At 56.0% G+C, this 57422-nt stretch carries 51 protein-coding genes and 1 pseudogene (2 of these 52 running past the window's edge); 23 read left to right on the top strand and 29 right to left on the bottom strand.

Translation table 11 applies throughout. The features are described 5' to 3' along the window. Positions 1-37: the 3' portion of a glycine zipper 2TM domain-containing protein gene (locus FCN45_RS09650; protein ID WP_061718879.1), read on the top strand. 173 nt of this gene lie to the left of the window's left edge; the window shows 37 of its 210 coding nt (coding positions 174-210); its start codon lies off the left edge, out of view; its stop codon occupies positions 35-37. A gap of 94 nt (positions 38-131) precedes the next feature. Next, positions 132-563: a hypothetical protein gene (locus FCN45_RS09645; protein ID WP_137385790.1), complete on the top strand. Its 432-nt coding sequence runs from the start codon at positions 132-134 to the stop codon at positions 561-563. 536 nt (positions 564-1099) lie between these two features. Here FCN45_RS09645 and FCN45_RS09640 read toward each other — a convergent pair. Continuing rightward, positions 1100-1408, bottom strand: coding sequence for a hypothetical protein (locus tag FCN45_RS09640; protein WP_110866151.1), 309 nt, complete (start codon positions 1406-1408; stop codon positions 1100-1102). 125 nt (positions 1409-1533) lie between these two features. On the opposite strand from FCN45_RS09640, the gene FCN45_RS09635 reads away from it, so the two are divergent. Continuing rightward, positions 1534-1815 (top strand): VF530 family DNA-binding protein, encoded by a 282-nt coding sequence (locus FCN45_RS09635; protein WP_137385789.1) that lies wholly within the window; start codon positions 1534-1536, stop codon positions 1813-1815. Positions 1816-2105: 290 nt separating this feature from the next. Beyond that, a complete protein-coding gene (locus tag FCN45_RS09630) occupies positions 2106-3536 on the top strand; it encodes a cytosine permease (protein ID WP_137385788.1) in 1431 nt (476 codons plus the stop codon). 156 nt (positions 3537-3692) lie between these two features. Here the strand turns inward: FCN45_RS09630 and FCN45_RS09625 are convergent, their stop codons facing one another. Genes FCN45_RS09625 through FCN45_RS09615 form a run of 3 tightly spaced genes read right to left on the bottom strand, consistent with a single transcriptional unit; the run spans position 3693 to position 7494 of the window. Continuing rightward, the gene (locus tag FCN45_RS09625; RefSeq protein ID WP_137385787.1) at positions 3693-4811 is read right to left on the bottom strand and encodes a beta-propeller fold lactonase family protein; all 1119 of its coding nucleotides are present in this window, start codon (positions 4809-4811) and stop codon (positions 3693-3695) included. Between the two features lie 9 nt (positions 4812-4820). Next, positions 4821-6164, bottom strand: coding sequence for an enolase C-terminal domain-like protein (locus FCN45_RS09620; RefSeq protein ID WP_137385786.1), 1344 nt, complete (start codon positions 6162-6164; stop codon positions 4821-4823). Continuing rightward, positions 6142-7494: an MFS transporter gene (locus FCN45_RS09615; RefSeq protein WP_101764401.1), complete on the bottom strand. Its 1353-nt coding sequence runs from the start codon at positions 7492-7494 to the stop codon at positions 6142-6144. The genes FCN45_RS09620 and FCN45_RS09615 overlap by 23 nt, the downstream gene beginning before the upstream one ends. A 307-nt stretch (positions 7495-7801) precedes the next feature. Between FCN45_RS09615 and FCN45_RS09610 the strand changes: the two genes are divergently transcribed. From FCN45_RS09610 to FCN45_RS09600, 3 genes are all read left to right on the top strand, one after another. Then, entirely contained in the window at positions 7802-8827 is a 1026-nt protein-coding gene (locus tag FCN45_RS09610) for an NADP-dependent oxidoreductase (RefSeq protein ID WP_137385785.1), read from the top strand. Positions 8828-8969: 142 nt separating this feature from the next. Then, entirely contained in the window at positions 8970-9734 is a 765-nt protein-coding gene (locus FCN45_RS09605; RefSeq protein ID WP_110866144.1) for a hypothetical protein, read from the top strand. A gap of 141 nt (positions 9735-9875) precedes the next feature. Beyond that, entirely contained in the window at positions 9876-10616 is a 741-nt protein-coding gene (locus FCN45_RS09600) for a nitroreductase family protein (protein ID WP_137385784.1), read from the top strand. 37 nt (positions 10617-10653) lie between these two features. On the opposite strand, the gene rluF is transcribed toward FCN45_RS09600, so the two are convergent. Then, complete coding sequence (gene rluF, locus FCN45_RS09595; RefSeq protein ID WP_137385783.1) at positions 10654-11535, bottom strand: 23S rRNA pseudouridine(2604) synthase RluF; 882 nt, start codon at positions 11533-11535, stop codon at positions 10654-10656. Between the two features lie 179 nt (positions 11536-11714). On the opposite strand from rluF, the gene FCN45_RS09590 reads away from it, so the two are divergent. After that, positions 11715-12452 (top strand): HPP family protein, encoded by a 738-nt coding sequence (locus tag FCN45_RS09590; protein WP_137385782.1) that lies wholly within the window; start codon positions 11715-11717, stop codon positions 12450-12452. Here the strand turns inward: FCN45_RS09590 and FCN45_RS09585 are convergent. The 6 genes from FCN45_RS09585 to FCN45_RS09560 form a co-directional block, all read right to left on the bottom strand. After that, the gene (locus FCN45_RS09585) at positions 12422-13363 is read right to left on the bottom strand and encodes a metallophosphoesterase (protein ID WP_137385781.1); all 942 of its coding nucleotides are present in this window, start codon (positions 13361-13363) and stop codon (positions 12422-12424) included. The genes FCN45_RS09590 and FCN45_RS09585 overlap by 31 nt on opposite strands. 12 nt (positions 13364-13375) lie before the next feature. Next, complete coding sequence (locus tag FCN45_RS09580) at positions 13376-14194, bottom strand: carbohydrate ABC transporter permease (RefSeq protein WP_137385780.1); 819 nt, start codon at positions 14192-14194, stop codon at positions 13376-13378. Next, positions 14191-15105 carry a carbohydrate ABC transporter permease gene (locus FCN45_RS09575; protein ID WP_137385779.1) on the bottom strand — a complete coding sequence of 305 codons (915 nt, stop codon included), beginning with the start codon at positions 15103-15105 and terminating at the stop codon, positions 14191-14193. The genes FCN45_RS09580 and FCN45_RS09575 overlap by 4 nt, the downstream gene beginning before the upstream one ends. Continuing rightward, a complete protein-coding gene (locus FCN45_RS09570; RefSeq protein WP_137385778.1) occupies positions 15105-16379 on the bottom strand; it encodes an ABC transporter substrate-binding protein in 1275 nt (424 codons plus the stop codon). The genes FCN45_RS09575 and FCN45_RS09570 overlap by 1 nt, the downstream gene beginning before the upstream one ends. Positions 16380-16406: 27 nt before the next feature. Beyond that, positions 16407-17507, bottom strand: a complete 1101-nt coding sequence (locus tag FCN45_RS09565; protein ID WP_101764417.1) for an ABC transporter ATP-binding protein — start codon at positions 17505-17507, stop codon at positions 16407-16409. 119 nt (positions 17508-17626) lie between these two features. Next, positions 17627-18289: a GntR family transcriptional regulator gene (locus tag FCN45_RS09560; RefSeq protein ID WP_137385777.1), complete on the bottom strand. Its 663-nt coding sequence runs from the start codon at positions 18287-18289 to the stop codon at positions 17627-17629. 168 nt (positions 18290-18457) lie between these two features. Between FCN45_RS09560 and FCN45_RS09555 the strand changes: the two genes are divergently transcribed. Genes FCN45_RS09555 through FCN45_RS09525 form a run of 7 tightly spaced genes read left to right on the top strand, consistent with a single transcriptional unit; the run spans position 18458 to position 25910 of the window. Continuing rightward, positions 18458-19948 (top strand): ABC transporter substrate-binding protein, encoded by a 1491-nt coding sequence (locus FCN45_RS09555; RefSeq protein ID WP_137385776.1) that lies wholly within the window; start codon positions 18458-18460, stop codon positions 19946-19948. Next, entirely contained in the window at positions 19945-20805 is an 861-nt protein-coding gene (locus FCN45_RS09550; protein WP_101764420.1) for an ABC transporter permease, read from the top strand. The genes FCN45_RS09555 and FCN45_RS09550 overlap by 4 nt, the downstream gene beginning before the upstream one ends. A gap of 1 nt (position 20806) precedes the next feature. After that, entirely contained in the window at positions 20807-21721 is a 915-nt protein-coding gene (locus FCN45_RS09545) for an ABC transporter permease (RefSeq protein ID WP_064738660.1), read from the top strand. Next, positions 21718-23121, top strand: a complete 1404-nt coding sequence (locus FCN45_RS09540; protein WP_137385775.1) for a M20 family metallopeptidase — start codon at positions 21718-21720, stop codon at positions 23119-23121. The genes FCN45_RS09545 and FCN45_RS09540 overlap by 4 nt, the downstream gene beginning before the upstream one ends. Continuing rightward, positions 23121-24119: a 1-aminocyclopropane-1-carboxylate deaminase/D-cysteine desulfhydrase gene (locus tag FCN45_RS09535; RefSeq protein ID WP_137385774.1), complete on the top strand. Its 999-nt coding sequence runs from the start codon at positions 23121-23123 to the stop codon at positions 24117-24119. The genes FCN45_RS09540 and FCN45_RS09535 overlap by 1 nt, the downstream gene beginning before the upstream one ends. Beyond that, positions 24119-25102, top strand: coding sequence for an ornithine cyclodeaminase (locus FCN45_RS09530; RefSeq protein WP_137385773.1), 984 nt, complete (start codon positions 24119-24121; stop codon positions 25100-25102). The genes FCN45_RS09535 and FCN45_RS09530 overlap by 1 nt, the downstream gene beginning before the upstream one ends. Beyond that, positions 25092-25910, top strand: coding sequence for a sulfurtransferase (locus tag FCN45_RS09525; RefSeq protein WP_137385772.1), 819 nt, complete (start codon positions 25092-25094; stop codon positions 25908-25910). The genes FCN45_RS09530 and FCN45_RS09525 overlap by 11 nt, the downstream gene beginning before the upstream one ends. Here FCN45_RS09525 and FCN45_RS09520 read toward each other — a convergent pair. The 7 genes and pseudogenes from FCN45_RS09520 to FCN45_RS09490 all read right to left on the bottom strand — a co-directional run bounded on the left by FCN45_RS09520 (position 25896) and on the right by FCN45_RS09490 (position 34417). Further along, positions 25896-27503 (bottom strand): ABC transporter ATP-binding protein, encoded by a 1608-nt coding sequence (locus FCN45_RS09520; protein ID WP_137385771.1) that lies wholly within the window; start codon positions 27501-27503, stop codon positions 25896-25898. The genes FCN45_RS09525 and FCN45_RS09520 overlap by 15 nt on opposite strands. Positions 27504-27684: 181 nt before the next feature. Further along, the gene (locus FCN45_RS09515) at positions 27685-28659 is read right to left on the bottom strand and encodes a sugar-binding transcriptional regulator (protein WP_008104043.1); all 975 of its coding nucleotides are present in this window, start codon (positions 28657-28659) and stop codon (positions 27685-27687) included. 230 nt (positions 28660-28889) lie between these two features. Then, positions 28890-29747: a phosphogluconate dehydrogenase C-terminal domain-containing protein gene (locus tag FCN45_RS09510; protein WP_101764427.1), complete on the bottom strand. Its 858-nt coding sequence runs from the start codon at positions 29745-29747 to the stop codon at positions 28890-28892. A gap of 4 nt (positions 29748-29751) precedes the next feature. Continuing rightward, positions 29752-30559, bottom strand: a pseudogene (locus tag FCN45_RS09505) (sugar phosphate isomerase/epimerase family protein). Continuing rightward, a complete protein-coding gene (locus tag FCN45_RS09500; RefSeq protein ID WP_137385770.1) occupies positions 30559-31332 on the bottom strand; it encodes a triose-phosphate isomerase family protein in 774 nt (257 codons plus the stop codon). The pseudogene FCN45_RS09505 and the gene FCN45_RS09500 overlap by 1 nt, the downstream one beginning before the upstream one ends. A gap of 3 nt (positions 31333-31335) precedes the next feature. Beyond that, positions 31336-33081: a dihydroxyacetone kinase family protein gene (locus FCN45_RS09495; protein ID WP_137385769.1), complete on the bottom strand. Its 1746-nt coding sequence runs from the start codon at positions 33079-33081 to the stop codon at positions 31336-31338. Position 33082: 1 nt separating this feature from the next. Then, positions 33083-34417 carry an MFS transporter gene (locus tag FCN45_RS09490; RefSeq protein ID WP_101764431.1) on the bottom strand — a complete coding sequence of 445 codons (1335 nt, stop codon included), beginning with the start codon at positions 34415-34417 and terminating at the stop codon, positions 33083-33085. A 446-nt stretch (positions 34418-34863) separates the two neighbouring features. Between FCN45_RS09490 and FCN45_RS09485 the strand changes: the two genes are divergently transcribed. Together FCN45_RS09485 and tkt are read left to right on the top strand one after the other, a co-directional pair. Continuing rightward, entirely contained in the window at positions 34864-35322 is a 459-nt protein-coding gene (locus tag FCN45_RS09485) for an RpiB/LacA/LacB family sugar-phosphate isomerase (RefSeq protein ID WP_101764432.1), read from the top strand. A gap of 29 nt (positions 35323-35351) precedes the next feature. Then, entirely contained in the window at positions 35352-37343 is a 1992-nt protein-coding gene (gene tkt, locus FCN45_RS09480) for a transketolase (RefSeq protein WP_137385768.1), read from the top strand. 63 nt (positions 37344-37406) lie between these two features. On the opposite strand, the gene FCN45_RS09475 is transcribed toward tkt, so the two are convergent. Together FCN45_RS09475 and FCN45_RS09470 are read right to left on the bottom strand one after the other, a co-directional pair. Beyond that, positions 37407-38012 carry a TetR/AcrR family transcriptional regulator gene (locus FCN45_RS09475; protein ID WP_137385767.1) on the bottom strand — a complete coding sequence of 202 codons (606 nt, stop codon included), beginning with the start codon at positions 38010-38012 and terminating at the stop codon, positions 37407-37409. A gap of 99 nt (positions 38013-38111) precedes the next feature. After that, positions 38112-38792: a type 1 glutamine amidotransferase domain-containing protein gene (locus FCN45_RS09470; protein WP_137386876.1), complete on the bottom strand. Its 681-nt coding sequence runs from the start codon at positions 38790-38792 to the stop codon at positions 38112-38114. 203 nt (positions 38793-38995) lie between these two features. On the opposite strand from FCN45_RS09470, the gene FCN45_RS09465 reads away from it, so the two are divergent. Next, positions 38996-40012 carry a lipoate--protein ligase A gene (locus FCN45_RS09465; RefSeq protein WP_137386875.1) on the top strand — a complete coding sequence of 339 codons (1017 nt, stop codon included), beginning with the start codon at positions 38996-38998 and terminating at the stop codon, positions 40010-40012. A 34-nt stretch (positions 40013-40046) separates the two neighbouring features. On the opposite strand, the gene FCN45_RS09460 is transcribed toward FCN45_RS09465, so the two are convergent. Continuing rightward, complete coding sequence (locus FCN45_RS09460) at positions 40047-41438, bottom strand: PTS transporter subunit EIIC (RefSeq protein ID WP_137385766.1); 1392 nt, start codon at positions 41436-41438, stop codon at positions 40047-40049. A gap of 303 nt (positions 41439-41741) precedes the next feature. Between FCN45_RS09460 and FCN45_RS09455 the strand changes: the two genes are divergently transcribed. Beyond that, on the top strand, positions 41742-42941 hold the full coding sequence (locus FCN45_RS09455) for an enolase C-terminal domain-like protein (RefSeq protein ID WP_137385765.1): 1200 nt from the start codon (positions 41742-41744) through the stop codon (positions 42939-42941). 1 nt (position 42942) lies between these two features. Here FCN45_RS09455 and FCN45_RS09450 read toward each other — a convergent pair whose 3' ends face one another. Together FCN45_RS09450 and FCN45_RS09445 are read right to left on the bottom strand one after the other, a co-directional pair. Beyond that, a complete protein-coding gene (locus FCN45_RS09450) occupies positions 42943-43659 on the bottom strand; it encodes a GntR family transcriptional regulator (RefSeq protein ID WP_137385764.1) in 717 nt (238 codons plus the stop codon). 84 nt (positions 43660-43743) lie between these two features. After that, positions 43744-44415 carry a pirin family protein gene (locus FCN45_RS09445; RefSeq protein WP_137385763.1) on the bottom strand — a complete coding sequence of 224 codons (672 nt, stop codon included), beginning with the start codon at positions 44413-44415 and terminating at the stop codon, positions 43744-43746. Positions 44416-44619: 204 nt separating this feature from the next. Between FCN45_RS09445 and FCN45_RS09440 the strand changes: the two genes are divergently transcribed. Next, the gene (locus FCN45_RS09440) at positions 44620-45183 is read left to right on the top strand and encodes a TetR/AcrR family transcriptional regulator (RefSeq protein WP_137385762.1); all 564 of its coding nucleotides are present in this window, start codon (positions 44620-44622) and stop codon (positions 45181-45183) included. Positions 45184-45185: 2 nt separating this feature from the next. Here FCN45_RS09440 and FCN45_RS09435 read toward each other — a convergent pair whose 3' ends face one another. From FCN45_RS09435 to FCN45_RS09415, 5 genes are all read right to left on the bottom strand, one after another. Next, positions 45186-45809 (bottom strand): TetR/AcrR family transcriptional regulator, encoded by a 624-nt coding sequence (locus FCN45_RS09435; RefSeq protein WP_246862560.1) that lies wholly within the window; start codon positions 45807-45809, stop codon positions 45186-45188. A gap of 119 nt (positions 45810-45928) precedes the next feature. Next, the gene (locus FCN45_RS09430; RefSeq protein ID WP_137385761.1) at positions 45929-47362 is read right to left on the bottom strand and encodes an efflux transporter outer membrane subunit; all 1434 of its coding nucleotides are present in this window, start codon (positions 47360-47362) and stop codon (positions 45929-45931) included. A 1-nt stretch (position 47363) separates the two neighbouring features. After that, complete coding sequence (locus FCN45_RS09425; RefSeq protein ID WP_137385760.1) at positions 47364-50519, bottom strand: efflux RND transporter permease subunit; 3156 nt, start codon at positions 50517-50519, stop codon at positions 47364-47366. Positions 50520-50521: 2 nt separating this feature from the next. Next, positions 50522-51664, bottom strand: coding sequence for an efflux RND transporter periplasmic adaptor subunit (locus FCN45_RS09420; RefSeq protein ID WP_137385759.1), 1143 nt, complete (start codon positions 51662-51664; stop codon positions 50522-50524). Positions 51665-51923: 259 nt separating this feature from the next. Further along, entirely contained in the window at positions 51924-52565 is a 642-nt protein-coding gene (locus FCN45_RS09415; RefSeq protein ID WP_137385758.1) for a glutamate racemase, read from the bottom strand. A gap of 103 nt (positions 52566-52668) precedes the next feature. Between FCN45_RS09415 and FCN45_RS09410 the strand changes: the two genes are divergently transcribed. Beyond that, positions 52669-53220, top strand: coding sequence for an AAA family ATPase (locus FCN45_RS09410; protein WP_137385757.1), 552 nt, complete (start codon positions 52669-52671; stop codon positions 53218-53220). Between the two features lie 42 nt (positions 53221-53262). Here FCN45_RS09410 and FCN45_RS09405 read toward each other — a convergent pair whose 3' ends face one another. Next, complete coding sequence (locus tag FCN45_RS09405) at positions 53263-55623, bottom strand: membrane-bound PQQ-dependent dehydrogenase, glucose/quinate/shikimate family (RefSeq protein WP_137385756.1); 2361 nt, start codon at positions 55621-55623, stop codon at positions 53263-53265. 366 nt (positions 55624-55989) lie between these two features. Here FCN45_RS09405 and FCN45_RS09400 point away from each other — a divergent pair, with 366 nt between their 5' ends. Further along, entirely contained in the window at positions 55990-56919 is a 930-nt protein-coding gene (locus tag FCN45_RS09400; RefSeq protein WP_137385755.1) for an aliphatic sulfonate ABC transporter substrate-binding protein, read from the top strand. After that, positions 56916-57422 carry the start of an NtaA/DmoA family FMN-dependent monooxygenase gene (locus tag FCN45_RS09395; RefSeq protein ID WP_137385754.1) on the top strand. 837 nt of this gene lie beyond the right edge of the window, so the window shows 507 of its 1344 coding nt (coding positions 1-507); the start codon lies at positions 56916-56918; its stop codon lies beyond the right edge, outside the window. The genes FCN45_RS09400 and FCN45_RS09395 overlap by 4 nt, the downstream gene beginning before the upstream one ends.

The following is a 57422-nucleotide window of genomic DNA, read 5'->3' as shown; positions in this document are numbered from 1 at the left end:
GATCGGTGGTTTAATCGGACACGAAGTTAGCAGGTAAGGAAATATTCTCGCGTAACTATGAACTTTATTTCACTCTCATTTATGCTGCATAGGATATCAATACTGTTCCTACCGCAAAATGAGGTGATGACATGGAGTTCCACCGTAAAAACTGGCATGAGAAAGCCTTCGATTTAGCGAATCGAGGTATTTCACTTGATTCGCTGGGTGAGCATCAGGCTGCAGCCTGTTCATGGGGTGCAGCCGCTGAATTAGCCAAAGCGCATCTGCGAGATGACGATATCTATTTCTGGATTATGAGCGGCTATGGCGCAATATTAATCCAGTGTCAGCGCTATCAAGAAGCAATTGAAGCGGCGAAAGAAGCCCTCGACAGGGAAGCACAACTCAAACAAATACTTTCCCGAATGACGCTTGCGCGTGCGCTCTATGCTCTGGGTGCAATTGATGGCGCAAAATTTTATTTTCAGCAAATTTATGACATGAAAGGTGATGGCATTTTTGCTGCATTACCCGAATTCGAGCACGCCACCCTGAAGGATTTAGTCCGTTTCAGGAAATAACCGGAGAGGCTTTCTCTCCGGTAATCCTTCAGAAAACCAGCTGGACTTTAGCCGCACGCTCTTTATCCGCCGCCAGTTCGAGTGCGGCATTACCGGCAGTCTTTGCGCTCCTGCGTTAAGGACCATCACCGGCAGGCACGGACCGGGAGTGGGTATCATCCCGTTTTTCCTGTACCAGGCGAGCGTCGGAACAAAGTCGTGATGCCCAGAGCAAGTTCAGCAAGGCCAGGAACAAGCTGCTGATTACCGCGCAATCCACGGCGGCGGTTCGCCAGTGCCAGCGGCCCGGACTCGCGGTAACGCGCAAGCAGACGCCGGCAGCGCCGAACTCGTGATAGCGGTTCATCAACCTAAAAAGTGACATTATCAAATAGCACCCACAACCAAAGGGCGCATAATGTATATTATGTTAAATGAAGTATCTCATTGCGCACTTCAACCATCATCCGCTCATCACCTGCCTTCTTTCACCTCCGTCACCAACAATCCGTAACCCGCGATCATCCCGGCGACGGACTGTTGAACGCACGTTGCCGTTATCTGCGCCCTTTAATCACCGACGCCTTCCAGTTGAAATCACTGACTTCACTCTCTTTCAACGATTCAGGTTTCTTCCTGCGCGTTGGCGTTTTCTTTGCCTTTTCAGCCAGCGCTTTCTCTTTGGCCAGTTTCGTCGTCATAATCTGCTGCCGGGCTTCCGCAGTGAACTCTTTCTCTTTCTTTGCATCCGGCTCTTTGCCAGTGCGCTGGCGATACTTCTCCATCAATCCCTTAAACGCTTCTTCTACTGCAACGCGTTCACTGAGATTGAATTGATCGATGGAAATCATTTTCTTGTCGTTCATAGCGTTCCGTCCAATAGTGATTTTCTGGCAACAAGTGTACAGCATTTACCGGCAATGAAGATCGCACCATTGCCGCTTGCGTGGCTTTCTTGTAACCTTTGCCGTCAACATTTTAAGGATTTCCTATGAACGATCATCGCTCCAAAGATCCCTTGCACGGCGTCACGCTTGAGATGCAAATTAATGCGCTGGTCGCCCATTATGGCTGGGCCGAACTGGGTAAGCTCATCAATATCAACTGCTTCAAAAGCGATCCGAGCGTTAAATCGAGCCTGAAGTTTTTACGCCGCACACCTTGGGCACGCGCTGAGGTTGAAGCGCTGTATCTGGATTCACTGGATGATTTTGCTGCGGATAAGGCAGATGATTCCGCGCCAAATCCCTGGACCATGGGCAAAGATAAGTAATTTCTGGCGACAAAACCGGCAGCGCTACGTGAATTCTCGGCAACTTCCACCCTGCTCTTTTTGCAGAATTCACGTAGCGACATCATATAAGTTCTCCCATTTATCCTCCGCTCTGTCACTTTCATAACTTCCCAACCTTGCCCGCGTCATCACATTTTCCAATGACCGATCGTATTGTAAGTTTCCATGCTGCATGACAATATCGCTACATGTATATACATGTACCACCAAGAGAAGCCACATCACACTAACAATAATTTCCCACCTCTAGCCGTTTTAGCGAGGAAACTATGTCAGCCGAATCACCTGCAGCAGATTACGCCGGCGCAGAGAAAAAGCGCCTGTCAGAAACGCGATCCATTGATTACATTCCTCCGAGCGAACGCCACGGATATCCTTTTAGCCAGTTCACCTTGTGGTTTGGCGGCAATTTGCAAATCACCGCCATCGTAACCGGCGCACTGGCCGTGGTGTTGGGCGGCGATGTGGTATGGTCGATCATCGGCTTGCTGGTTGGGCAAGTTGTGGGCGCGGCGATCATGTCACTGCATGCCATTCAGGGACCGCGTCTCGGATTGCCGCAAATGATTACCAGCCGCATGCAGTTTGGCGTATATGGTGCGGTGATTCCGTTGGTGTTGGTGTGCATCATGTATGTCGGATTCTCTGCCAGCGGTACGGTGCTAGCTGGACAGGCGCTCGCCAAATTGATCAATACCAGCAATGCGTCAGGCATGATCCTGTTCAGTGCGATTATCGTCGTCATCGCGGTGCTGGGATATCGCGTGATTCACAAGCTCGGTAAAGTGGCCAGCGTAATTGGCGTGCTTGCCTTTGTTTACCTGTTTATCACGCTGCTCTCAACCCATGATCTGTCCGCGGTGTGGCAGAACCAGCATTTCACTGTCGCTAACTTCCTGCTTGCGGTTTCGTTGTCGTCGTCATGGCAGATTGCATTTTGCCCGTATGTTTCTGACTATTCGCGCTATTTACCGGCTAACGTCTCAGCCAAAAAACTTTTCAGCTGCGTTTTCTTCGGCACGGTTTTAGGAACGCAGGCTTCGATGACGTTGGGTGTAATTGTCGCGGCGATTGCCGGTAAGGCTTTCTCTGGCAACGAGGTTGGCTATATTGTCAGTTTAGGCAGCAGCGCTACGATGGCGATGGTGATCTATTTTGCGATCTGCTTCGGCAAAATCACTTTCACCACGCTGAATGCTTACGGCAGCTTTATGTCACTCACCACCATCGTTTCTGGCTTCCGTCAGAAAACCGCATTAAGTCGTGGCGGCCGCATTTTGTTTGTGGTGTTAATGGTGACCATTTCTTGTGTGATTGCGCTGATTAGCGAACCCGCTTTCCTGAAATCCTTCACTCATTTCCTGCTGTTTTTACTGGCTTTTTTTGTGCCATGGAGCGCAATCAGCCTGACCGACTTCTACCTGATCACCAAAGGTAAAGTCGATGTACCGGCGCTTTCCCAGCCCAACGGACGTTACGGTCGCTGGAACTGGGCGGGCATAATTGTCTACTTCTGCGGCGTGCTGGTGCAGTTGCCGTTCATTGATAATCCACTGCATCACGGTTCGTTAACCTGGATTTTTGCCGGTAATGATGTGTCATGGATTATTGGCTGGTTTATCACCGCACTGTTGTGGTTAGCCGCAAGAATGGTCGATCGTCGAGGGACCTTGTCGCACTCTATCTACCCTAATCAGTGACGTTGTCACGCATGTCGTATTAATGAATTGCGCTCACAAGTGCTTGCAACTTTGAGCGCATTATCATTCAGCCAGCCCATCGCTACACTTTAACCAACGAGAAATATAAGCAACTGTAAGGCGCACCTGGTCGCCATTAATGGCAATCCTTAGGGATTATTTGTAACTCACCACCGTCACCCAATTGGCGTCACCGCCTGCCGGTGCTTCGCCAACGCGCTTCAGCGCCCCGCTTTCTTGATCAATGGCATAGCTACCGGTCACCGCACTCTTTTCGCCGCTGGCAATCAACCAACGTCCGTCAGCGGTGATCGCGATGCCGCGCGGCTGTTTCTCCACTTGCCAGCTATCAATCAGCGTCAGTTTGCCGTCTGCTTTGTTAATCCGGTATCCGCTGATGGTGCTGCTGGTCCGCTCGCTGACATAGAGAAAACGGCCATCCGGCGTCAGACGAATATCGGCCGCCCAGATGCGCGGCGTGGTGTCGCTGTAGCCCGGCGGTCGCTCTTTGCCGTGTTGCAGTTGATATTTTTCCGCTACTGCATTTGGCGTCTCCGCCACTTTCACCAGCTCACCGCTGGCTTCACGACGAAACTGCGTAAGGATGCCGCCCATTTCACCAATGTTGTAGAGATAGCGATTATCCGGCGACAACACCGAATGGCGCGGTCCGTTTTCTGTCGCCGTTTTAACATAGCCGTTGCCTAACCCCGAAAGCTCTCCCTCGGCGCTCAGTTTCAATTGCAGCACGCGATCGGTGCCGAGATTGCCGACATAAGCCTGCTCGCCGCTCGCATCAACAATCACCGAGTGCGCGGCATGTCCGGTTTTGTAACTCCCGACCGGCGTCGCAATCAGCTTGCCGTCGCTATTGAGTCGATAAACGTGCACCACATCGCCATCATAGGAAGCGCCCAGCAGAAAACGACCCTGCGGATCCGTGCTGATATAGGGATAACTGGCCGCAGCGGATACGCTATTCAACGGGCTGAGATCGCCCGTTTTGCTGTCGATGTTCCAGCTCACCAGTTGCAGCGGTTTACTGCGAATCGCGGCGTACAGATGTTTATGATCGGCGCTCAACGCCATCGGCATCACTTTGCCGCCGGCCTGAGTGCGTCCCAATAGTTGCAATGCACCGGTTTGCTCGTTCAGCGCGTAGCGCGCAATGGTGCCATCATCGGCTTCTGAAACGTAGACAAAAGTCTGCGCCAGCAACGGCGCGCTGGCGGCCAACGATGCTAAAAGCGTCGCCGCGCGTAATAGGTTCTTCATGCTGCTTCCTTAGCGTACCAATGACGGACGTTTGGCGTCATAGCGCCAGTTATCGATCAAAAACTGCATCCCCAGCGCATCGTTGCGATTTTTATCCGGCAGCGCGTTATATAGCGCATGCGCCTGTTCGATGCGATCCACATCCAGCTCGATGCCCAATCCCGGCCCCGCCGGTAACTCCAGATAACCATCGCGGATCTGCGGCGGTTGACGCGTAAGCTGCTGACCATCCTGCCAAATCCAGTGCGTATCAAAGGCGGTTTGACGATCGCCAGGCGCGGCGGCACCCAGGTGCGCCACCATCGCCAGCGAAATATCAAAATGGTTATTGGAGTGGCAGCCGGTTGTCAGCCCCCATTCGTTGCACAGCTGCGCCACCACGTTGGCGTTACGCATCGTCCAGAAGTGCGGATCGGCGAGCGGAATATCAATGGCATTCAGTTGCAGCGCATGATGCAGCTGGCGCCAGTCGTTGGCGATCATATTAGTCGCGACCGGCACGCCGGTGGCGCGGCGAAACTCGGCCAGCGTTTCCCGGCCGGAATAGCCTTGTTCAGCGCCACAAGGATCTTCCAGATACGGCACCTTTCCCGCCAGCTGCTTGCCATAGCGAATCGCCTCATCCAGCGACCAGCTGGCGTTAGGATCGACGGTGACGCGTGCTTCAGGGAAGCGCGCCAGCAGCGCTTCCACCGTTGCCACTTCCACTTCACCTGCCTGCACGCCGCCTTTGAGCTTGAAGTCGCGGAAGCCGTATTGCTCAACTGCCGCTTCGGCCAGTCGCACCACGGCATCGCTGTCCATCGCCGCTTCATGACGCAGACGGAACCAGCCTTCTTGCTCATGCTCCCCCGATCGATAGTGCATATTGGTACGCTTGCGATCGGCGATGTAGAACAAATAGCCCAGCACCGGAATGCGATCGCGCTGTTTACCGCTGGCGAGCAGGTCCGCTACCGGCAGGTTAAACAGCTTGCCCTGCAGATCCAGCAGCGCCGCTTCTATGGCGGCGGCGGCGTTATAAAACTTCTCCGGATTCATCTGCGGGATATGAATGTCGTTGGTGTGAGAGGTTTGTTGCTGACGTGCCTCGCTGCTGAACAGCTGGCTGAGTGTCGCGTTGAGACGCAGCAGCGAACTGCCTTCTATCAGCGGGCGAAACTGTTCCAGCAACTGCAAGGTGGATGCATGACACGGCGTTTCGCCTACGCCGGTATGTCCGGCGGAATCGGTCAGTATCACGATGATGCGCGTGAAATAGCAGTTATGGGCGCCGCCAATGTTCAATAACATGCTGTCGTAGCCGGCAACCGGCACGATGCGCATCGATTTAATGACTGGACTGTCTGACATGGTTTCTCTCCGTGTGACCGAAAGCGGGTGGAACAGGTTTGCGACGCAGCAGCAAATAGAGTCCGGTAACCACAGACACGCTGGTTAGCGCGTAAAGTCCGCCGGTGGTGCTGCCGGTGTGCATTTCGAGGTAGCCGAATACCGTGGGCGCAAAGAAGCCACCGAGGTTGCCAATCGAGTTGATCAGCGCAATGCCGGGCGCGGCAATCGAGGCGGGTAATTCACTTTGCGGCATCGGCCAGAAGAACGCCGCGCTCACTTTGGATCCGATGCAGGCCACAATCATCGCCACAAAGCCAAACCACGGCGTACCCAGCGTAGCCATAAAGGTGCCGCACGCGGCGATCAGCATGGCGATGCCGAGCCCTTTATCCAGTTTATCGCGATAGCGGTCGGTGGCTTTGCCGAGCAGAAACAGCGCGACGATAGCGAACAGCCACGGCACGGCGGTCAGCAATCCGGTTTCAAAGCTGTTGAAGCCCTGAATACGCTGAATGATTTGCGGCAGCCAGAACACTAACGTGTAGCCGGTCATGGTCATGGTGAAGAAGATCAGGCAGTAAGACAAAAGGCTGCGATCGCTGATCAAGCCCCAGCGGCCGTGTTTCACCGCGTGCTCTTCGCGCGCATCATCTTCCAGCGCTAACTGCTGCGCCAGCGCCTGTTTCTCGGCATCGCTCAACCATTTCGCGCCTTGCGGTTTGGATACCAGCACAAAGGCGGCCAGCAAGCCGATCACCATTGATCCGCCGCCTTCCATAAACATCACCCATTTCCAGCCCGCGATGCCGCCAACATCATGCATCATCAGAATGGCACCGGTGAGCGGACCGGAGAACAGAAAAGCGCTGGCGGTGGCGCTCAACACCATCGCGGTAGCTCGCCCTCGCCACGCATTCGGCACCCATTGACGAAAATAGAACAGCACGCCGGGGAAGAAGCCGGCTTCCGCCACGCCGAGCAGGAAACGCAGCAGATAGAAATGCAGCGGCGTACTCACAAAACCGGTAAGCACCACCACCATGCCCCACGTAATCATGATGCGCGTCAGCCACACGCGTGCGCCGAGTTTCTTCAGCATCATGTTGCTCGGCACTTCAAACAGCGCATAGCCGATAAAGAACAGCCCCGCGCCTAAGCCGAAGGCGGCCGCACTAATGCCCGCATCCGTTTGCAGTTCGGCTTTTACGAAGCCAATGTTAGCCCGGTCAATTTGGTTCACAATTAACATCAGCGCCAGCATCGGAATGATGCGGCGGAAGAACTTGCCGATAGCCGAGGCGATATGCGCGTCATGATCGGGCGATAATACGTATTGTTGTTGTGTCATGCGTCACCTGTAGGGAGAAAAGCATCGCTATAGGTATACGCAGCAGAGTGTGGCCAGGTGTATGTGGCATTGCCCGATACCGCTTAGGCAAATGCCCTATGATTGTTAAAATTCATGGTGTTATATTAATTCGCGTCGACAAGTTTACGCTTGGTTTGTGCGCTGGCTCACTGGCATTTTACCAGGTGCGCATAAATGCGCACCCTACAGATATTTCGTAAGGTCGTCATTAATGGCGACCTTACCCTCAAACTTGCCTTTTCCTCGTCTACACTTGCCTCACGTGGAAACGCTAATAGAGGTAAAAATGTCGCAATCTACTCAACGTAATCAAGCTTGGCTATTAGCTTCACGCCCGCATGGCGAACCGGTAAAAGAGAATTTCCGCCTGGTAGAGCAGCCCATTCCTGACGTGAAGGACGGCCAAATTCTGCTGCGCACGCTCTATTTGTCGCTCGACCCCTATATGCGCGGGCGCATGGATGACAGCAAATCTTATGCTGCACCTGCTGAACTCGACCAACCGATGGTTGGCGGCACGGTGAGCGAAGTGGTGGAATCTAAACACGCGGATTTCCAACAAGGCGATGTGGTCCTCGCGCAAAGCGGCTGGCAAAGCTATGCGGTTTCGGACGGAAACGGCGTGGCGAAATTGGGCGATCTGCCCCATCCTTCCTGGGCGCTGGGCATTCTCGGTATGCCGGGCTTTACGGCCTATATGGGCTTGATGGATATCGGCCAGCCAAAACAGGGTGAAACCCTGGTGGTCGCGGCGGCTACCGGCCCGGTCGGTGCAACGGTGGGTCAGCTTGGGAAACTCCAAGGCTGCCATGTCGTAGGCGTTGCGGGGGGTGAAGAGAAGTGTCGTTATGCGATTGAGAAGCTCGGTTTCTCCGCCTGTATCGATCACCATCGTGACGACTTTGCGGAACAGCTGGCGGCTGCCTGCCCGGACGGCATTGATATCTACTTCGAAAACGTTGGCGGCAAAGTGTTTGATGCCGTATTCCCGTTGCTGAACACCGCGGCGCGCGTGCCGGTGTGTGGCCTGGTTTCTGGTTACAGCAGCCGCGAATTACCGCCGGGCCCGGATCGCACCCCGCAAATCATGGGCGGCATTCTTAAACGTCGTATTCGCATGCAGGGCTTTATCATCTTCCAGGATTACGGCGATCGTTATCCTGAATTCCTCAAAGCGATGACGCCGCTGGTGGAGCAGCAAAAAATCCACTACCGCGAGCACATGATCGACGGGCTGGAAAATGCCCCGCAGGCGTTTTTCGATATGCTGAAAGGCAAAAACTTCGGTAAAACCGTGGTGAAAGTCGGTTAAGGCTTTACCTGGCGAAAGGGATCTTCGCCTGGTTATGACGAGTTACGTAAAGATACTGGTAATCCATACAGATAAGGTTCAGGATGGTCACTCATCCTGGATTAGCACCCACGGCCATTCACCCTCTATCTGAGGGCTCGTAATGAACTTTTATTCAACTGAAACCGTTTGCGCCATTACCGGTGCCAACCGCGCCAATTTACGTCGCTGGTTGCGCGGTGGATTAATTTCTGAAAATCACGTCAATAAGGACTGGAGCCGACATCAGGTTGATGAAGTGCTCGCCATGATGGCATTGACCTCGGGTGGCGCCACGCTGTGGCAAATCTATCAAGGTCGACACTGCGGGCTCGATTACTCTTCGTCTGGTTGGGTGGCACGCCGCGGCGATCTATTACGTCAGCTGGAGTTAGGCTCTGATCGAGAACTGGCGCGTACTGTGCGCAATCTGGCGGGCGATTACAGCAGCGACGATTTCGTCAATGTGCTGATGAAACCGCTCAACCGTTGGCTGCGTGATGATACGCGTCGCGGCGCATCGCGTCGGTTAACGCGCTTTCATGAAGCGATCGTTCATCACAGCGACTGTGTAAAACGCGCTTCAGCCCGTCAGCAGCAGATGCCACTGTTACTGGAAGTGGTCAGCACCGGCGATGAAACGGAAGTGTGGCTGGAAGCCATTCGCCTTACCGGACAAGGGTTCTGCGTCGAGGTGGATCAAACCTCACAACCGATGCTGTACAGTTCAGAAAGCCGCCACGATCATCACCTGCTGTGGTGCGGTGCCGGGATCAGCCATGAACGCATGACCCAGTTCCAGCGCGGATTACGTTCCGGTAAACCGGTGATGCTGAGCGGACCCGATCGCAGCGTTCATCCGGCTGTCGCTGAAGCCAGAGTCGCTTAGCCGGTGCTTTATGCACCGGTCTCATCGCTTATCCCATTCCGCACTTTGCTTATTCAAAAGAAGTAGTTAGCTACGGCAACAACGGTTAAGTCACATCACTCTCTCTTCTGCTACGCTCTCGCCTCCCAATCAGGAGGATCCATGAGTTCATTAATCGATATTTTCACCAGTCATAAAAGCGATCGCAGTTTTACCGACCTTCCCGTTGCGGATGCGGTGCTGGATCGCATCATTTCGGCCGCGTATCGCGCGCCAACCTCGGTGAACTCGCAGCAGGTCTCTTTGGTGGTGACGCGCGATGCTGAAAGACGCGCACAAATCTCCCAGATTGCTGGCGGTCAGCCGTGGATTGCCAAAGCGCCGGTGTTTATTACCCTGGTGCTGGATATGCATAAATCGCGTCTGGCGATGAACGCTATCGACCGCGAGCAGATCGCGCAGCAGAGCATCGAAAGCATTGTGTCGGGCTCAACCGATGTGGGTATTGCGTTGGGTTCTATCATGGCGGCAGCGCGTGCGGAAGGTTTGGGCATTGTGCCGATTGGCGGTATTCGTCGCGATGCGCAGGCGTTAACCCGCTTGCTGGATTTGCCGGAATATACCTTCCCGGTGGCGGGCGTGGTGATTGGCCATGTCGATCAGCCTGCGCATCAGAAGCCGCGTCTGCCGCTGGCCACCTTCCGCCATGAAGAGCGCTATCAACGTGATGGACTGGAGCAACACATCGCTGCCTACAATCAGGAGATGGTGCAGCACTGGAAAAATACCGGACGTGAGGATGGCGAGAGCTGGAGTGAAAGCGTTAGCGGTTATTACCACAAGATTTACTTCCCGCACGTGCTGGACGCGCTGAAGAAGCAAGGGTTTGGCAACGACAAGTGACGGCTTTTCCCCGCGCGCTGTGCGCGGGGAAAGAGAATTAACGCCCTTTCTTCTTACGACCTGGCTGGGCGAAACGCTGGCGATTAGCCGGTTTTGCCCCCGCTTTCTCACCCGGTTTAGCGCCAACCGCCGCGGGCTTTTTGGCCGCGCTGGCGGGTTTCTTTTTCGCCTGCGTTTTCTGCGTTTTTTGATCTTCGGATGATGAGTCTTCAATTAGTTTGAACAGATCGATCAGCTCGTCATCGGTCAAATCGCGCCACTCGCCGAGCGGAATCCCTTTCAGGCTGACGTTCATGATGCGCGTACGTTCAAGCTTGGTCACTTCAAAGCCGAAGTGCTTGGTCATTCGACGAATCTGACGGTTTAGCCCCTGAACCAGAATAATGCGGAAGACAAAGGTTGACTCTTTTTTAACTTTGCACTTTTTGGTGACGGTGCCGAGCATCGGTACGCCCGCGCCCATTCCGGCAATAAATTCATCGGTGATCGGTTTATCAACGGTGACCACATACTCTTTTTCGTGGTTATTACCGGCACGCAGGATTTTATTCACCAGATCGCCGTGGTTGGTGAGGAAAATCAGTCCCTGCGAATCTTTATCCAGGCGACCAATCGGGAACACGCGCTTGCTGTGATTAACGAAATCACCAATGTTGTCACGCTCACCCTCTTCCATGGTGGTGATGATGCCAACCGGTTTGTTCAGCGCAATCAGCACTAAATCTTCTTCGTCACGCGGCTCAATCAGCTGCCCGTTCACCTTGACTTCATCCCCTGCAAACACCTGCGCACCGACGGCAGCGCGTTTACCGTTTATGAAAACGTTGCCTTGCTCGATGTAACGATCGGCATCGCGGCGTGAGCAGATTCCGCTCTCGCTGATGTATTTGTTCAGGCGTGTGGATGAGTTAGGCAGCATGGTTCCTCCGAAAAAAAACGGACTATACAGCAACCTTAGGCGTTGGTTAAGCCTCGCGACAATCATCAGCATTTCTCTTACCACGATATAACAGCACACTAACAATGTGGTTGTTGTCAGCGGATCGATCAGCGACAATTCGCACCCATCGTTTTTTCTTATGACAGAGTGATTCCTTAATGACAAATCAGCCATCGGTGACGTGGATAACCTCCGTGCGCACCTTTCTGGCCCGCCTTTGGCCTCATCCGTTACCGGGAGGCAGAAAGCAGATGATCATCGCCAGCATTGGCGCGGGATTGGGTTTAATGATGACCAGCCTGACCAGCCACTGGCTGCTCGGTGAAGTGAATCTGTGGTTTGTCGCGCCGATGGGCGCTTCAGCGGTATTGCTGTTTGGTCTGCCGAACAGCCCGCTGGCGCAGCCGTGGTCAATTGTCGGCGGCAATCTGGTGGCGGGCGTTGTTGGCGTCACCACCGCGCTGTGGGTTCCCCATCCCGCGCTGGCGTGTGGTATCGCGGCCTGTGTGACGATCGCGTTGATGTTTCAACTGCGCTGTTTGCATCCACCGAGCGGCGCGGTGGCGCTGACCGCAATTTTGGGCGGTAACGGCGTCCAGCAACTGGGTTACCACTTTATTCTGACGCCGGTGCTGTTGAACTCGGTTTGCCTCGCGCTGCTGGCGTTGCTGTTTAACAATCTCGCCGGACGTCGTTACCCGCATCCGCTGGCGGCAACGGAAACCAAAGCGCCGCCTGTGGTGATCGACGTAGCGATTACGCGTGAAGACCTGCATCAGGCGCTGGAGAGCGGTGAAGTGCTGGATATCGATGAGGATGATTTGCAGCAGTTGCTGCAACGCGCCGAAGAGATTGCGACACATCGTCAGCGCGGGCAGATGCCGGCATCATCATGAGTGGTCGCCATAAATGGCGACTCGACACCGTATTCTTTCACGATGACTTCATCGCCCTCAATTTCAACCACCGCAAACGGCACCTCGTCTGCCCCATCCAGCATGCCTTTAAGCGTATAGAAGCCTGTCTGACCAATGCGCGCAAAGCCGCCGCGGTGATCGTGTCCAGAGAAACAAAATTGTATGTTGTAACTAGAAAGCAGCTCTGCCAGCGCGCTGCCGTTGAGTAAGTTGTGGCTGTTATGCGGCGCCAGCGGATAATGCCCAAACACCACCACTTTCTCCCCTTGCTGCTGGGCTTGCTGCAACTGCTGCTCAATCCACGCCATTTGCTGCGTTCCTACCGCACCGTTCCAGGGTTTCGCCTGCGGCTGCTGGCGCGCGGTCAGGTCCACCAGCATCGCCTCCGCCTGCTTGCGATCGTCACCGTTCTGCGTGTTGCAATAGAGGCTGATGTCGTTGCCGTCATAAACAATAAAACGCCAGCCCTGCAGCCCAAAGGCGTAATAGCTTTTGGGTAGCGCAGCGGCTTCGTTGAGATGCTGCGCGATGGTCTGCGCATCGTGATTACCCAGCACCACCGCATGTGGATGTTCGAGGCGATCGTAAATCGGCAATATCGCCGCGTAGCTGTTCCAGTCGCGATCGACTAAATCCCCCAGCGTAACGACAAAATCCAGCGGCTGCTGATTCAACACCGCAATCGCCTGCGGCAGCTTATGCAGCGCGTGACGATAGTAGAGATTTTTCGCCATATCGGCGTCGATGTCGGCATATTGCGGATCGGCAATCAAACCAAAACGCAGCGTGCTGCTCAGCGGCGCGGAACGCACATCGGGCAAGGCATAGAGCTCGGCGACATCGCCCAGCAGTTCACGCTGCAGTTCAGTCAGCGGATGCGGATAAGACACGAAAAGCACTCCTTAGCGAATACCAGCACGCATAAAAGATTGAATAAACTGGCGCTGGAAGATCAGGAACAGCACCAACAGCGGCAACGTCGTCATTAACGTAGCAGCGCCAATCAACGCCCATTGCACGCCCTGCTCCGGCGCCGAGAACAGTTGCAGGCCCACGGTGAGCGGCCGCACGTTGACCGAATCGGTGATCACCAGCGGCCAGAGGAAATCATTCCAGTGGAAGCTGATCGACACCAGCGCAAACGCCACATAAATCGGCTTCGCCAGCGGGATGTAAATCTTGCGCAGAATGTAAAAGCGGCTGGCACCTTCCACAATCGCCGCCTCTTCCAATACCAGCGGAATACTTTTAAAGGTCTGGCGTAGCAGAAAGATGGCGAAGGCCGAGGAGAAATACGGCAGCGCGATGCCGGTCAGCGTATCGCGGAAACCCAGCGCGCCGATGGTTTTGTAGTTATTCAGAATCAGCACGTCGGGGCTGATCATCAGCTGCAGCAGGATCAGCGCGAAGATCGCGCCGGAAAATTTCAGGCGGAAGCGCACTAACGCGTAAGCGGCCATGGTCGCCAGAATCAGCTGCACCACCACAATCATCAGCACCAGCAAGCTGGTATTGAGGAAGTAGCGACCAAAGGGCGCGGCGTGCCAGGCATTAACGAAGTTCTGTAAGGTCAGCGGCGAAAAAAGCGAAAAGCTCGCCTGATCGGATGCCGGATGAATCGCCACCCAGATCGCCACCAGAATCGGTAAAAACCACAGCAACGCGGCAAGCCCAATGCCCATATTCAGACACAGGCGACCAAACGTGATTGTCAGCTTCATTGGTAATGGGCTCGCTTGTCCAGCAGGTTGAATTTAAGCAGTGCAATCGTGGCGAGGATCACTAGCAGTACCACCGTCATTGCCGCTGCGGCGGGCATATCCCAGAAGCTGAAGGCAGTGCGATAGATGTAGAACAGCAGCAGGCTACTGCTGTTATTCGGCCCGCCGTTGGTCATCGCGATCACCTGATCGACGATGCGAAACGCATTCATCGAGGCATTGATCAGCACAAACAGCGTGGTGGGCATCAGCAGCGGCCACTGCACGCGGCGGAAGAAATAGCGGCGTGACGCCCCTTCTATCTGCGCGGCTTCGCTCAGGCGCGGATCGATCTGCTGCAAAGCGGCGAGATAAAAGATCATAAAGAAGCCCGCTTCGCGCCATACCGATACCGCCATCAAACAGTACAAGGCGCTACCCGGTTCGCCGAGCCAGTTCATCGCTGGCAGCGAAAACAGCGCCAGCAGCTTATTCAGCAAACCCAGCTGCGGCGTGTAGAAGAACAGCCACAGATTGGCGATGGCGATCATCGGCAGCAGCGAAGGAATAAAGAACGCAGTGCGCACCAGCGCATTGGCACGCATGTGACGATTGACCGCCAGCGCCATCAGCAGCGCCAGCGTTACCGCCAGCGGAATGGTGATCAACGCATACAGCAGGTTATTCCACAGCGACTGAATGAAGATGTCGTCATCCAGCAGCGCAAGATAGTTATCCAGCCCAACAAAATGGGCTGGACGACCGTTACGTGCTGCGCTGAACAGGCTTTCCCATACGGTCGCAACCGCCGGATAGTGCGTAAACAGCAGTAAAAAACTCAGTGCCGGTAAAGTCAGCAGATAGCCATACAGCTGCATCGACCATAACCGGGGACGACGAACCGGCGCGACGGTGAGAATCGTGCTCGTCATTATTGATAAGACTTCAGCAGACGATCGGCTTGCTTCTGCGCGTCTTCCAGCGCTTCGGCTGGCGTTTTCGCCTGCGTCACCGCCGCTTCTACCGCGTGATTGAGCGCATCCTGAATCTGCACGCTGTTGTAAGTCGAGAGTTCTGGCTGCGCATACTTCAGCTGTTCACGCGCCACCAATGCCTGAGGAACCTCTTTAACGTAATCCTTCATCACCGTGGTATCCCATGCCGCCGGAGAGGTCGCTACATAACCGGTGGCGATGCTCCAATGCGCCGCCTGCTCGGGTGAGGTTACCCAACGGATAAACTCCATCGCCGCTTTCTGCTGTTCTGGCGAGGCATTTTTAAAGACATACAGGTTGCCGCCGCCGGTTGGGCTGCCACGCTGGGTTTTCTCCGGCAGCATCGCCACACCGAACGGGAATTTCGCGTTATCACGCACGTTGGTCAGGTTGCCGGTGGTGGTCACCATCATGGCGGTTTTACCGCTGATGAAGTCCTGCGGCGTGGTGCCCCACGCAATGGCACCCTTTGGCGACACGTCCTCTTTCTGGCCGAGATCGGTCAGCCACTGCAGCGTTTCCACGTTGCCCGGCGTATTGAAGTGCACCGCTGTGCCTTTGCCGTTATCCAGGCGACCGCCGTTGGTGGCGGACAAGCCCTGGAAGTTCCAGTAGCCGTTTGGCGTGGACGGAATCTCGATGCCCCATTGGCTGACGCCGTTAGCATCTTTGATCGTGAGTTTCTTACTGAATTCGACCACTTGCTGCCAGTTGGCCGGTGGCGTATCGGCGTTTAAACCGGCTTTCTCGAACGCCTGTTTATTCCAGTACATCACCACGGTTGAACGCTGAAACGGTACGCCCCACACTTTGCCGTCAATATGACGCAGAAACGCCGGATAGAAACCGTCGATCCATTTTTTGCCTTCCTCACCCTGCGCTAAATCGCTGGCCGCCACAATCGCACCGGCATCAATCAGTGAATACGCTTCGATATCGCCGATCACCGCCAGCTGCGGCGCGTTGCCACCACGAAAGGCGGTCAACGCTTTGGTGACGGTGGTGGCGTAGTCACCGGTATACACCGGCTGAATGCTCACGTCCGGATGCACTTTCTGGAAATCCGCCACCAGCGAATCCACGGTGTGGCTCACTTTGCCGCCCACCGCGATCGGGTAATACATTTGTAGCTTGACCGGTTCAGCCGCAAAAGCTGAGGTGGTGATGGCGAGCACTAATGCAGAAAGACGTGAATAACGAATCGCAGACATGATTTTCCCTTGGGCAAATGACAACGGTTAAACAGCGTATTTTTTCTGTGAAGCAAACATCTGTTGTTCGGCTGGCACGCAGCGCTTACCGCTCTCGCGATGAAACAGATATTGCCGCGCGGCGGACCACTGCAATCCCACTTCACTGCCATCGGTGAAGCGCTGCATGCCCGGCACTTTGATGGTCAGCGGTTCGCTGATGCCAGCAAGCAGGCACACCAGCAAGGTATCAGCGCCCATATATTCAGAACTGATCACCCGCGCGGTCAGCGCCGCCTGTTCTGCAGCGATCGGCTGGATATCTTCGGCACGCAATCCAAGGCTCAGCGGCGCGTCGCGGTATTCCACTACCGGCGCGGTGAGATGCAGCAGATAGTGATGCGCGCCATTGCGCTGCAGCGGCAGGATGTTCATCGGCGGTGCGCCAATGAACTGTGCGGCAAACACGCTGGCGGGATTGTTGTAGAGATCGTCTGGCGTGCCGTGCTGTTCAATGTGGCCATCGTTGAGCAGGATAATGCTGTCGGCCATGCTCATCGCTTCAGTCTGATCGTGCGTGACGTACAGCATGGTCAAACCGAGTTTTTTCTGCAGCGCGCGGATTTCACGGCGCATGCTTTGCCGCAGCCTGGCGTCGAGATTTGACAGCGGCTCATCCATTAAACACAGCGTATTATTGGCGATCACCGCACGGCCCAGCGCCACGCGCTGTTGCTGTCCGCCGGAGAGCTGCGACGGCAAACGATCCAGCAGCTTATCAAGCTCCATCAGCTTGCTGACATTATCCAGGCGTGCAGCAAACGATTGTTTCTCCTCGCCGCGCGCTTTCAAACCAAACAGCAGGTTTTCACGCACGTTAAGGTGGGGAAACAGCGCGTAAGATTGAAACACCATCGATAGCTTGCGCTGCGACGGCGGCAGATGGGTGATATCGGCATGATTAAAGTGGATCGCCCCGCGATCGGCTGTTTCCAGCCCGGCGATGGTACGCAGCAGCGTCGATTTACCGCAGCCCGACGGACCGAGCAGCGCGACAAACGCGCCTTCTGCCGCGTCGAAGCTGATGTCGTCCAGGGCGATTTTCTCGCCCCAGGCTTTAGTGATGTGGTGAAGCGAAAGGTGGCTCATGCATCCGCAATCCAGAAATCAGAATGGCGGTAAGCTAGCGGAAGGAAATGAAGGTTTTATGTCATTGCGGTGACCGCGCGGTTAATCAGATGCGCAATGAATTGCGCTCTTATGACTTTTTACTGATTGAAATAGTGCTGATGCAAGATCGCAGCCCCATCATCAATCGCTTTCATTAATATCTTCTCACTGGTGACCGCATCACCCGCCTGTAGCGCTTCCAGCAGATGATCATAGTTGTGATGCCCATTCACCACCTCAGCCGGCTGCGGATAGAGATAGTTAAAGCACGGACCGATCTGCACCCAAAGCTGTTCGATCAGCGCCTCCAGCGTTGGCATTTGCGCATAGCCATAGAGCGTAAAACGGAACGCGCGATTAGCTTCTAACGCCGCCTCGGCATCACCGCTTTGTTTGGCTTGCATAAAGCGCGCGCAGAGTTTTTTCAGCTCGGAAATCTGTTTTTTTCCCAAAAATGGCGTCGCCGCCCTCACCGCTAAACCTTCAAGCTGCTTACGAATCAGCGTAATCTCATCAAAGCGCTGGTGCGTCATTTCCGGAACCAGAAACGCCGCAGCTGGCGTGGCGTCTAATGCTCCGGCAGAAACCAGTCGCAACAAGGCTTCACGCACCGGCGTGATGCTGGTACCCAATTGAGTCGCCAAATCGCGCGTCACCAGCCGTGCGCCGGGTTTTAACTTGCCAACAATCAGCGCGCTGCGCAGTGACGATTCCACCTGCGCGGTCAAACTCATGCGCTGCGCTTTATCCATTTCGATCATACGTTGAGGGCCTTCTACTGAATTTCGCAAATGGTAAGTTATTTTTAATGTTTTATTGCCAACTTGCCAGATTATAGGATATATCATGTATTACAAATAAGCACAGTCTTGATTCTGGCAGTATCCACTCTTTTCACTACCTTGCCGTTGGCAATTTTGGGAAACGTTATGAGATTACCTGCAGTGAAGTTTGCCACCACCGCGTTGCTATTTGCTCTGATGCCAGCCGTACAGGCAGCGGAATTGACCATTGGCCAACCCACGTCTGCCACGGCGATGGATCCCGGCTTTCTTAAAGAATCTGCCACGCTGGTAGATAACATCTTCGATACCTTAGTGCGCCGCGCCGATGACATGTCATTGCAGCCGGGCTTAGCCACTGAGTGGAAAGCGATTAACGAAACCACCTGGCAATTTACCCTGCGCCAGGGCGTGAAATTTACCGATGGCGAGCCGGTGAACGCCGAAGCGGTGAAATTCTCCATCGATCGTATTTTAGACCCCGCCAATCACGCACCGACGATTTCCTATATCCGCACCATCAAATCAGTGGACGTGATCAACGACTATCAGGTTCAGATCCACACCAACGGCCCGGATCCTCTGCTGCCCACGCGCATGAGCCGCTACCCGGCTTACATTGTGCCGCCAGCGTACGTGAAGAAAGTCGGCGCCAGCGAGTTCGCACGCAAACCGGTAGGCAGCGGCGCTTACAAGCTTGATAGCTTTATCCCGGATGAAAAAGTGGTGATGGTCGCCAATGAAACTTACTGGCGCGGCAAACCGGCGATTGATCGCGTTACCTGGCGTCCGATTCCCGAAGCCACCGCACGCCTCACCGCGCTGCTGACCGGCGAAGTGCAGCTGATTGAAAGCGTGCCTGCTGATTTAGTGCCCGCGCTGAAAAATCGCCCCAACGTCGAACTGGAACAGGTGAAAGGCGGCGGACTGACGATCTATCTCGGCCTTAAAGATGATGAGAAACCGCTGAGTGATGTGCGCGTCCGTCAGGCGCTTTCGCTGGCGTTGAACCGTCAGGCTTATACCCAACAGCTGCTGCACGGCTTTGGCACGCCAACCGGCACCATGGCCGGAGCCAATGACTTTGGTTATCTGGCGGTTCCGGCCACCGCGCAGGATGTGGCGAAAGCCAAGTCGCTGCTGGCTGCAGCCGGTTACGCTAACGGCTTTACCCTGCGCTTCCAGGCGCCGCGCCGCTATATTGCCAGCGCCGATGTGGCGCAAGCCATCGTGCAGGATTTAGCGGCGATTGGCGTGAAAGCCGAGCTGGAAGTGCCGGAATGGTCGGTTTACACCCAGCAGGTCGCGTCTCAGAAACAGGCTCCGATGTATATGCTGGCGTGGGGTTCTACGCAGACGCTGGATGCCGATGCCGCGCTGTTCCCAATTCTGCGCAGCGGCGAGCCCTATTCCACCGTGCATGATGCAGAGCTGGATAAGCTGCTCGATCAAAGCCGCCAGATTGTCGATCCCGTTGCGCGCAAAAAAGTGTTAGAGCAGATTCAGCAACGCGTCGCGGAACAACAGCCGCTGCTGCCGCTGTACCGTGAAGATACCTTGTATGCGCACAGCACGTCGCTCAACTTCAAAGGCCGCGTCGATGCCCGCATCCCGCTGTTTGATCTGAGGCTGAAATGATTTCACCGGGCACCGTGCTGCAGCGCCGTCCGCGCCGCCTGATTTACGGCGATGCGGTGATCGGCAGCCTTTTGCTGATCGTGGTGATTGCCGCGGCGCTACTCTCTCCGTGGCTGCCGTTGCCCGATGCCTTAAGTAACAACCTCAATGAGATGTTCCTGCCGCCGGGTTCACCCGGTGCGCAAGCTACGCATTGGCTCGGCACCGATCAACTGGGCCGCGATCTGCTGGCGCGCATTCTCTCCGGCACGCGCTTGTCGCTGCTGGTGGTGTTGGTCGCGGCGGCGATTGGCGCGGTGATTGGCGTCGCGCTCGGTATGATCGCCGGTTACGCCGGCGGTTGGGTTGATGCGCTGATCATGCGACTGATCGACATCCAGCTGGCGGTGCCGTTTATTCTATTGATTCTGCTAGTGATTGCGCTGATGGGTGCATCACTGACCAACATCATTGTGATTATGGGCTGCACCAGTTGGGCGATTTATGCCCGCGTAGCGCGCGCCAAAACCTTAGAGATTCGGGAACTGGAATATATTCAGGCGGTGCGCGCCATGGGCTTTTCGCCGCTGCGCATACTGCTACGGCATATCCTGCCCAATCTATTGACGCCGCTGGTGGTGTTGCTAACGCTGGATATCCCACGCCTGATCGTGCTCGAAGCCTCAGTGGGTTTTCTCGGTATGGGCATTCAGCCACCCACGCCAACGCTGGGCAATCTGATTGGCGAAGGTCGCTCTTACATGCTGCTGTCGCAATGGCTGGTGCTCTATCCCGGTTTGGTGATTGCAGCGCTGGTGATTGGCTGCAACCTGCTCGGCGATGCGCTGCTACGTCGCACGCACACAAGGCTGGATTAAGATGCTGAACATTCTGCTCAATCGCCTTGGCCAATCGGTATTAGTGCTGCTTGGCGTGTCGCTGCTGATTTTCTTTAGCCTGCACATGACGGGCGATCCGGCGGCGCTGATGATGCCGCCCGGCTCCAGCCAGCAGGAGATCGCTACTTTTCGTCATAGCATGGGCTTTGATCGTCCGCTGCTGTGGCAATACAGCCACTATCTTGGCGGCGTGCTGCACGGGGATTTTGGTGAATCGCTGCGCTACAGCCAGCCGGTATTGGCGTTGATTGCCGAACGTCTGCCGGCGACGGCGCTGCTGGCGGTGAGTGCGCTGGCATGGAGTTCGCTGCTCGGTCTGCTGCTCGGCATTATCAGCGCCCTGCGGCCGCACAGCCTGTGGGATTTGTTATGTCGCCTGCTGGCCTTCTCCGGCCAGGCGATTCCGGTGTTCTGGCTCGGGCTGCTGCTGATTCTGCTATTCAGCCTGAAGTTACAGTGGCTGCCCTCCAGCGGTTACGGCACTTTCGCCGCGCTGGTGATGCCGGCGCTCAGTCTGGGTGCGTTTTACATGAGCGCCGTGGCACGCCTGACGCGCGCCAGCCTGCTGGATGTGCTGCAACAGGATTATATCCGCACCGCGCGCGCCAAAGGGCTCAGCGCCTGGCGCATCGTGGTACGCCACGGTTTGCGTAATGCGCTGATACCGGTGATCACCGTGCAAGGCATGTATTTCGCCTCGCTGCTCGGCGGCGCACTGGTGACCGAGATTATTTTTGCCTGGCCCGGCATTGGTCGTCTGGCGATTCAGGCGATTCAAAACCGCGATTTCCCGCTGGTGCAGGCGATTGTGTTGCTCGCCGCCGTGGTGTTTGTGGCGATCAATTTGCTGATCGACCTGCTCTATCTGGTGCTGAACCCGAGGATTCGTTTATGAGTCGCCTTGACGCCACGCTTGAACTGCTGAGTGAACTGACGCGCTGGCCAAGCGTGGCCGGTCAGTTATCCTCGCAGCGCGGGTTGGCTGCCTGGCTGGAACAGTGGATGGTAACGCAGCTGAATGCCGCGATCGTCTATCCGGTGGCGTCTCAAACCGATGATGTCCCGCCACTGGTCCATGTACGCATCGATAACGGCAGCAACAAAACCGTGGTGCTGTACAACATGTATGACGTAATGCCTGCGGATGATGCCGGCTGGGATGTGCCGCCGTTTGTCGGTGGCGTGTGTCACTGGGACGATCTCGGCGCGGTATTTGTCGGACGCGGTGCAGAGAACAACAAAGGCCCGGTCGCCGCCCTGCTGATTCTGCTACGTGAACTGCAGCAGAGCCAGCAGCTCGATTTTAATATCGAAATCCTGCTTGAAGGTGAAGAGGAAGTGGGCAGCGGCGCGCTGCGGCGTTATCTGGCGCAACAGCCTTGCCCGATTGCTCCCGCTGAAGCCGTGCTGTTTCCGTCACTGTGCGAATACGGTGGCGGCGCACCGCGCGTCTATCTCGGCTTTACCGGACTGGCCAGCGGACGCCTCAGCGTCACCGGCGGCGCATGGGGCGGACCGTCCTCCGCGATTCATGCCAGCAATGCCGGCTGGATCGCCAATCCGGCGTGGCGTTTAGTGCAGGCATTAGATGCCATCGCGCCAGCTGAACACAGCGGCGTATTAGCGTGTCACGCCACGGACGATGAGGCGAATCAGTTATTGGCGACCTTAGCCGCTGAATTCAGCATCGATGACGAACTGCAGTTCCGTCGCAGTCAGCGCCTGATGATCGCAGGCGACACGCTGAGCTGCCTGCAAACGCTGCTCGGCAGCGCGGTTTTAACGCTGGCGGAATTGCACAGCGATCCGCCGGGCGGACGCGGCGTCATCCCGTTCCGTGCCAGCGCGGAGCTGGCGTTTCGCATCCCGCCGGGTTTCGATCAGGACGCGATGATTGCCGACGTGCAGCAGCGGCTGGCACAAGCCGATTTAGCTGGCAGCGAGCTGCACCTGTTTGATCGCTATCCCGGCGTGCGCTTTAGTCGCAGCGCCAGCGGCGTCGATGCCCTGATCGCCAGCTATCAAACGCTGGGCGCGGCACCGCAAATCTGGCCGTGGGCGCCGGGCTGTGCGCCCGCCTACGCTTTCGCGGCCGTTGCGCCCGCCTTTCTGATTGGCGGATTAGGCCACGGCGGCAACGCGCACGCCGTCAATGAGTTTGTCACGCTGGCGGGACTCGAACGCTTCCAGCAATCCATGAGCCTGTGGCTCAACGCATTCAATGATTCGGCCATTGGCCGGGTCGCGCCACACCAGGGAAACACCGCAGTACACAAAAATAAAGGTAGTAAATAATGAAATCAGTAGAAGAGTTTGAACGCGTTCCGCTCGGCTTCTTCCCCACTCCTCACGAGCCGCTGCCGCGGCTCAGTGAGGCACTTGGGATTACGCTGACGATCAAACGTGATGACTACAGTGGCTTCGGCGGCGGCGGCAACAAAGTCCGCAAGCTGGAGTATCTGATGGCGGAGGCCTGCAAAACAGGCGTGAATGTGGTGATCACCACCGGCGGGCATCAGTCGAACCACGCCCGCATGGTGGCTGCCGCCGCACGCAAGTTTGGTATGCGTCCGGTGCTGGTGCTGCGGGGCAATCCGCCCGCAAGCTGGCAGGGGAATCTGCTGCTGGATAAGCTGTTCGGGGCCGAGGTGCAGTTCCTCGATCCCGACGGCTATTTCAGCCAGATTGAAGGTGCGATGCAGGCGCACGCTGATGCGGCTCTCGCGCAAGGTGAAACCCCCATGATTATTCCGCTGGGTGGCGCAACGCCACTCGGCGCATTGGGTTATGTACGCGCAGTGGAAGAGATAGCAGCGCAGCTGGCACCCAGCCAGACGCCCGCACCCGATTTCATCGTCGCGCCCACCGGTTCCGGCGGCACGCTGGCGGGATTGCATGTGGGCACGCGTCGCTATTGGCCCAATACTAAGGTGATTGGCGTGAGCGTCAGCGCCAAAGCCGACTTGTTCCAGCCACGCATTGCCGGCATGGCGCAGGATTGTTCCGATCTGCTGCAATGGCTGCAGCAGTGGCAGCCGGAGGATATCTGGATTGAGGATGGTTATGTCGGTCAGGCGTACGGCGTGCCATCGGACGGCGGCATCGCTGCCATCTATCAACTCGCCCAATTGGAGGGCGTGCTGCTGGATCCGGTTTACACCGGTAAAGCGATGCACGGCCTGTTCTCGCTGGTCGAACAGGGGCGCATTCCGCAGGGATCGCGCGTGACCTTCGTGCATTGTGGCGGTTCTCCGGCGCTTTATCCCTTCGCCGATCGCCTGCTGGAGGCGTAATGGAAGCCTTATTGCGTGTACTGGATGAAGCCACCGTCGCGCAATTAGGCGGCGGGGATATCGCTTTGGCGCTGGAAGACGTCAAAGCGGTGATTCAGCTGATGCGTCTTGGCGAAGCGCAGATGCCCGCCGAAAATCACATCGACCTCGGTACGCCGCTCGGTAAAGCGTATGCCTTACCGGCGCGCGTCGGCGGCAGCTACAATGCCGCAGGCGTGAAGTGGACGGCACATCGTCCACAGCGACCGGATGCGTTGCCCGCCGCCCTAGCCTTGACCCTGATTAACGATGCGCAGAGCGGCATTCCGCGCGGCTTGCTGGCCAGCGGGGCACTCACCGCGGCGCGCACTGCGGCGGTGAGCGCACTGGCGTTACAGTTGGCCGCACCGCGTCCGGTAAAACGCGTGCTGCTGCTCGGCGCCGGTTTACATGCTCAGGCGCATCTGCGCATGCTGCTGCAGCTGTTTCCGCAGCTGGAACAGATTGGCGTGTGGAATCGCTCCCCTTTTAAACTCAGTGCGTTGCGCGAAGTGCAGATCGAAACCGATCTGTCGCTCGCTCTGGCGCAGCCTTATGACGCCGTGCTGACCTGTACCAGCGCCGACCAGCCGATTGTCGACGCCGCAGCGGTACGTCCCGGCAGGATCATTGTGCAGGTCGGTTATCACGAAGTGAGTTTTGCCGCCATCAAAGCCAGCAGCAAGGTGGTGGTGGATGCGTGGGGCGATTTTTCCCAGCGCAGCGCCAAAAGCCTGTTCCAGATGTTCCGCGCCGGGGAGTTTGCTGAACAAGATGTGGCGGCCGATCTCACGGCGCTGCTGCTGGATCACTGGCGTCCCCAGCCCGATGACAGCGTCTATTTCTCCTCATTTGGCCTCAACGTGTTTGATATCGCCCTCGCCGCCCGCGTGTTACAGGCCGCTGAGCACGACGAGCTCGGTTCGTTGCAGTCGCTGTTTTCAGGAGTTCTGCATGATCATTGATGTGCTTTCACTGCATCAGCGCCAGGCGCGCGGCGAAGCGTTTCTGCTGATCGATGTCCGCGAATTTGCCGACTGGCAACGCGCCACCTTGCCTGGCGCGCAGCACTGTAACGTCTACGACTATTTTATTGAGGAGTGCAGCGAGACAGGTTTAGCGGTGATGGCAGCCGAAGCCGCCACCGCGCTGCAGCCGATGTTTACCGCGTATCCCAACGCCACGCCGGTGTTTTTCGAGCAGCAGGTTGGCATGCGTTCACCGCGCGGCGCTTGGTTCGCCTGGCTGCTCAAGCGTGATGATGCGCTGATTCTGGATGGCGGCGTGGATGCCTGGATTGCGGCAGGCTATGAACTCGCGCCGGGATTGGGATTAAGCCGTACCGTGGCGCATCCACCGGCAGCCAACGCACCCGCGTGGAATCGCGAGCTGGTGTGCAGCCGTGAACAGGTACTAGCAGCGGATGGCGTGGCGGTGATCAACGTGGATGCCCGTCGCCCCAGCGAGTTTGACGGCAGCTTTGCGCATGCCTGCTGTCAGCGCGCGGGACGGATTCCGCATTCTCAGCTACTGTTCTGGGAAGATGTCATCGCCAACGGCCATTTCTTATCAGCGCAGCAGATTGCCGCACGCGCCGAGGCGGCAGGACTGAGTAAAAACGCGAAGTTGCAGGTTTATTGCCATCGTGGTGCCCGCGCCGCCACGGTGTTGGCGGCGTTAAAACTGGCGGGCTATCCCCATGTTTCGGTGTACGTCGGTTCCTGGCACGAATGGGCCGAGCACCACGAACTGCCGCTGTTACACGGCAGCTGATCGCAGCGCCAGCGCCTGCTGCACGTCCGGCGCAGCGGCGAGCAGCTGGCGGGTGTAATTGTCCTGTGGATGGTTAATCACGCTGGCGGTCGCGCCGGACTCCACAATCCTGCCGTGATACATCACCACCACGCGGTCGCACAACTGACGCACCGCGCCGAGATCGTGGCTGATAAACAGCACCGATAATCCCAGCTTGTGGCGCAGCGTATTAAACAGCGCCAGAATCTGCCCGCGCACCGATAAATCCAGCGCCGCTACCGCTTCATCCGCCACCAGCAGCTTCGGCTCCATCGCCAGCGCGCGTGCAATGGCAATACGCTGACGCTGGCCGCCCGAGAACGCGCCCGGCAGACGGGTGGCATGTTCGGCCTTCAATCCCACCAACGCCAGCAGCTCTTTGACCCGCGCATCCACCGCCGCGCCTTTGCGCAGTTGCCAGACGCGCAGCGGTTCGGCGATCTGCTCACCAACCGGGATTTTCGGATTCAGGCTGGCATAAGGATCCTGGAAAATAATCTGCGTGTGGCGACGTAAGCTATGCAGCTGACGGCCCTGCAAATGCTGCCCCTGAAAATGCACTTCGCCGCCATCCGCCGTAATCAGACCAATCGCCGCACTGCCCAATGTGGTTTTACCGGAGCCGGATTCGCCAATCAGTCCGACAATTTCGCCCTGCGCAATCGACAGATTCGCCGGATGCAACACGGTTTGCCGTTTGGCCGGCCACAGCGGCATGCGGCGCGGCAGCGGATAGCTTTTACTGATGTCGCGCAGCACCAGCAGCGGCGGCTGTGCAACCGGCGCAGTCGCCTCGGGGATTTGCGCTGCCGAAGCAGCAATCAATTTGCACGTGTAAGGATGCGTTGGCGCGCCGAGCGTACTCAGCACCGCGCCCTGCTCAACCAGCTGCCCTTGCTGCATCACGGAGACGCGGTCGGCGTAGCGCGCTACCACCGAGAGATCGTGGGTGATCAACAAGATCCCCATGCCCATCTCCTGCTGCAACTCCTGCAACAGTGCCAGAATCTGCGCCTGAATAGTCACGTCCAGCGAGGTGGTCGGCTCATCGGCAATCAATAACTCCGGCTGACCGCTGATGGCGCTGGCGATCATCACCCGTTGCCGCATGCCACCCGACAGCTGATGAATATACTGCCGCGCGCGCTGCGCTGGATTGACGATGCCGACGCGATCCAGCAGCGCTATCGCTTCCTGCTGCGCCTGTTTCCAGCCAAACTGACGATGCCGCACCAGCACTTCGGCAATCTGTTCACCAATACGCAGCGTGGGATTCATGCTGGTCATCGGCTCCTGAAACACCGTGGCGATGCGGCAACCACGCAATTGCTGGGTTGTGCGCGCATCCAGCGGCTCGCCATTGAACACCACGCGGCCGCCACTCTGCTGCACGCCCGCCGGCAACAAACTCATCAGCGCCAGCGAGGTCAAGGTTTTGCCAGATCCCGATTCGCCAACTAACGCCAGGATTTCCTTGCGATCGAGATGAAAAGAGATGTTATCCACCAGCAAGCGCTGATCGTGAGTGTGCAGCGAGAGATTTTCAACCGAGAGCAAGCGCGCGTTAGTCATCAGGCAGGGATTCTCAACAAGGAAAAATACAGGATATATCCTGGACCTAGCACGAACAAGACCGTTCGGTTATGGCACTGCGCGTGGCGGAATAAGGCTGTACGCCAGGTTTAAAATACGCCGTATTAACGGCGATGATCGCCGTTGATGACCTAATGAATAAACGCAGTGAACCGTTTAACTAAACCTTCTCCTGCGACAAACTCAGAATGGTGCGGATGTTCTGCGCGGTGGTGGCGATAATATCAATCGCGCCAGTGCGCAGTGCGCCGAGGATCGCCATCGCTTTGGTATTTTCCGCGGCAATGGCAATCACGCAGGGAATCTTGCGGAGTTCATCAATGCTCAGCCCAATGACGCGATCGTTCATCACGGTATCCACGTGCTGGCCCTGCGAATTAAAGAAGTCGTAGCCGGCGACATCCCCCGTCACGCCCTGATTAACGCTGGCGTCGATGATTTCGTGCGGTGTGAACCAGCCGAGTTTCACCATATAGCTGTTTTCGTTCATGTCGCCGATGCCCACCAGCGCCACGTCGGCTTTACGCGCGCGGTCCAGCGTCTCTTTGATGGTGCCGTTTTGCATAAACGCATCGCGCAACGCGCGGTTCTCAACATAAGCGGGCGCGTAAAGCGTTTCGCTGATGCCGCCGAACTTCTTCGCCAGACGACGGCTGATATGGTCGGCGTTAATGGCATCACCGGGACGATGCGTGCCGCCAATACCGCTGATAAACAGACAATTACGCGTCGGCACCTGGCCGGGATAATCGGCGACAGCGGCCACGTTGCGTCCTTGACCAACGGCAACAATGGCGTCGTCTTTCAGCGACTGCGCTAAATGTGACGACACCAGCGCGGCGACCTGACGTCGCTGCTCTTCCTGATCGGGCTGATCGAGCGCTATCAGCGCACGTTGCAGTTGTGGGAAGCGATTTTGCAGCTGTTGTTCGAGGCGGGTGCTGAAGACGGGATGGTAACGCACGTTGATTTCGACGATGCCCTCTTCGCGTGCGCGTTTGAGCAACCGGCCGACTTTAATGCGGGAAATACCAAACTTACGCGCGATCTCCTCCTGGGTGATTTCGTCCTGATAATAGGCAACAGCTATTTCCGTCAGCAGCTCGGAGTCCTGAGAAAGCGTGTTTTTTTCCATCCGTAACCTGTCTTATTAGAGATCGTGTATTAATGCCATTCGGTTAAGTACTGATTGCAATAACCGCACCTACTGTAGCGGCGCGATTCATCGCGCAATAAATTGCGCCGCTACAGTAGGTGCGTGCTGTTTGGTCTTAACTGACATGATTACACCAAAGGAAGGAGTTATATCATTGATACGACTCGCTTCGCCAGACCACAGCGCCGCGAGTCGATCGAGCGTCACGCTTAGCGCTTGATGGCGTCGATTTTCAGCATACGGGCAATCACGATATCCAGCTCTTTCTGATCGAAGATCTGTTTCCAGTCAGGTTTCACAATCTTCTCACGACCGTACTCCATGGCGATCATGCAGGCATCCGAGAACGGGTTGGTCGCGCGGAACGCCACGGCGAGCGCGATCTGAATATGGCCGTACAACATCGCTTTAGCCGCTTCTTCCGGCACGCCGCTGTGCTTCACGGTTTCATCCAGCGCCTCTTTCATAAACGCACCCACCATGCAGGCTACGGTTTCCACCAGCGTCGGTTCCAGATACGCCAGCTGCGTCACGGTGACCCAATGCACCTGCTCCACCGGGCCGTACATCACGCTGATCACCTTGCTCAGCTCAGCTTTCTGCTCATCAGAACCGGTTTCATAGGAAGCCGCCACGTGCTGAATCGCCGCGATACCGCCGAAGGCATCGGCATGTTCTTCTTTGGTGTAACGCTCAAGGAATACCGACGGATGGCAAGGATGCGCCACCGCGTATTCAATGCCATCACGATGGGCGATCAGATTGGCGTAGGCCGCCGCCGGATCCAGCGTCAGCAGAATCGCGCCCGGTTTCATCTGTGGCACCACGCCTTCAGACACTTTGCCCAGCACGATATCCGGCACAGCAAGAATCACCACATCGCTCAATGGCACCACGGAGGCGGCATCAGAGAGTTCGCGCCCCTGCGCGCTCACCTGCTCTTGCGCCTTGGGGGAGTTCTCACAGTAAAACACCTGGTAATCGCTTTTCTGGAAGTTGGCAGAAATACGCATACCCATTTTGCCGCCCGCGCCAATCACGGTGATGGTTTTCAGTTGCACGCTCATGTTGTTACTCCTGATCTTGTTTACTACGTAAGAATTCAACGGTGCGGCGAGTCCATTCGGCTTCTCGCTCGCAGGTTACAGCGGCATCGTCTTGCCACGGCAACCAATGTTCGACGATTTGGTTAATGCCTTTATCCGCCGGGCGCACGCTGGCGATCATCCGGTCGTAATCCAGCAAGCCTTCGCCCATCGGGCAGCCGGCAAAGGTAAAGCCGATCCAGCCATCACGGCGCGTGAAGGCAAAGTCTTTGATGTGCAGATTGCCGACGCGCGGCGGTGTTGGCAATCACCTGCTCTGGCAGTTCGAGTCCGGCGACACAGTTGGCGGGGTCGAGACACACGCCGAGCCACGGCGACAGAAACTTGTTGATCACTGACATCATCGCGCCGCTGTTCACCTGCTCGTATGTCTCCAGACAGAGACGCACCTGCTGGCGGGCAAAATCCGGCAACACCGCGCCAATCAGCTCGGCGGCTTCGTCGAGCGTGGGACGGTGATCGGCGGTGTAGAACATCGAGCGTATGACGCGCGCATCAAGGATTTCCGCCATGTGCAGATAACGACGCAGATGCGCAGTGCCGAGGCCACGCGTGCCGAGTTCCAGCGTGATGCCGAGCGCATCAGCCTGCTGACGCAGCGTCAGCAGTTGTGCGTCAGTCCAGCTTTCAATCGCCGGGTAATCGCAGATTTGAAACACCGACACATCCAGTTCGGCGGTCTGTTGCAGCATCTGCTCCAGCGTCAGCGGATGAGGGACTTTCGATGACATGCGCCAGAAAAAGGCGTAGGTACTGAGTCCGATACGGCTCATTAACAGCGCTCCTGAGCCAGCTCACTGGCTTCATCAATAATTTTTGCCAGCGCTTTGGGATCGTGGGCAAAGCGCCCCAGAAACAGGCCATTTACATCCGCGCCGAGGCGCTGAATCAGTCCCGGACCGGCACTGCCGCCGTAGATGATTTTCAGCGTGATACCGGGCGGCGTGGCGAGCTGCTGCAATCCGGCGCACACGGCGCGGATGTAGCTGTCCGGTGCCGGTTGCGGCGCACCAATTGCCCACTGCGGTTCATAGGCAAAGAACACCTCGCCCTTTAAGCCCTGCTGCGCCGACTCGGCCAGCGCTTCGGCCAGCTGCTGCTGGCACAGCGCGATTGCCTGCTGCGGTTCTGCCTGCACTTCTTCACCGATACACAGCACCGGCGTGATGCCATGACGCAGCGACATCGCCACTTTGGCAGCAATTTGCACTTTATCTTCGTGGAAATGACGACGGCGCTCAGCGTGACCAATTTCGGCCAGCGAGCAGCCTAACTCCTGCAACATACTGGCGCTGACTTCGCCGGTCCAGGCTCCGTTCTCAGCCTGGCAAACATCCTGAGCGCCGAAGCGCACCGGCGTGTCAGCGAAGATGGCTGCAACCGCCGGAATCGCCGGATAAGCCGGTAACACAAACAAGCCCACGTCGCCGTTTTTCACCGCAGCATGGTCGGCTAATGCCGCTACATCACGACACCATTGCAAGGTTTGCTGATAGCCGAAGTACATTTTTAAACTGACGCCGAGCCAGATTTTTGGCTGAGACATGCTTCAAGCTCCTTGTTCAGAGGCACTGTGTTCTTTTAGCAGATCGCCGACGGTATTGACGATCAATGCCAGCGAAATGGCTCCGGCATCCGGCGTGCCAACGCTTTTTTCTGCCAGCGGACGCGCACGCCCCATTTTTGGCACCAGCTGCGCGGTGTCCTGCGCAGCTTTATCGGCCACCTGCGCCGCCTTCAGCCAGGCGTCCGTTAACGACGCACCGGCGGCAACCGCCTCGTTCAGGCTGTCGCTGAACGGCACCAGCACATCCACCATGGTTTTATCGCCAACGCGCGCTTTACCAAAGTGCATAATGCCTTCTTTTGCTTCACGCACGCCGGTGGCCACACGCTGTGCATCTGGTGTCTGACGATCGCCAAGCGCGGTACCCAATGCAGTGAGCGCCACGCCCCACAATGCGCCGGACGTGCCACCGGCTTTATCGGCCCACGCATCCGCCGCGCGGCACAGCAAGCTGCCCGCCCCGGCACCGCGCGCAGCGACTTCACGCGCTTTCTCAACCGCGCCCAGCACGCCGCGCTCCATGCCGATACCGTGGTCGCCGTCACCGGCCACCGCATCGATATCGCCAAGGCGTTCAGCGTTACGCTGTAATGTTTCCGCCACGGATTCGAGTAACTGAAGTACGCGTTTCGCGCTCTCTTGCGATTCCGCGGTGGCTGCTGGCAAGGCTTCTTCCGTGCTTTCAATGCGCTCAGCGGCGCTTAACGGTTCGGCCACCAATACGCTGCCTTTGCGGTACGCTGGCGTATTGGTCGGCGCGCGCCACAAGGTTTCCAGCTGATCGTCCAGCCACATCAGCGTCAGTGACGCACCGGCCATATTGAAGCTGGTGACAAACTCACCGACGTCCGGCTCAACCACCTGCAGGTTGGCGGCCTCCAGCAGTTGCGCGACGCGACGATAGACGACGAACAGCTCTTCATATTTCACCGAGCCCAGACCGTTGAGGATCACCGCCACGCGCTGACCTTCGGCCTGCGGGATGTCGGCTGGCAATTCATTGAGCAAGCGCTCCACGAAGATCTCGGCCAGCTCATCCGCACTCGGCATGTCGGTCTCTTTGATCCCCGGCTCGCCGTGAATGCCCAGTCCCAGCGCCATGCGCCCTTTTTCCACTTCGAACAGCGGATGCGAAGCGCCCGGCAGGCTGCAACCGGAAAACGCCACGCCAAAGGTACGCGTGCGGCTATTCGCGTGCTGTGCCAGCTGCAGGACCTGTGATAAATCGTGACCCGCTTCAGCCGCGGCGCAGGCGGCTTTGAACACACAGAGATCGCCAGCCACACCGCGACGCTTCTCCAGCTCATCTTTACCCGCGCTGGAGATATCGTCGGTCACCGCCAGCACTTCGCAGGCGATACCTTCCGCCCGCAAACGCTCGCACGCCTGGCCGAAGTGCAGCACATCCCCGGCGTAGTTACCGAACATCAGCAACACGCCCGCGCCGTTATGGGCCGCACGCGCTACGTTGTAGATCTGCTGCGCCGACGGCGAAGCGAATAAGTTACCCATCGCCGCGCCGTGTGCCAGACCTTGTCCAACCAACCCGGCGAACGCCGGATAGTGACCGGACCCACCGCCCACAATCACCGCCACCGTATTCGGCTGGCTGCGGGTGCTGCGCACCACGCCTCCGGCGACCTGACGGACTTTATCGGCGTTGGCGGCGACAAAGCCTTCGATAAGCTCAGCGGCAAAGGCTGAAGGTTGGTTAAACAGGTACGTCATATTAATGCTCCTGAGCTAAAGAGGTCGGCTGAGACGGCGAGCGACGGCGATTAAGTAACAGCATGAGGAACGCGGACAGCAGCATGAATCCGCCCACTACAAACATCGGCAAGGCGTAGCTGTTGGTGGCATCATGCAGCGCGCCGGTGATGTAGCCCGCGGAGAAGCCCGCTACGTTTCCTAAGGTATTGATCAAGGCAATGGCTGCGGCGGCAGACGCGCCGGTCAGGAACTGCGTGGGTAAGGTCCAGAAATTCGGCAGTGCAGCGAAGATGGAGCTGGCGGTGATCGCAATCACCATAATGGTGGTGAACGGCGAATCCATATACAGCGCCAGCGGCACGCTGATGCCGCCTGCCAGCGCTGGAATGGCGATATGCCAGGTTTTGCAACCGCGACGCGTGGCATCTTTCGACCAGAAGAACATCACCACCGCCGCAATCAGATACGGCACGCCGGTAATCAGCCCTTTCTGCATCACGTTAAAAGTGGTACCGAACTGCTGCTGGAAGCCCGCGATAATGGTTGGCAGGAAGAACGCCAGCGCATACAGGCCATAAATAAAGCCGAAGTAAATCAGGCACAGCATCCAGACGCGGCCGTTGCCCATCACCGAGCGCAGGCTGTGTTTTTGATGGCCCTGCTTCTGTTGATGCTCGGCTTCCAGTTCGGTGGTCAGCCAGGTTTTCTCTTCGGCGGTCAGCCACTTGGCCTGACGCGGCGAATCCACCAACCAGAACAGCGCGACGATACCAATCAAAATCGCGGGAATCGACACGCCCATAAACATCACGCGCCAGCCTTCCATGCCGAACAGGCCGTGCTGCTGAATCAGGGACGCGGCTAATGGCGCACCGAACACCACCGTTAGCGGCTGGGCAAGATAGAACAGCGACAGGATTTTGCTGCGATGACGTCCCGGCACCCACATGCTGAGATAGAGAATCGCGCCTGGGAAGAAGCCAGCTTCGGCGATACCCAGCAGCAAACGCAGCGTATACAAGCCTTCCACACTGCTCACCCAAGTAAACAGCAGCGAGACAATGCCCCAGCTGATCATGATGCGCGCCAGCCAGCGACGCGCGCCGAACTTATGCAGCGCCAGGTTGCTTGGCACTTCCAGCAGAATGTAGCCAATAAAGAAGATGCCCGACGCCAGGCCAAACTGCAGTGCGGTGAGGCCGAGGTCTTGCGTCATGCCGTTGGGGCCGGCAAACGAAATCGCGGTGCGATCGAGGAAGTTGATAAAGAACATCAGCGCCACGAACGGCACTAAGCGCCAGGAGATTTTTCTGATGGTGGATTGTTCCACCGCTGTCATTGATGGTTGGTTCATAACGCACCTCCACGACGTGCGTGAGTGATCATTTCTTTATGTGGTGTTGACCAATCGCCAAACAGGCGCTGGCTGCAGGAGTACTGAGAGGTACGGTGTAAATGACACATGTTCGAGTCCTCAATGGGTCTTCTTGTACATTGGTATAGCCATGCGAACATATGAACACTACACGGATAATTGTGCATCTCTCAACTGCAACACGCGAAAGTGTGAGCAGCCGCATAAGATTTGATTTTGGTCAACTTATCGGATTACTACGCCCATTTGCCGCCGCACAGGCGATTTCAAAGGGTTCGATGAGCTATTCAGGCGCGATCCTGAAGGCAATTCATATGAACAACCATTGAACATATGATTGATTTTGTGGCAGGCTAACTATGAACATCTTCTCGCCTGCTGAACAAACGTGCAGGCGTCATTGCACACCCTGCTGGAGAACGACGATGAAAACTATCGCAATTGGCGCCGATGATGCGGCTATCGAATTGAAAAATGTGATTAAAAAGCTGCTGGAAGAGAAAGAGTATGTGGTGACGGATTACACCAATGACGCGCAAAACGACCGTCCGATGTACCCGGATGTGGCATTTGCGCTCGCCACCGCCATCCAGAAGAACGAATTTGAGCGCGGCATTCTGCTGTGCGGCACCGGCATCGGTGTGGCGATTGTCGCCAACAAGGTAGAAGGCGTGCGCGCGGCGCAATGCCACGACACCTTCTCTGCCGAGCGTGCTCGCAAGAGCAACAACGCGCAGATCATGACCATGGGCGCGCGCGTCATTGGTCCTGAGCTGGCGAAGAACATTGTTAATGCCTGGCTGGCATCGGAATTTGAAGGTGGCGGCTCAACCGCCAAAGTAGACAAGATCGGTTACTACGAACAAGTATCCCACGCTAAATAAGCGCCGACGTCGCACCTCTGGAGAACCTTATGTCGACACACCGGGAAAGAGCCAACGCCATCCGCGCTTTGAGTATGGATGGCGTACAACAAGCCAATTCGGGACATCCGGGCGCCCCGCTGGGCATGGCGGATATCGCTGAAGTGTTGTGGCTCGACTTTTTGCAGCACAATCCACGCAATCCTCACTGGGCTAACCGCGACCGCTTCGTGTTATCGAACGGTCACGGTTCGATGCTGATTTACAGCCTGTTGCACCTGAGCGGTTACAATTTGCCGCTCAGTGAATTAAAAAATTTTCGTCAGCTGCACTCCAAAACGCCGGGGCATCCCGAATACGGCTACACGCCCGGCGTTGAAACCACCACCGGTCCGCTGGGTCAGGGCATCGCTAACGCAGTGGGTTTTGCCATTGCCGAGCGCACGCTGGCAGCGCAGTTCAACCGTCCGGGTCATGACATCGTAGACCATAACACCTATGTGTTTATGGGCGACGGCTGCATGATGGAAGGCATCTCACACGAAGTCTGCTCCATCGCCAGCACCCTGAAGCTGGGCAAACTGGTCGCCTTCTACGATGACAACGGCATCTCCATCGACGGTCACGTTGACGGCTGGTTCACCGACGACACCGCCAAACGCTTCGAAGCCTATGGCTGGCACGTGGTGCGCGGCGTGGACGGTCACGATGCGGACGCGATTAAAAAAGCGGTGGAAGAAGCCAAAGCGGTTTCCGACAAGCCTTCGCTGCTGATGTGCAAAACCGTGATTGGCTTCGGTTCGCCGAACAAAGCCGGTACGCACGACTCGCACGGCGCGCCGCTGGGTGCCGATGAAATCGCGCTGACCCGCAAGCAGCTCGGCTGGAACCACGGTCCGTTTGAAATCCCTTCAGACATCTACGCGCAGTGGGATGCCAAAGAAGCCGGCCAGGCGAAAGAGTCGGCGTGGGACCAGAAGTTTGCCGCCTACGCCGCCGCGCATCCGGAACTGGCTGCCGAGTTCAAACGTCGCGTGAACAATGAGCTGCCGGCGAACTGGGCCAGCGAGTCGCAGAAGTTCATTGAGCAGCTGCAGGCCAGTCCGGCGAAAATTGCCAGCCGTAAAGCCTCGCAGAACGCCATCGAAGCCTTCGGCAAAATCCTGCCGGAATATCTGGGCGGCTCCGCTGACCTCGCGCCGAGCAACCTCACCATGTGGTCCGGCTCGAAGCCAATCAACGAAGATGCGGCGGGCAACTACATCCATTACGGCGTGCGCGAGTTCGGTATGACCGCGATCGCCAACGGTATCGCGCTGCATGGCGGTTTCCTGCCGTACACCGCCACCTTCCTGATGTTCGTCGAGTACGCGCGTAACGCCGCACGCATGGCCGCGCTGATGAAGATCCGTCAGATCATGGTGTACACCCACGACTCGATTGGTCTGGGCGAAGATGGCCCGACGCACCAGCCGGTTGAGCAGATGGCCAGCCTGCGCGTGACGCCAAACATGAGCCTGTGGCGCCCGTGCGACCAGGTTGAGTCAGCGGTGGCGTGGAAGTACGCGATTGAACGTGTGGACGGCCCGTCGGCGCTGATCTTCTCGCGTCAGAACCTGGCGCAGCAGGATCGTAGCGCTGAGCAGCTGGCTAACGTGGCGCGCGGCGGTTACGTGCTGAAGGACAGCGAAGGCACGCCTGAGCTGATCCTGATCGCCACCGGTTCGGAAGTGGAGCTGGCGGTGAGCGCTTATGAGCAGCTGACAGCGGAAGGCCGCAAGGTGCGCGTGGTGTCTATGCCATCCACCGACGCCTTCGACAAGCAGGACGCGGCGTACCGTGAATCCGTGCTGCCAAAAGCGGTTGCCGCACGCGTGGCGATTGAAGCGGGTATCGCGGATTACTGGTTCAAATACACCGGCCTGAACGGCGCGATCGTCGGCATGACCACCTTCGGTGAGTCGGCGCCTGCGGATCAGCTGTTCAAAGAGTTTGGTTTTACCGTTGAGAACGTGGTTAACACGGCGAAATCGGTTTTGTGATTTGAGGTCGCTAAATAGCGACCCAACAAAATAAAAGGCGGCTCTGTTGAGTCGCCCTTTTTACTACGCGGTAATACGAATAATTTTTTGCGTCATGCTCATGGCGGAATCAAACGGGCCGGTATTGCGCACGATTTTCACCATCACGCTGGCGCCCACCCACAGCTGATACAGGCTTTCCGCCACGCGGCTCGGTTTGTCATCGATAGACAGCGAACCTTCCTCAATACCCGCTTCTAACGCATCCGCCAGTCGCGCGATAATGCCGGCCGTGCCGGTCTGTAGCGTGCCGCGCATGCTATCCGACAGATCGGCAACTTCCGCGCCCAGCTTCACCGCCAGACACTTGCCCTGACAATCGGAGAACGATTGCGATTCACGCCACAGCTGCCAGTAGTTCATCAGCCGCTGCGCCATCGTCAAGCCCGGCTGGCTCAAGGTCGCGTCAAGCTCAGCCAGATAATCATCAAAATAGCGTGCCAGCATATCCACCCCAAAAGCCTCTTTCGAGCTGAAGTAGTGATAGAACGAGCCTTTTGGCACACCGGCATCGGTGAGGATTTCATTTAATCCGACAGCCGAAAAACCCTTGCCGGCCATAATGCGTTGGCCAGTGGCAAGGATGTGATCGCGGATTTCATTGCTATGCAATTGGGATGTAGTCGTCATAGCGTTAGATTACCAAATACTAGACCAGTCGTCTAGGCGCTTAACATGCGTTTACTGCTGCAATAAGGGAGGCGGACAGCGGTTCGCCTCCCGATGCGTTTATTGCGCCAGTTGCTTGATCAACTGTTGCGCCGTCTCTGCTGAAGACGTTGGGTTTTGTCCGGTAATCAGCAAACCATCGCTGACGACATAGGAACTCCAGTCCGCGCCTTTCGAATACAGACCGCCCTTCGCAATCAGCTCGTCTTCCACCAGGAAAGGCACCACCTGAGTCAGACCAACCGCTTCCTCTTCACTGTTGGTAAAACCGGTGACTTTACGGCCTGCTACCAGCGGTTTTCCTTCCGGCGTTTTGACGTGACGCAGCACGCCCGGCGCATGACACACCAGTGCAACATGCTTGTTGGCGGCCAGGAAGCCTTCAATCAGTGCGATAGAGTGCTGATCTTCTGCTAGATCCCACAGCGGACCGTGACCGCCTGGGTAAAACACCGCGTCGAAATCGGCTGGCGATACGCTGTCCAGACGCACGGTGGCGGCGAGTTGCGCGGTTGCTGCTGCATCAGCTTCAAAGCGATGCGTTTGCTCCGTCTGAAAATCGGACTCGTTACTTTTTGGATCTAACGGCGGGTTGCCCCCTTTCGGTGACGCCAGCGTGATTTCTGCGCCAGCATCTTTGAAGGCGTAGTAAGGCGCGGCCAGCTCTTCCAGCCAGAAACCGGTTTTGCGGCCGGTGTTACCCAATTGGTCGTGTGAGGTTAGAACCATAAGAATCTTCATCATCAATCTCCTGCTTGCTGAATTAAACATCTAAACTAGACCAGTCGTCTAGCGCTTGAATTCAAAGTAACAGCTAATAGACCAGTCGTCTAGAGATTAATTTATTTTATTATTGAAATGAAATGCGCCGCTGTTTCTTACCTTTCGATCCGCTTCAGCGTACTCTGTCCCGGTTTGCCCTTTCTCACGGAACTGGAGGAATGATGTCCACCCTACGTTTGCTAATATCTGATTCACACGATCCCTGGTTTAACCTCGCGGTAGAAGAGTGCATTTTCCGCCAGATGCCGACAACGCAGCGCGTGCTGTTTCTCTGGCAGAACGCCGAAACCGTGGTTATCGGACGCGCCCAGAATCCGTGGAAAGAGTGCAACACGCGACGCATGGCGGAAGACGGCATCAAGCTGGCACGACGCAGCAGCGGCGGCGGCTCGGTGTTTCACGATTTGGGCAACTGCTGCTTCACCTTTATGGCCGGCAAACCGGAATACGATAAGTCAGTCTCCACGGCGATTATCCTGCGCGCCCTGGAACAGCTCGGCATTCCGGCTGCAGCCTCCGGTCGCAACGATATCGTGGTGAATGTGGATGGCGAAGTGCACAAGATTTCCGGATCTGCTTACCGTGAAACGCCGGATCGCGGTTTTCATCACGGCACCTTTTTGATGAATGCTGATTTGTCGCGTCTCGCCGATTACCTCAATCCAGACAGCAAAAAGTTACAGGCGAAAGGCATTACCTCGGTGCGATCGCGCGTGGCCAACATTGCTGATTTGGTGCCAGGCATCAGCTTTGAGGCGATCTGCCATGAGGTGATTGCCGCTTATTTCGATTACTACCAGGAAGAGTGCGAGCCGGAGCATATCTCCCCCGCCGCACTGCCTGATTTGCCTGGTTTTGAAGAGCAGTTTGCGCGACTAAGCAGTTGGGAATGGAATTTTGGTAACGCACCGGAATTCTCGCATCTGCTGAATGAGCGTTTTGTCTGGGGCGGCGTTGAGATCCACTTTGATGTCGAACGCGGCGTGATTTCTCGCTGCCAGATTTTCACCGACAGCCTGAACCCTTCGCCATTAGAAACGCTGGCGTTACGTCTGCAGGGCGCGATGTATCGACCTGAAACCATACTGGCGCAATTAGCGCAGTTGAAAGCAGAATATCCTCAGCAGATGAATGAGCTGAGCGAGCTGGAAAGCTGGCTGGTGGCGAGTGTGAGCTAAGCGTACATTGGTCGCCATAAATGGCGACCAAACATTACTTATTCTCGGGCTGTACGACTAAATCCGGTTCTTTGCCTACCAACATCAATGTCAGACTAAACGACATAATAAGCGCAATGGCGACGCCGGAAATGGCCCAGATAAAGTACGGGCCAATATAGGCCGGCAAACTGAATATACTGGAAAGAATATAGCCGTATAAACGCACGCCAAAGAAACCGATAAAGGCCGAAGCCAGCGCGCTGGAAACCGTTGCCGCAATAAAGGCTTTTTTGTAGCGCGTTAACACGCCAAACAACGCCGGTTCTGTAATGCCTAATAACGCTGAAATGGCGGCTGAAAGTGTGACCACTTTGTCCTGACGATTTTTAGTCAATTTCCAGATAGCAAATGTGGCTCCGGCAATCGACATATTTGCCATAAACATCATCGGCATCAACATGTCATAACCTCGATCGCTGAAATTCTGCAGCGCAATCGGTGTCATCGCGTGATGCATGCCGGTTAGCACCGCAACGGGGCGAATGGCACCGACAATTAAGCCAGCAAAGCTCGCTGAGATACTGAATAAGCCCTCAATAAACAGCGCCAAACCTTTGCCAAGCCAAATACCCATCGGGCCAATTACCACCAGCGCGGTTAATGCCGCCAGGAACAGCGTTAAGGTTGGGGTAAATACGGTTTTCAATACTTCCGGCATAATACGATCCACCCCGCGATGGATATAGCTGAGAGCCAGAATAGAGAAGATGACCGGGATAACGCTGGAAGCATAATTAAATACCGAAACCGGCAGCACGCCCATCAGCCAAAATGCGCTTACTGCGCCCTCCTGATGCGCCGCCAGCGATTTTGCCGCATCGATTAAAGAGGGATACATTAAACACGCCGCCACGGCTGCAGCTAAATACTCGTTGGTTTTAAATATTTTGGCGGCAGAGACCGCTAAAAAGAACGGCAGGAAATAGAACACGCCGCTGGCAATTAAATCAATCACCATCACCGTATCGCTTTTGGCCGAGACCAGCTGTAACGCCACTAATCCGGCCAGCAAACCTTTGATCATTCCGGCGCCAGCAATGGCGGGAACAATCGGGCCAAATACGCCCGAAACGGTATCCATAAACAGCGATACCAGGCTTTTGTGCGCTTTCTCGTTTTGCGCGGGCTGAACGCCGTCGTTATTTAATACCGGAACGATTTGCTCATACCAGCTATTGACCTTGGGCCCGATAATAATCTGGAATTGTTCACTCTGCATTTGCGCGCCCAATACGCCGGGCAAGGTTTTAATTTCGCTCTGGTTAACTTTATTGTCATCAATAAGGTCAAAGCGCAGACGCGTCATGCAATGCCAGACTTTATTGATATTATTCTTCCCACCCACTAAGTGGATTATATTTTTTATTACTTCCTGCGTTCCCATACGTGCTCCTGAGGGAAGAAAAACAGCCTTATGAAATCTGCACTGGATGGTAATAAATGACGCTCAACAAAACAAACCAATAAATCATGACTGCGATCACAAAACCCGCTGCAACAGGGATATTAAGTTTTAAAATAGCAAATTGGTCTGTTTTATCGCAATAAACACTCTTTATTACTGACCAATGTTTCTTGGCTGAAAAAGGGTTTGCGTCTCAATAAAAACCCGGTAATGATACGCCAAAATAGCTTATCAACAGGCCTTGAAATTGAGCGCAGTGACTGCGCCACAGGAGTATTTCACGTGACCCCAACCCTTATTGAAAGTATTGAGTGTTTTATTACCCGCCCCGATCGCCATAACCTTATTACCGTACGTGTTACCACCAATAAAGGGATTACCGGTCACGGCTGCGCCACCTTTCAACAGCGTCCTTTGGCGGTAAAAACCATGGTGGATGAGTATCTGGTGCCGCTATTAGTTGGACGCGATGCCAACAATATTGAGGACCTGTGGCAGATGATGAACGTTAATGCCTATTGGCGTAACGGGCCGGTGACCAACAATGCCATTTCGGGCGTGGATATGGCGCTGTGGGATATTAAATCGCAGTTAGCCGATATGCCTTTGTATCAGCTGTGGGGCGGCAAAGCGCGCGATGCGATTGCAGCTTACACCCATGCCAGCGGTGAAACGCTGGAGGAACTTTATACCTCCGTTGATAACGCCTTAGAGAAAGGCTATCGCCATATCCGCTGTCAGCTGGGCTTTTACGGCGGAACGCCGAAAGAACTTCACGCACCGGAAAATAGCACCTCCGGCGCTTATTACTCGCAGCAAGAGTACATGACGAATACGGTCGAGATGTTCCGCGCGTTGCGGGAGAAATACGGTCACTGTTTTGAAATACTGCATGACGTGCATGAGCGCTTATTCCCGCAGCAGGCCATTCAGCTGGTAAAACAGCTTGAGCCATATATGCCCTACTTCCTTGAGGATGTGCTCCCACCCGCGCAAACTGGCTGGCTAGCGCAGTTGCGTCAGCAAAGCGCGGTGCCGTTAGCGTTAGGCGAATTATTTAATAATCCCGCAGAATGGCACGAGTTAATTGTCAATCGTCGCATCGACTTTATTCGTTGTCACGTCTCGCAGATTGGTGGTATTACGCCGGCGTTGAAACTGGCTGCACTGTGTCAGGCATTTGGTGTGCGACTAGCATGGCATGGACCGGGCGATATGACGCCGATTGGCATGGCGGTTAATACACATCTGAATATTCACCTGCACAATGCTGCGATTCAGGAATTTATTCCACGCTCAACGCTGACGGATGCCATTTTCCCTGGCGCGCCGGAAATTAAAAATGGCTATCTCTATCCGCCGCAAGCATCAGGTATTGGCGTCGGCTTTGATCAGGCATTAGCGGAAAAATATCCGGTGGTTTATCGTCCGCATGAATGGACGCAGAGTCGCCTGCCAGACGGCACCATGCACACGCCATAAGTTAGCGCTGTTGCTGGCGGAAACGCAGATTATCCGGGTTATGCGGAATCAGATAGGTGCAGGTGTAATTAATATCCACGATATCGCTGATTTCATACACCTGCCCACCCTGCAAAATACCACGATTAATAATGTGCATCGCCGGACTGCCTTTTTTACAACCCAGTAGCGTCGCCTGTTCGCGGTTAACGCTAATCGCACGATAGCTGGTGAGTAAATGTGAGATTTGGTAGCCTTTGTACAACACATATTGCTGTATCGAGCGCTCAATAATCTCACCGTTGAGATCGGTAAATAAGGTTGCGGGCATACGCGATATTTCAATTTGTACTGCCACATTATCGACATAGCGCAGGCGGGAAAACTCCCAGATAAAGGCGTTGTCGTTAATGGCAAATATCTGTTGCTCATCACTATCGGGGCGTCTTTTACGCAGGCTAAGTGAGCGGTAATGCATCTGATCAAAGCGCTTTTCGGTGATCGAATTATAAACCAGCGGGTTATTACGCACCGTTTCATTAATCCAGATACCTGATCCCTGCACGATACGCACCGCGCCGATACTCACCAGTTTCTCCAGCGCCTGGCGGATAGTGAAACGCGATACGCCATATTCTTCGGCCAGCTGGCGTTCAGGCGGTAATTTGCGTGGCGCGGAGGTATCTTCCTGATAGATCTTGCTCAGCAAATCCTGGGTAACGAACTCTTTCTTTTTCATTGGATTACCCTCCTCCGGTGTTTTATCCGCAGATGATAACACGATGTTATGAGGAGGTTGGGTTAGGTGCCCATGAATGGGGCTTTACAGGCTTTTCTGCACCAGAAACGCAATCAGCGTTGCATCCCGCTCGCCCATCAACGCCGGTAAAGCCTTGTTATCGCTGACGGAATCGCCTTTGTGCAAACGTTCATTATCCATACGCACAATGCCGTCCAGCACGCTGACCCAGCTGGAAAAGCCTGCATGCTGTGGCACATCCACCTGTTTGCCGCGCTCCAGTTTCAGGTCATAAATGTATACCGCCTGATTCAGCGCCAGCGGCGCCTCGCTGCCGTGCGGCCCTGCCAGTAACGTCCATGCGTTTACTGCCGCACCGTCCGCACGGGTAAAGGTATTGACCTGCGGCTCACCGCCGGTTTGCGCTGGATTAATGGTGGCCTGCAACATCTCGGTTTCGATAAAAGGCGCAGACTCGGCAAAGCGCATGCCGCTACCGGCACTCAGCAGCAGCGCGCGTTTGGCGTTAAGGGAGTGCGTCTCACCCTGCTCGGTGCTGTGCAGCAGCGAACCGCGCCAAACGTAGCTGAAAATCTCGCTATCCTGATGAGAATGCAGCGGGATAGTGGCATCCAGTTGCAGCGTCATTTGGTCGACAATCGCCAGCGGTCCAAACGCTTCACCGGGACGCTGACGGCGAATGGTAAAAGGACCATATTCAAACAGCTGATCGCGTTGGGCGCGCAGGATGTTCATGATGTTATTCCTTAATGATTTTTTCTGTCCACCATCATAGAGGTCTGAAAAATCATGAACAGCAGGCAAAACTGCTCGCTTAAATCAAAAAAACTGAACAACGCTAAAGCGCCGAAATAATAAGGTTGGGTTAATGTTTTTATTCATCGCCAGTACAGCTTTAATTGCGTAAAATAGCCGCTTTATTCTGTGAGTGTAATAATCATGAACCGAAGCGAACAGATCCTGGCCGCCGCCGAGCAATGCATGCGGCTGAAAGGCTTTCATCAGACATCGATTCAGAATATTGCCAGCCAGGCCGACGTCAGTATTGGTTTAATTTATAAATACTATAAAAACAAAGAGGCGATCATTGAGGCATTAGTCACCAATGTGGTGCAGCGGATGATCACGCTACTCAATGCCGACTTTGAACGTATCGCGCATATGAAAGGACATTATCACGAAGCGGAAGATATTGTGCCGGCGGCAGTGGAAAACAGTATTATTCTGCTGATGGAAGTGTCATCTGAAGCCACGCGTAATAATCGCATCCAACAAATTATGCTCGATGCCTGGCATGATCTTAAAAATAATTTTATTGCTCAGGAGCAGGCGCTGCACCCCGAGCAGGACGCCAATGCCATTCACACCCGCTTATATGTGATGTCGCTGATTATTGACGGCATTATTATTCGCCGCTGCATGAAGCAGCGCGATATGACGCCGGGCTTTATGCCGTTTTTCAATGCGGTGGTGAATGATGTCTATCCGCACGGTGCGATGTAAATTCAGCCGAACAGATGCTGGCTGAGAACGCCGTTCACCCGCTGCATTTCACGTTGGTTCAGGTCGCTATCGCCGAAGGCGCGACAGGCGACGCCATCGACCAGCAGCAATAAAAATTGAATGCGATTGGCGCGCTGTGTTGGATCGATATCAGGTTGTTGCGCGCTAAAAATAGCCGCTAACTCAGCAAGTAATAATTGCTCCTGCTGGTCCAGAATGGTACGCACCGATTCATTACGCGACGCCTCAGAATACATTTCCAGTAATAATTTCCGGTCCTGACTCGGCCAATGATGCCAGAATGGCGAATCCGCGTTGATAATATCCTGGGTCGATTGTTGTGCGGGCAAGTGTTGTATTAAAAACAGGCGCCAGTTCTGCGCGATGCTTTTTATTGTTTCCATCACAATAAGCTCTTTACTGCTAAAGTAACGATATATTTGTCCTGCCCCTAACGCAGATTCACGGCTAATATCTGCCATGCTGGCGCCATGAAATCCGGAGCGACTAAAACAGACTTTCGCCGCAGAAATCACCTGCTGCTGACGCTGTAAGAGAAAATCGTCATGTTCAGAGTGACTCACATTGGCTCCGAAAAAGAATTTAGCGTTTATTCCGGTCATCATACGTGATGCGTTTCCGGTGAGAAACCCAGACAATGTTTCCAATTCTTGCTTCCCCGCACGCAGGCCATGTAGCGACGCAATTTGTTACGCGATAAATCGCGCCGCTACGAAAAGTACAATTATTGCGTGCTCATTATTTCAGATTCTTTCAACGCCGTGCCGCCACCCATCACTTTATAGAAGGTGATCAAATTCAGGTAATAGGCTTGCTGCGTACTCACCAGATTGGTTCGGGCACTGTACAGCGTGCGCTGCGCGGTTAACGCATTGAGGTAGCTATCAACGCCGTTGCGGTAGCGCAGATCCGCCAGATGATAATAGGTTTGCGATGCCGCTACATTACGCTGCTGACTGCTGAGCTGATCGTTGATGGTGCCACGACGCGCCAGCGCATCCGCCACTTCCTGGAAGGCGGTTTGCACCGCTTTCTCATACGCCGCTACGTAATACTCCTTCTGTGCTTTGGTGTATTTCAGGTAAGAGACGTTGTAGCCGCCCTGGAAAATCGGCAGCGAAATGCTCGGCGCAAATGACCAAATGCCCGCCCCATTTTTAAACAGCGTTGACAGATCGCTACTGCCGACGCCGCCGCTGCCCGTCAGCGTAATGCTCGGGAAGAAGTTGGCACGCGCCGCGCCGATACTGGCGTTGGCAGACTTGAGATTATGCTCGGCTTGCAACACATCAGGACGATTCAGCAACGCATCCGATGAGACGCCCGCAGGCACCTCGCGCAGTGCGTTACCGATCGACTCAATGCTGTCAGGCAGCAGGTTATCCGGCACGCTGCGGCCCACCACCAAATCCAGCGCGTTTTTATCCTGCGCCACCAGCGTGCTGTAGCTGGCGACATCGGCCTGTGCGGATTGATAGGTGGTTTCCGCAGACGAGACATCCACCATCGAGGCGATGCCATTTTCCATCTGCTTGCGCGTCACCTGCCACGATTGTCGCGCGCTCTCGGCGGTCTCTTTAGCAATCGCCAGATTGCTGCGATCGGCGGCGAGCTGCAGCCAGTAATCCACGGTGTTGTACAACACCGTCAGGCGCGTGCTGCGTGCGCCCTGCAGCGTGCCGAGATAGGTTTCATACTGCTCGCGCGTCAGGCTCTGGTTTTTGCCAAACAGATCGAGTTCAAACGAACTGACGCTGCCTTCTGCCGAATAACTGTTGCTGATGGCGGTTTGATTGCCTTCGCCGGTCAACGCGCGCGAACGCGTGCCGCTCACGCCGGCACTAATAGCCGGGAACAGATTGGCCCGCTCTTCACCGTATTGCGCATGCGCGGATTTAACGCTGGCCACCGCTTCACGCAAGTCGCGGCTGCTATCCAGCGCCATCGCCACCACCTGGCGCAGTTTGGCGTCGAGCACATAATCCTGCCAGCTCAGGTCGCGGTAGTTGCTGGCTGGCGTGCCTTGCAATGAACGATAGGCTTCACCGCTCGGCATCTGGCTGCTGACCGCGCCTTGCGGGCGCTCATAGTGCGGATCGAGCGACACACAACCCGACAGCAGCGCGGGAACCAATACCATTAAGAGTTTTGCCGACATGTTATTCCCCCGCCTTGGCCACAGATGCATGATTATCGTCATGCGGTATCGCCGGGAACACGCGACGCACCAGAACAAAGAACAGCGGTACAAAGAAGATCGCCAGCAAGGTAGCGGTCAGCGTGCCGCCAATAATACCAGTACCAATCGCAATACGGCTGTTGGCGCCCGCGCCGGTGGAAATCGCCAGCGGCAATACGCCAGCGGTAAATGCCAGCGAAGTCATAATGATGGGCCGCAGGCGCATCGATGCCGCGTGCGTTGCCGCCTTCACCAGGCTTTCCCCTTTGCGGTAATTGTCTTCGGCGAACTCAACGATCAGAATCGCGTTCTTCGCCGACAAGCCAATGATGGTTAACAGCGCCACCTGGAAGTAGACGTCGTTTTCCAGCCCGCGCAGGCTGATCGCCAGCAGCGAGCCGATCACCCCCAGCGGCACCACCATCATCACCGAGAACGGCACCGACCAGCTTTCATACAACGCCGCCAGGCACAGAAACACCACAATCAGCGAGATGCCATACAACGACATCGCCTGGTTGCCGGAGAGTTTTTCCTGATAGGACAAGCCGCTCCAGGCAAAAGTGGTACCCGCCGGCAGCTTCGCCGCCAGTTTTTCCATCGCGCTGATCGCATCCCCGGAACTCTTGCCGGCCGCCGCCGAACCTTCGATTTCGTAGGACGCGAGGCCGTTATAACGAGACAGCACATCCGGGCCGTACGCCCACTCTGAGGAGGCAAACGACGCAAACGGCACCATGGTGGTATTGCTGTTGCTATCGCTGCCGCGCACGTACCAGCGATCGATATCTTCCGGCTTGCTGCGGAACTGCTGATCGCCCTGCATGTAAACCTTCTTCACGCGGCCACGATCGGTGAAGTCGTTGATGTAGCTGCCGCCAATCGCCGCACTGAGCGTGTCGTTGATGTCGCTGATGGTGAGACCCAGCGACTGCGCTTTTTCATCGTCGATATTGACCTGCAGCTGCGGCAAATCCGGCAAGGTGTTGGCACGCACCGCGCTGAGCAGCGGATCCTGATTGGCTTCGGCAATCAGCTGATTGCGCATTTGCAGTAACTGATCGCGCCCGGTGGCACCACGCGCCTGCAGCTCAAAGGTGAATCCGTCTGACTGCCCCAAACCGGACACCGACGGCGGCGACAGCACGAAGATCTGCGCATCACGAATGCTGGCAAGATTGGCCATTGCACGCGCGGCAATGGCATCGGCACTGTTTTCAGCACCTTTACGCTCGCTCCAGTTCTTCAGCGAGATAAAGCCAATCCCGGCGTTCTGGCCGCTGCCGGCAAAACTGAAGCCATTCACCAGCATGCTGACGTTGACGTTGTCTTTTTCTTTGGTGGCGAAGTATTCCTGCACCTGACGACGAACCGCGCTGGTGCGGTTTTCCGTCGCGCCCGGTGCCAGCTGGTATTGCACCATGATATAGCCCTGATCCTCAGTCGGCAGGAAGCCGGTCGGCAAACGCATATACAGCACCGCGCAACCGATCAGCAGCACCGCGTAGAGCAGCAGATAGCGCACCGAACTGTGCAGCACATGACCCACGCCGTTGTGATAACGCGTCTGCACGCGCTCGTAGCTGCGATTAAACCAGCCGAAAAAGCCCTTTTGACCGCCTTCTTCGTTGTGCGGTTTGAGCAGCGTGGCGCACAACGCCGGCGTCAACGTTAACGCCACAATCACCGACAGCACCATCGATGACACAATGGTGATGGAGAACTGACGATAGATAACACCGGTTGAGCCGCTAAAGAAGGTCATCGGCAGAAACACCGCCGACAGCACCAGCGCGATACCAATCAGCGCCCCGGTGATCTCTTTCATCGATTTTTCAGTGGCCTCACGCGGCGGCAAGCCCTCTTCGCGCATCACACGCTCGACGTTCTCCACCACCACGATCGCGTCATCCACTAACAGCCCGATGGCGAGCACCATGCCGAACATGGTTAAGGTGTTGATCGAGTACCCGAACAGTGACAGCACGCCAAAGGTTCCCAGCAACACCACCGGCACGGCAATCGCCGGAATCAGCGTGGTGCGGATGTTCTGCAGAAACACGAACATCACGATCACCACCAGAATCACCGCCTCGATTAGGGTTTTCACCACCTCTTCAATCGAGATTTTCACAAAGTCGGTACTGTCGAGCGGATACGCCACTTCATAGCCCGGCGGCATGCTGCTGCGGAACTCGTCGATGGTGGCTTTCACCTGTTCGGCGGTTGACAGCGCATTGGCGCCGGACGCCAGCTGCACCGCGATCCCTGAAGCCGGATGACCGTTCGCCAGCACGTTGGCGCTGTAATCCTCATCACCCATTTCTACGCGAGCCACATCACTCAGATGCACCACCGAGCCGTCGCTTTGGCTTTTCAACACGATATTGCGGAACTGTTCCGGCGTTTGCAGACGTGAACGCGAACGCACGGTCGCCACCAGCTGCTGCTCTTTGTTGGCCGGTTGCGCGCCCAGCTGACCGGAGGAAACCTGGGTATTCTGGCTCTCCAGCGCGCTGGTCACATCGGACGGCATCAGCGAAAAGGAGGCGAGTTTGGCGGGATCGAGCCAGATGCGCATGGCGTATTCGGCACCAAACACCTGCACGCTACCGACGCCCGGCACGCGCGCCAGCGTATCTTCTATGTTGCTGACCATGTAGTCCGCCACATCGGCCGAGGTGCTTTGGTTGGTTTTATCGTACAGCGCCAGAATCAACAGGAAGTCGCTTTGCGCCTTCTCCACCGTCACGCCTTGCGTGGTAACGGACGTCGGCAAGCGGCTTTCGGCCTGCTGCACTTTGTTCTGCACCTGCACCTGCGCAATATCCGGATCGGTGCCCTGCTGGAAAGTGACGCTGATTTTTACCTGGCCGGTTGAGGCGGTGCTGGTGGAATCGAAATAGAGCAAGCCGTCGAGGCCGGTGAGCTGCTGCTCGATCACCTGCGTGACGCTGCTTTCCAGCGTTTCCGCCGACGCGCCGGTGTAAGTGGCCTGAATACTGATCTGCGGCGGTGCGACGTCGGGATATTGCGCAATCGGCAGGCTTTTAATGCTGAGCACGCCAAACATCATGATGCAGATGGCGATCACCCAGGCGAATACCGGGCGGCGAATAAAGAACTGAGCCAACATAATTACTGGCCTCCGCTGCGGGCGCTGTTTGGCGTCACTTCAACTGCTTTTACCGTCATCCCGGCCTGCACTTTGGCGGTGCCTTCGACAATCAGCTTGTCGCCGCTGTTTAAACCGCTGGTCACCAGCCAGGTGTTGCCGATAACCCGATCGGTCACCACTTCCCGGCTTTGCACTTTGTTCTCGTTATCCACCACCAGCGCCGTGGCGTTGCCCTTAGCATCACGCGTGATGCCCTGCTGCGGGGCCAGAATCGCATCCTTTTTAACGCCGTTAGTGACGCTGGCGCGCACATACATGCCCGGCAACAATTCATGCTGCGGATTAGGGAAAATGGCGCGCAGCGTAACGGTTCCGGTGGCTTCATCAACCGCCACTTCAGTCAGTTCCAGCTTGCCGGGATGATCGTAATTGCTGCCGTCTTCCAGTTTTACCGTTACTGGCACCACATCGCTGCTCTGCTGGAGGGAAGCCTGCTGACGCTTCAGTTTCAGCAGTTGCACGCTGGATTGCGTGAGATCGACATAGATCGGATCGAGCGCGCGAATGGTCGCCAGCGCCGTGGTTTGCGCCGAGGTCACCAGCGCGCCCGGCGTCACTGACGAGATGCCGATGCGGCCAGAAATCGGTGCTTTGATTTGCGTGTAGTTGAGGTTGATGCGGGCGCTTTCGACGGCGGCACGATATTGATCAACCGACGCCACGTTCTGTTGATAGGTTGCCAGCGCATCGTCGGCATCCTGACGCGATACGCCGTTCTCTTTCACCAGCGCGCTATAGCGCGCAGATTTTAACTGGCTGCTTTTCACTAACGCCTGCGCATTTTTCAACTGCGCAACGGCCTGATCGTAGCTGGCCTGATAGCTGGCTGCATCGATTTGATACAGTACCTGACCGGCTTTGACTTCGTCGCCTTCGGTAAACAGGCGCTTCTGGATGATACCGTCCACCTGCGGACGCACTTCCGACACCATGCTGCCCACAACGCGTCCGGTGAGTTGGCTATCGAGCGTCACCGACTCAGTTTGCAGCGTTTTCACGCCGACTTCGGTGGTCATGTCGCCCGCTGGCGGGGCGCTATTTTGGTCACAGGCGGCGAGCAATAACACCAGCCCGGCGATGGCCGTGCGCTGAAAATTCTTCATGAATAATCCTGTAGTGAACGTTCATTCTCAATCTTGAGTCTACCAAATCGCGGATGTGGGCGTATGTCAGGAAAATGAAAAGAGCGCTCCTGAAAAGCGACAGCAGAATAGCGTCCTCTTTGATTGAGGATTTTTAGGGGTTAAATCGCTATGGGTTACAAAGTGTTGCTAACGATAAGGAGTTATACCCATTAATGCAAATGATTATTATTTGCATGAGAGTAAACGTTAACCTGATGCACGGTCATGCATGCGCACCCTACGAAAAATCACGTACCACCTTTAACGCCAGCTGCGGGCTGGTTAATGGCTGACTACCGGCGCTACACAGCCTGGACGCTGCCGCCATGGAAACCTGGGCCAGCGCCACATGATCTGCGCCCTGCTGTTTCCCGTCTGCCACCGCTTGCGCAATCATTTGCAGATACGCATCCTGATGACCCGCTTTGAACGCCGCCCATGCGCCAGGAATCAGCTGCACAACAGGATGCTGTTCAACCGGCAGCGTCGCTGGGCAAAACAGCGCTCGCGTCGCCGCCAGTGTGGATTCCGCCGCACACAGCACCAGAGATTTTCCCGGCAAACGGCGCACCTCATCGGCCAGCATGCGATCGGTGCGATACACCGGGCAATCATGCCCTTCAACACAAAAACCATCGGCAACCGGACCCAGCGTCGAGCAGGTAATCAGAATCGCGTCGAACCACGGCGTCAGGCTGCGTAACAGCTGTTCCAGTTTTTGCTGCTGCGAAGCGGTCATGCCACCGGTCAGCTCCGCTTCCGCCAGCAAATGCGGCATCACGATATGACTCAGTGCGCCGTTGCTCATGCCCAATGAGTGCGCGGCATCATCGAAAATAGCGATATTACTGGCAGCGGTATGCAGGCAGGCGATAGTCATAATTGTTCCTATTTGGCTTTTATGCTTCAATTTATTCAATTATTTTATATGATTATCAATCATTTATTTCAATGGGTTATCACATCGCGCAGGGAATTTGATCATGGCTTCCTCTCTCACGCTTGCGGAACTTGGCCCACGCATCTGCATTATGGGTCCGTCGAATAGCGGAAAATCCACGCTAGCAAAGGCTATTGCTGCAAAAACCGCATTGCCACTGATTCATCTTGACCAACTTTTTCATTTGCCAGGAACACACTGGCTGGCGCGCAGTGAAGCGGAGTTTCAACAACTGCATCTTGACGCTATTGCGGGTGAACAATGGGTGATGGACGGTAATTATGTGCGCTGCCTTCCCGAACGTCTCATAAGAGCCAGCGGAATAATCTTACTTGATGTTCATCCCGCTCGCAGCCTGCTGCGTTATGTCCGCCGCACACTTTTTGATGCCCAACGCATAGGCGGCGTGGTTCCTCCCAACCAGCGCGAGCACCTTACCTGGGAAATGATCCGTTATTTGCTGATAACTACGCCTGACCATCGCCAACGCAATCGCCGGATGTTCGAACAGTGGACGCTACCCAAAGTGTTTCTGGCCTCTCCAGCCCAGCTCACCGCCTGCTATCAGGCGTGGGAATTATCGAGCGTCAGATAAAAAAAGGCGCCACAGCGGGCGCCTTATTCTATTTCACTGCAATTACTTCAAACGGAATGCCACAACGCTGTCACCCGCCTGGGTGCCAAGCGAACCGTGACCGCCTGCGGCAATCACCACGTACTGCTTACCGTCTTTACCCATAAAGGTAGACGGCGTGGCTTGCGCACCGGCACTCAGCTCGGTCTGCCACAGCAGTTCGCCGGTGGTGCTGTCGTAGGCGCGGAAGAAGTTATCCGCAGTTGCACCGTGGAACACCAAATCCCCTGCGGTCAGCAATGGACCACCGTGCGCCACCATTCCCATCGGGAAGCCGATGGGGAAGCGGCCCGGCAGGAAGCTGGTCTTCAGGTTTTTGGTGACGCCCACGCGGCGCAGCCATTCGGTTTTACCGGTCTTCAGATCCACGCCCACCATGCGGCCCCAAGGCGGCGCAACACAGGGAATGCCGAGGCCTGACGCCATCTGCTGGATATGGATCGCGTAGTCACCGTGGAAGTTTTCGTTCCAGTATGGCGTGCCATCTTTGGTAAACAGGCGCTCGGTGGCGGTCTGCTCGGTGCGTTTGATCAGGTTGTACTTGTAGGCCAGACGCACTGGCGCGGCAATCAGCATTTGACGCTGCGGATCGACAGCAACAGAACCCCAGTTGAACACACCAATGTTGCCAGGGAAGATCAGTGAACCGCCTTCCGTTGCGGGCGTCCACGGATTGCCATCATAGCGCAGGCTACGGAAATCCATGCGGCATGACATCTGGTCAAACGGCGTAATGCCCCACATTGACTTCTCGGTCAACGGCTGCGGGATGAAGTTCAGGCTGGAAACCGGCTGAGTCGACGCAAATTTCTCACCCGCTACGCCACCTTCAGTAGAAACCTTCACCTGGTTCACCGGATACACCGGCTGGCCGGTAAGACGGTTCAGCACAAACAGGTTGCCGGTTTTGGTCGGCAGGATCACCACAGGCTGCTTCTGGCCTTGATAATCGATGTCCACCAACGAAGGCTGTGACGGATTATCGCGGTCCCACAGATCGTGGTTGGAGCTCTGATAGCGCCATTTGAACGCACCGGTTTGCAGATCCAGCGCCACCAGCGCATCACGGAACTTCTCGGTGTTGCTGTTCGGATCGCGTTCAATGCCCACTTCATCCGGTGAAGCGTTACCAAACGGCACATAGACTACGCCATTTTTCAGGTCAGCACTCAGCGTGCCCCACGCCACTGGCGTGTCCTGCGGGTAGTTTTGACCGGCAGCAATTGGCGCGGTGTTTTCCGGGTTGGCCGGATCAAAGTTCCACACCAGACGACCGCTTTGCACGTCATAGGCACGAATCACGCCTGACGGGTTGCCGCTGTTGAAGCCGTTATCCATCACGGAACCGCCAACGATCACCAGCTTGCCCGCCACCAGCGGTGCTGCGGTTTGCATCAGCGCATGTGGACGCACTTCACCCATGTTGGCGTGCAGATCAACCACACCGTTCTGACCAAAATCAGCGCACGGTTTACCGGTATCGGCATCCAACGCAATCAGCTGCGCATCGGTGGTGGCGTTAAAGATACGTTTACGGCAGATGGCCGGATTCGCGGCGCTATCCTGCGCGGCAACCGGGGTTTCTTCGTAGTAGCTTACGCCGCGACAGGTCTGATGCTGCTGCAGGTAAGAGCGGTCTTTATTTGGCGTGAATTTCCACTTCACCGCGCCGGTTTCCGGATCAAGCGCATGCACTTCGTTATGCGGCGTACAGAAATACAGCATACCGTTGGCTTTCAGCGGCGTAGCTTCGAAGGTGTATTCGGTGGCATCCGCATCCTGGCGCAAATCACCGGTGTGATAGGTCCATGCAACTTCGAGGTTTTTGACGTTGTCTTTGCTGATCTGATTCAGCGCCGAGAAACGCAGGCCGTCAGACGAACCACCGTACGCGGTCCAGTCGTTAGCGGCGCCCTGCTCGCTGTTTTGCTCGCGGGCATTGCTGATGGTGCCTTGCTGCGGAACCGGATCGTAGAAGCATAGACCAATCACCACCACGATCATGATAATCACAGTGCCGCCGAGGAAGCCGTGGAAACGGCGTTCGCCGCGATACAGCGGTTTCACCACCCACGGCATCGCCAGCCACAGGCCGATCACGCCGAACAGGTCACCGCGTGGGATCCACTGCCATTTATCAAAGCCCACTTCCCAGATAATCCAGGCGAGCGTAATCCACATCAGCACCGCATACAGCGCCAGCGCGCTGCGCTGGTTGCGGAACAGTAAAATTGCGGTGATAAGTAATCCCACCGCCATCAGCGCATAGAAGGCGCTGCCGCCCAGCATCAACAGCTTGCCGCCCATGTACAGCAAGGCAATCGCCAGAATCGCGAGCACGATACTGGTTAATTTGTTAACCATGCTAATCCCTCAACCATATTCATCGAAAAACCTCAAAAATAACCCCACATAAAATCAACAGAATTTTAACTTACGTTACCGTTTAGTAAAAACCCGTTGCGAGGTGTGTCGTTAGCTCCGCTAATGAATGTAGTTTGGCTAATGGCTGCCAGCTACCGCCTCGTTCAATCTGTGACTGAAATCACGTTTCATTTTCGTTGAGAGAATTAATCATTAGTGAGGAAAATTCGCATTTTTTGATAACAAAAATGGCGAGGATGCGCGATTTGGGGGCATTTGCGCCTGAGACATAACCTTGCGCAGATTTATTACTACGCCCGCTGTAGTAGAAAACTTACGCTGTTTTCTTTTTACCCGGGAAACGTTATGAAAATCACTTTATTAGCCAGCTCATTGTTGCTCCTCGCGGTGACTTCTCACGCTGCAACTGACCCACTGATCGTCGGCGATCAAAAAGGCAATGCCCGCGCGGTGATGTCCGCCGCTGGCGAGCTCAACAATGTGCCGTATGAAATCAAATGGTATGAGTTCCCCAACGCTGCGCCGCTGCTGGAGTCGCTCAACTCCCAGCATCTGGATGCCGGCTTAGTCGGCGATGGTCCGCTGTCGTTTGCCGTGGCCGCAGGCGCGCAGATCCGCGCCATTCAGGCATCGCAATATCTCGGCAATGCCATCCTGGTGAAAAAGCTCAGCGCCCTGCACAGCATCGCCGACCTAAAAGGCAAGAAAGTGGCGACGGTAAAAGGATCGGCCGGGCAAAACATGGTGCTGAATGCGCTGCACGAAGCGGGTTTGCCCGACGACAGCGTCAATTTTGTCTTCACCACGCCGTCGGAAGCGACGCTGGCGCTGGATAATGGCGCGGTGGATGCGGTGGCAACCTGGGAACCTTATGTGTCCTTTGCCGTGGCGCAGTCCGGCGATCGCATCGCCATCGACGGCAAAAATTCGCCAGTTTCAAACTATCTGGTGGCGACCGATAGCGCCATCGCCAGCAAGCGTGAGCAGCTCACGGACTTCCGCGAGCGCCTGATCCGCGCACGCGCGTGGGGCGTGGCGCATCCACAAGCCTACGCCAGCGAGATCGCCAAACTGCTGCGTCTGCCAGATGCGGTGGCGCTGAGTAAAGTGCAGCGTGAAAACAACGCGCCGGTAGAAGATTACGCGTTGGTGGAGAAACGCCAGCAGCTGGCGATTGATACCTTCACCCGTGGCGGCCTGATCAAACCCGGCTTAAAAGCCGACAAACTGGTGGATGCCTCCTTCTTTAACGCCAACGGAGCCGCCAAACCATGATGAATCTGGCGCTCTACCTCGACTCCGGCATTCATCAGGGCGGCTGGCGCCATCCCGATTCGGCCGCGACCGGCGGCAGTAACTGGCCGCTGTACCGCAAAATCGCCCAGCGCGCTGAAGACGCGAAGCTGGACATGATTTTTGTCGCGGACAAGCTGGCGATTGATGATGTTTACGGCGGGCATCTGGCGCACACCGTGCAGCATCGTCAGGTTGGCTGGTCTGAACCCTTAACATTATTAGCCGCGCTGGCGGCGGTGACTGACCACATCGGCCTCGGCGGCACGGTTTCCTCCTCCTATTCGGTGCCTTACACCACCGCGCGTCAGCTGGCAAACATCGACCATATTAGCGGCGGGCGCGCAGCGTGGAACGTGGTTACCTCGTTGAGCCACGCCGAAGCGCGCAACTTTGGTCGCAGCGAGCACTTCAGCCATGAAGCTCGCTATCGCCGCGCGGCCGAATTCATTGATGTCATGAAAGCGCTGTGGGACAGCTTTGAA

Source organism: Pantoea sp. SO10 (assembly GCF_005281435.1).
Taxonomy (GTDB): domain Bacteria; phylum Pseudomonadota; class Gammaproteobacteria; order Enterobacterales; family Enterobacteriaceae; genus Pantoea; species Pantoea leporis.
Note: the sequence above shows the minus strand (reverse complement) of the source record. Positions and strands in the feature narration are given on the sequence as shown.

What these genes read in the sequence shown, in the direction of transcription:
- FCN45_RS09560 (WP_137385777.1), bottom strand. Translation starts at nt 18,289, where the DNA reads ATGATCGAAATGGATAAAGCGCAGCGCATGAGTTTGACCGCGCAGGTG.
- FCN45_RS09420 (WP_137385759.1), bottom strand. Translation starts at nt 51,664, where the DNA reads ATGAAGAATTTTCAGCGCACGGCCATCGCCGGGCTGGTGTTATTGCTC.
- FCN45_RS09465 (WP_137386875.1), top strand. Translation starts at nt 38,996, where the DNA reads ATGTCCACCCTACGTTTGCTAATATCTGATTCACACGATCCCTGGTTT.
- FCN45_RS09435 (WP_246862560.1), bottom strand. Translation starts at nt 45,809, where the DNA reads ATGATGACCGGAATAAACGCTAAATTCTTTTTCGGAGCCAATGTGAGT.
- FCN45_RS09540 (WP_137385775.1), top strand. Translation starts at nt 21,718, where the DNA reads ATGAGTCGCCTTGACGCCACGCTTGAACTGCTGAGTGAACTGACGCGC.
- FCN45_RS09590 (WP_137385782.1), top strand. Translation starts at nt 11,715, where the DNA reads ATGACAAATCAGCCATCGGTGACGTGGATAACCTCCGTGCGCACCTTT.
- FCN45_RS09565 (WP_101764417.1), bottom strand. Translation starts at nt 17,507, where the DNA reads ATGAGCCACCTTTCGCTTCACCACATCACTAAAGCCTGGGGCGAGAAA.
- FCN45_RS09445 (WP_137385763.1), bottom strand. Translation starts at nt 44,415, where the DNA reads ATGAACATCCTGCGCGCCCAACGCGATCAGCTGTTTGAATATGGTCCT.
- FCN45_RS09520 (WP_137385771.1), bottom strand. Translation starts at nt 27,503, where the DNA reads ATGACTAACGCGCGCTTGCTCTCGGTTGAAAATCTCTCGCTGCACACT.
- FCN45_RS09605 (WP_110866144.1), top strand. Translation starts at nt 8,970, where the DNA reads ATGAACTTTTATTCAACTGAAACCGTTTGCGCCATTACCGGTGCCAAC.
- FCN45_RS09530 (WP_137385773.1), top strand. Translation starts at nt 24,119, where the DNA reads ATGGAAGCCTTATTGCGTGTACTGGATGAAGCCACCGTCGCGCAATTA.
- FCN45_RS09630 (WP_137385788.1), top strand. Translation starts at nt 2,106, where the DNA reads ATGTCAGCCGAATCACCTGCAGCAGATTACGCCGGCGCAGAGAAAAAG.
- FCN45_RS09400 (WP_137385755.1), top strand. Translation starts at nt 55,990, where the DNA reads ATGAAAATCACTTTATTAGCCAGCTCATTGTTGCTCCTCGCGGTGACT.
- FCN45_RS09615 (WP_101764401.1), bottom strand. Translation starts at nt 7,494, where the DNA reads ATGACACAACAACAATACGTATTATCGCCCGATCATGACGCGCATATC.
- FCN45_RS09580 (WP_137385780.1), bottom strand. Translation starts at nt 14,194, where the DNA reads ATGAAGCTGACAATCACGTTTGGTCGCCTGTGTCTGAATATGGGCATT.
- FCN45_RS09620 (WP_137385786.1), bottom strand. Translation starts at nt 6,164, where the DNA reads ATGTCAGACAGTCCAGTCATTAAATCGATGCGCATCGTGCCGGTTGCC.
- FCN45_RS09415 (WP_137385758.1), bottom strand. Translation starts at nt 52,565, where the DNA reads ATGACTATCGCCTGCCTGCATACCGCTGCCAGTAATATCGCTATTTTC.
- FCN45_RS09640 (WP_110866151.1), bottom strand. Translation starts at nt 1,408, where the DNA reads ATGAACGACAAGAAAATGATTTCCATCGATCAATTCAATCTCAGTGAA.
- FCN45_RS09525 (WP_137385772.1), top strand. Translation starts at nt 25,092, where the DNA reads ATGATCATTGATGTGCTTTCACTGCATCAGCGCCAGGCGCGCGGCGAA.
- FCN45_RS09625 (WP_137385787.1), bottom strand. Translation starts at nt 4,811, where the DNA reads ATGAAGAACCTATTACGCGCGGCGACGCTTTTAGCATCGTTGGCCGCC.
- FCN45_RS09535 (WP_137385774.1), top strand. Translation starts at nt 23,121, where the DNA reads ATGAAATCAGTAGAAGAGTTTGAACGCGTTCCGCTCGGCTTCTTCCCC.
- FCN45_RS09490 (WP_101764431.1), bottom strand. Translation starts at nt 34,417, where the DNA reads ATGAACCAACCATCAATGACAGCGGTGGAACAATCCACCATCAGAAAA.
- FCN45_RS09475 (WP_137385767.1), bottom strand. Translation starts at nt 38,012, where the DNA reads ATGACGACTACATCCCAATTGCATAGCAATGAAATCCGCGATCACATC.
- FCN45_RS09460 (WP_137385766.1), bottom strand. Translation starts at nt 41,438, where the DNA reads ATGGGAACGCAGGAAGTAATAAAAAATATAATCCACTTAGTGGGTGGG.
- FCN45_RS09500 (WP_137385770.1), bottom strand. Translation starts at nt 31,332, where the DNA reads ATGTCTCAGCCAAAAATCTGGCTCGGCGTCAGTTTAAAAATGTACTTC.
- FCN45_RS09510 (WP_101764427.1), bottom strand. Translation starts at nt 29,747, where the DNA reads ATGAGCGTGCAACTGAAAACCATCACCGTGATTGGCGCGGGCGGCAAA.
- FCN45_RS09430 (WP_137385761.1), bottom strand. Translation starts at nt 47,362, where the DNA reads ATGTCGGCAAAACTCTTAATGGTATTGGTTCCCGCGCTGCTGTCGGGT.
- rluF (WP_137385783.1), bottom strand. Translation starts at nt 11,535, where the DNA reads ATGCTGCCTAACTCATCCACACGCCTGAACAAATACATCAGCGAGAGC.
- FCN45_RS09405 (WP_137385756.1), bottom strand. Translation starts at nt 55,623, where the DNA reads ATGGTTAACAAATTAACCAGTATCGTGCTCGCGATTCTGGCGATTGCC.
- FCN45_RS09440 (WP_137385762.1), top strand. Translation starts at nt 44,620, where the DNA reads ATGAACCGAAGCGAACAGATCCTGGCCGCCGCCGAGCAATGCATGCGG.
- FCN45_RS09550 (WP_101764420.1), top strand. Translation starts at nt 19,945, where the DNA reads ATGATTTCACCGGGCACCGTGCTGCAGCGCCGTCCGCGCCGCCTGATT.
- FCN45_RS09570 (WP_137385778.1), bottom strand. Translation starts at nt 16,379, where the DNA reads ATGTCTGCGATTCGTTATTCACGTCTTTCTGCATTAGTGCTCGCCATC.
- tkt (WP_137385768.1), top strand. Translation starts at nt 35,352, where the DNA reads ATGTCGACACACCGGGAAAGAGCCAACGCCATCCGCGCTTTGAGTATG.
- FCN45_RS09575 (WP_137385779.1), bottom strand. Translation starts at nt 15,105, where the DNA reads ATGACGAGCACGATTCTCACCGTCGCGCCGGTTCGTCGTCCCCGGTTA.
- FCN45_RS09555 (WP_137385776.1), top strand. Translation starts at nt 18,458, where the DNA reads ATGAGATTACCTGCAGTGAAGTTTGCCACCACCGCGTTGCTATTTGCT.
- FCN45_RS09495 (WP_137385769.1), bottom strand. Translation starts at nt 33,081, where the DNA reads ATGACGTACCTGTTTAACCAACCTTCAGCCTTTGCCGCTGAGCTTATC.
- FCN45_RS09645 (WP_137385790.1), top strand. Translation starts at nt 132, where the DNA reads ATGGAGTTCCACCGTAAAAACTGGCATGAGAAAGCCTTCGATTTAGCG.
- FCN45_RS09635 (WP_137385789.1), top strand. Translation starts at nt 1,534, where the DNA reads ATGAACGATCATCGCTCCAAAGATCCCTTGCACGGCGTCACGCTTGAG.
- FCN45_RS09545 (WP_064738660.1), top strand. Translation starts at nt 20,807, where the DNA reads ATGCTGAACATTCTGCTCAATCGCCTTGGCCAATCGGTATTAGTGCTG.
- FCN45_RS09450 (WP_137385764.1), bottom strand. Translation starts at nt 43,659, where the DNA reads ATGAAAAAGAAAGAGTTCGTTACCCAGGATTTGCTGAGCAAGATCTAT.
- FCN45_RS09515 (WP_008104043.1), bottom strand. Translation starts at nt 28,659, where the DNA reads ATGGAAAAAAACACGCTTTCTCAGGACTCCGAGCTGCTGACGGAAATA.
- FCN45_RS09470 (WP_137386876.1), bottom strand. Translation starts at nt 38,792, where the DNA reads ATGAAGATTCTTATGGTTCTAACCTCACACGACCAATTGGGTAACACC.
- FCN45_RS09600 (WP_137385784.1), top strand. Translation starts at nt 9,876, where the DNA reads ATGAGTTCATTAATCGATATTTTCACCAGTCATAAAAGCGATCGCAGT.
- FCN45_RS09610 (WP_137385785.1), top strand. Translation starts at nt 7,802, where the DNA reads ATGTCGCAATCTACTCAACGTAATCAAGCTTGGCTATTAGCTTCACGC.
- FCN45_RS09485 (WP_101764432.1), top strand. Translation starts at nt 34,864, where the DNA reads ATGAAAACTATCGCAATTGGCGCCGATGATGCGGCTATCGAATTGAAA.
- FCN45_RS09425 (WP_137385760.1), bottom strand. Translation starts at nt 50,519, where the DNA reads ATGTTGGCTCAGTTCTTTATTCGCCGCCCGGTATTCGCCTGGGTGATC.
- FCN45_RS09410 (WP_137385757.1), top strand. Translation starts at nt 52,669, where the DNA reads ATGGCTTCCTCTCTCACGCTTGCGGAACTTGGCCCACGCATCTGCATT.